At 71.2% G+C, this 54,872-nt stretch carries 55 protein-coding genes and 2 pseudogenes (2 of these 57 running past the window's edge); 43 read left to right on the top strand and 14 right to left on the bottom strand.

Going from position 1 to position 54,872, the window contains the following annotated elements:
- The 6 genes from paaC to JHW48_RS16970 form a co-directional block, all read right to left on the bottom strand.
- Positions 1 to 321 carry the 5' portion of a 1,2-phenylacetyl-CoA epoxidase subunit PaaC gene (paaC, locus tag JHW48_RS16995; protein ID WP_119886838.1) on the bottom strand. 450 nt of this gene lie to the left of the window's left edge, so 321 of the gene's 771 nt are visible here — the first part of the coding sequence; its start codon is at positions 319 to 321; the stop codon falls past the left edge of the window.
- A complete protein-coding gene (gene paaB, locus JHW48_RS16990) occupies positions 321 to 605 on the bottom strand; it encodes a 1,2-phenylacetyl-CoA epoxidase subunit PaaB (RefSeq protein WP_119886845.1) in 285 nt (94 codons plus the stop codon). The genes paaC and paaB overlap by 1 nt, the downstream gene beginning before the upstream one ends.
- 11 nt (positions 606 to 616) lie before the next feature.
- Positions 617 to 1,603: a 1,2-phenylacetyl-CoA epoxidase subunit PaaA gene (gene paaA / locus JHW48_RS16985; RefSeq protein ID WP_119886839.1), complete on the bottom strand. Its 987-nt coding sequence runs from the start codon at positions 1,601 to 1,603 to the stop codon at positions 617 to 619.
- Between the two features lie 14 nt (positions 1,604 to 1,617).
- Complete coding sequence (gene pcaF, locus JHW48_RS16980; RefSeq protein ID WP_119886840.1) at positions 1,618 to 2,832, bottom strand: 3-oxoadipyl-CoA thiolase; 1,215 nt, start codon at positions 2,830 to 2,832, stop codon at positions 1,618 to 1,620.
- Positions 2,833 to 2,940: 108 nt separating this feature from the next.
- The gene (locus JHW48_RS16975) at positions 2,941 to 3,324 is read right to left on the bottom strand and encodes a DUF1622 domain-containing protein (RefSeq protein WP_119886841.1); all 384 of its coding nucleotides are present in this window, start codon (positions 3,322 to 3,324) and stop codon (positions 2,941 to 2,943) included.
- Between the two features lie 48 nt (positions 3,325 to 3,372).
- The gene (locus tag JHW48_RS16970) at positions 3,373 to 3,942 is read right to left on the bottom strand and encodes a siderophore-interacting protein (protein ID WP_272835880.1); all 570 of its coding nucleotides are present in this window, start codon (positions 3,940 to 3,942) and stop codon (positions 3,373 to 3,375) included.
- Positions 3,943 to 4,454: 512 nt separating this feature from the next.
- Here JHW48_RS16970 and JHW48_RS16965 point away from each other — a divergent pair.
- From JHW48_RS16965 to JHW48_RS16945, 5 genes and pseudogenes are all read left to right on the top strand, one after another.
- Positions 4,455 to 6,518, top strand: coding sequence for a TonB-dependent siderophore receptor (locus JHW48_RS16965; protein ID WP_272835879.1), 2,064 nt, complete (start codon positions 4,455 to 4,457; stop codon positions 6,516 to 6,518).
- Complete coding sequence (locus JHW48_RS16960; RefSeq protein ID WP_272835878.1) at positions 6,512 to 7,399, top strand: ABC transporter substrate-binding protein; 888 nt, start codon at positions 6,512 to 6,514, stop codon at positions 7,397 to 7,399. Before JHW48_RS16965 ends, JHW48_RS16960 begins: the two co-directional genes overlap by 7 nt.
- Positions 7,396 to 9,264 (top strand): annotated as a pseudogene (locus JHW48_RS16955) (iron ABC transporter permease). The gene JHW48_RS16960 and the pseudogene JHW48_RS16955 overlap by 4 nt, the downstream one beginning before the upstream one ends.
- Complete coding sequence (locus JHW48_RS16950) at positions 9,261 to 10,040, top strand: ATP-binding cassette domain-containing protein (protein ID WP_119887561.1); 780 nt, start codon at positions 9,261 to 9,263, stop codon at positions 10,038 to 10,040. The pseudogene JHW48_RS16955 and the gene JHW48_RS16950 overlap by 4 nt, the downstream one beginning before the upstream one ends.
- Positions 10,041 to 10,051: 11 nt before the next feature.
- Positions 10,052 to 11,749 carry an ABC transporter ATP-binding protein gene (locus JHW48_RS16945; RefSeq protein ID WP_119887562.1) on the top strand — a complete coding sequence of 566 codons (1,698 nt, stop codon included), beginning with the start codon at positions 10,052 to 10,054 and terminating at the stop codon, positions 11,747 to 11,749.
- Here the strand turns inward: JHW48_RS16945 and JHW48_RS16940 are convergent.
- Positions 11,728 to 12,942: a replication initiation protein gene (locus tag JHW48_RS16940; RefSeq protein ID WP_119887563.1), complete on the bottom strand. Its 1,215-nt coding sequence runs from the start codon at positions 12,940 to 12,942 to the stop codon at positions 11,728 to 11,730. The genes JHW48_RS16945 and JHW48_RS16940 overlap by 22 nt on opposite strands.
- A gap of 514 nt (positions 12,943 to 13,456) precedes the next feature.
- Here JHW48_RS16940 and JHW48_RS16935 point away from each other — a divergent pair.
- The 6 genes from JHW48_RS16935 to JHW48_RS16910 all read left to right on the top strand — a co-directional run bounded on the left by JHW48_RS16935 (position 13,457) and on the right by JHW48_RS16910 (position 21,694).
- A complete protein-coding gene (locus JHW48_RS16935; RefSeq protein WP_119887564.1) occupies positions 13,457 to 14,842 on the top strand; it encodes an AAA family ATPase in 1,386 nt (461 codons plus the stop codon).
- A complete protein-coding gene (locus tag JHW48_RS16930; protein WP_119887565.1) occupies positions 14,835 to 15,944 on the top strand; it encodes a ParB/RepB/Spo0J family partition protein in 1,110 nt (369 codons plus the stop codon). Before JHW48_RS16935 ends, JHW48_RS16930 begins: the two co-directional genes overlap by 8 nt.
- A gap of 234 nt (positions 15,945 to 16,178) precedes the next feature.
- Positions 16,179 to 17,171 carry an IucA/IucC family protein gene (locus JHW48_RS16925; RefSeq protein ID WP_272835877.1) on the top strand — a complete coding sequence of 331 codons (993 nt, stop codon included), beginning with the start codon at positions 16,179 to 16,181 and terminating at the stop codon, positions 17,169 to 17,171.
- Complete coding sequence (locus JHW48_RS16920) at positions 17,171 to 17,740, top strand: ferric iron reductase (protein ID WP_272835876.1); 570 nt, start codon at positions 17,171 to 17,173, stop codon at positions 17,738 to 17,740. Before JHW48_RS16925 ends, JHW48_RS16920 begins: the two co-directional genes overlap by 1 nt.
- Positions 17,730 to 20,438, top strand: coding sequence for an IucA/IucC family protein (locus JHW48_RS16915; protein WP_119887578.1), 2,709 nt, complete (start codon positions 17,730 to 17,732; stop codon positions 20,436 to 20,438). Before JHW48_RS16920 ends, JHW48_RS16915 begins: the two co-directional genes overlap by 11 nt.
- Positions 20,435 to 21,694, top strand: coding sequence for a DUF6005 family protein (locus JHW48_RS16910; RefSeq protein WP_119887577.1), 1,260 nt, complete (start codon positions 20,435 to 20,437; stop codon positions 21,692 to 21,694). The genes JHW48_RS16915 and JHW48_RS16910 overlap by 4 nt, the downstream gene beginning before the upstream one ends.
- Here the strand turns inward: JHW48_RS16910 and nadC are convergent.
- From nadC to nadA, 3 genes and pseudogenes are all read right to left on the bottom strand, one after another.
- The gene (gene nadC, locus JHW48_RS16905) at positions 21,631 to 22,476 is read right to left on the bottom strand and encodes a carboxylating nicotinate-nucleotide diphosphorylase (RefSeq protein WP_119887576.1); all 846 of its coding nucleotides are present in this window, start codon (positions 22,474 to 22,476) and stop codon (positions 21,631 to 21,633) included. The two genes, JHW48_RS16910 and nadC, sit on opposite strands and share 64 nt — an antisense overlap.
- Positions 22,473 to 24,019: pseudogene (locus JHW48_RS16900) on the bottom strand (L-aspartate oxidase). Before JHW48_RS16900 ends, nadC begins: the two are co-directional and overlap by 4 nt.
- The gene (gene nadA, locus JHW48_RS16895; protein WP_119887574.1) at positions 24,012 to 25,064 is read right to left on the bottom strand and encodes a quinolinate synthase NadA; all 1,053 of its coding nucleotides are present in this window, start codon (positions 25,062 to 25,064) and stop codon (positions 24,012 to 24,014) included. The pseudogene JHW48_RS16900 and the gene nadA overlap by 8 nt, the downstream one beginning before the upstream one ends.
- Before the next feature lie 236 nt (positions 25,065 to 25,300).
- Between nadA and JHW48_RS16890 the strand changes: the two genes are divergently transcribed.
- The 10 genes from JHW48_RS16890 to JHW48_RS16845 all read left to right on the top strand — a co-directional run bounded on the left by JHW48_RS16890 (position 25,301) and on the right by JHW48_RS16845 (position 33,776).
- The gene (locus JHW48_RS16890) at positions 25,301 to 25,585 is read left to right on the top strand and encodes a BufA1 family periplasmic bufferin-type metallophore (protein WP_419182428.1); all 285 of its coding nucleotides are present in this window, start codon (positions 25,301 to 25,303) and stop codon (positions 25,583 to 25,585) included.
- A gap of 68 nt (positions 25,586 to 25,653) precedes the next feature.
- Positions 25,654 to 26,496, top strand: coding sequence for an MNIO family bufferin maturase (gene bufB / locus JHW48_RS16885; RefSeq protein ID WP_272835875.1), 843 nt, complete (start codon positions 25,654 to 25,656; stop codon positions 26,494 to 26,496).
- A complete protein-coding gene (locus tag JHW48_RS16880; RefSeq protein ID WP_119887556.1) occupies positions 26,486 to 27,205 on the top strand; it encodes an HvfC/BufC N-terminal domain-containing protein in 720 nt (239 codons plus the stop codon). The genes bufB and JHW48_RS16880 overlap by 11 nt, the downstream gene beginning before the upstream one ends.
- Positions 27,202 to 27,624, top strand: a complete 423-nt coding sequence (locus JHW48_RS16875) for a DoxX family protein (RefSeq protein WP_119887555.1) — start codon at positions 27,202 to 27,204, stop codon at positions 27,622 to 27,624. Before JHW48_RS16880 ends, JHW48_RS16875 begins: the two co-directional genes overlap by 4 nt.
- On the top strand, positions 27,621 to 28,286 hold the full coding sequence (locus JHW48_RS16870) for a sigma factor (protein ID WP_240637957.1): 666 nt from the start codon (positions 27,621 to 27,623) through the stop codon (positions 28,284 to 28,286). The genes JHW48_RS16875 and JHW48_RS16870 overlap by 4 nt, the downstream gene beginning before the upstream one ends.
- Positions 28,283 to 28,924 (top strand): NrsF family protein, encoded by a 642-nt coding sequence (locus tag JHW48_RS16865; RefSeq protein WP_119887554.1) that lies wholly within the window; start codon positions 28,283 to 28,285, stop codon positions 28,922 to 28,924. The genes JHW48_RS16870 and JHW48_RS16865 overlap by 4 nt, the downstream gene beginning before the upstream one ends.
- 71 nt (positions 28,925 to 28,995) lie before the next feature.
- Complete coding sequence (locus tag JHW48_RS16860; protein ID WP_119887553.1) at positions 28,996 to 29,724, top strand: L,D-transpeptidase; 729 nt, start codon at positions 28,996 to 28,998, stop codon at positions 29,722 to 29,724.
- A 115-nt stretch (positions 29,725 to 29,839) separates the two neighbouring features.
- Positions 29,840 to 31,972, top strand: coding sequence for an FAD-dependent oxidoreductase (locus tag JHW48_RS16855; protein WP_205961981.1), 2,133 nt, complete (start codon positions 29,840 to 29,842; stop codon positions 31,970 to 31,972).
- Positions 31,969 to 32,592 (top strand): CDP-alcohol phosphatidyltransferase family protein, encoded by a 624-nt coding sequence (locus tag JHW48_RS16850; RefSeq protein WP_119887552.1) that lies wholly within the window; start codon positions 31,969 to 31,971, stop codon positions 32,590 to 32,592. Before JHW48_RS16855 ends, JHW48_RS16850 begins: the two co-directional genes overlap by 4 nt.
- Positions 32,589 to 33,776: an ABC transporter substrate-binding protein gene (locus tag JHW48_RS16845; protein ID WP_240637956.1), complete on the top strand. Its 1,188-nt coding sequence runs from the start codon at positions 32,589 to 32,591 to the stop codon at positions 33,774 to 33,776. Before JHW48_RS16850 ends, JHW48_RS16845 begins: the two co-directional genes overlap by 4 nt.
- 79 nt (positions 33,777 to 33,855) lie before the next feature.
- Here JHW48_RS16845 and JHW48_RS16840 read toward each other — a convergent pair whose 3' ends face one another.
- Positions 33,856 to 34,248, bottom strand: a complete 393-nt coding sequence (locus tag JHW48_RS16840; RefSeq protein WP_272835874.1) for a hypothetical protein — start codon at positions 34,246 to 34,248, stop codon at positions 33,856 to 33,858.
- A gap of 302 nt (positions 34,249 to 34,550) precedes the next feature.
- Between JHW48_RS16840 and JHW48_RS16835 the strand changes: the two genes are divergently transcribed.
- Positions 34,551 to 35,459 (top strand): ABC transporter permease subunit, encoded by a 909-nt coding sequence (locus JHW48_RS16835; RefSeq protein WP_272835873.1) that lies wholly within the window; start codon positions 34,551 to 34,553, stop codon positions 35,457 to 35,459.
- Positions 35,456 to 36,091 (top strand): ATP-binding cassette domain-containing protein, encoded by a 636-nt coding sequence (locus JHW48_RS16830; protein WP_119885180.1) that lies wholly within the window; start codon positions 35,456 to 35,458, stop codon positions 36,089 to 36,091. Before JHW48_RS16835 ends, JHW48_RS16830 begins: the two co-directional genes overlap by 4 nt.
- A gap of 6 nt (positions 36,092 to 36,097) precedes the next feature.
- Here the strand turns inward: JHW48_RS16830 and JHW48_RS16825 are convergent, their stop codons facing one another.
- Complete coding sequence (locus JHW48_RS16825; protein ID WP_119885179.1) at positions 36,098 to 37,159, bottom strand: FAD-dependent oxidoreductase; 1,062 nt, start codon at positions 37,157 to 37,159, stop codon at positions 36,098 to 36,100.
- A 108-nt stretch (positions 37,160 to 37,267) separates the two neighbouring features.
- On the opposite strand from JHW48_RS16825, the gene JHW48_RS16820 reads away from it, so the two are divergent.
- Entirely contained in the window at positions 37,268 to 37,714 is a 447-nt protein-coding gene (locus JHW48_RS16820) for a DUF302 domain-containing protein (RefSeq protein ID WP_170152224.1), read from the top strand.
- Between the two features lie 7 nt (positions 37,715 to 37,721).
- On the opposite strand, the gene JHW48_RS16815 is transcribed toward JHW48_RS16820, so the two are convergent.
- Positions 37,722 to 37,877, bottom strand: coding sequence for a hypothetical protein (locus JHW48_RS16815; protein WP_272835872.1), 156 nt, complete (start codon positions 37,875 to 37,877; stop codon positions 37,722 to 37,724).
- 239 nt (positions 37,878 to 38,116) lie between these two features.
- On the opposite strand from JHW48_RS16815, the gene JHW48_RS16810 reads away from it, so the two are divergent.
- The 10 genes from JHW48_RS16810 to JHW48_RS16765 all read left to right on the top strand — a co-directional run bounded on the left by JHW48_RS16810 (position 38,117) and on the right by JHW48_RS16765 (position 47,029).
- Positions 38,117 to 38,590 carry a sigma-70 family RNA polymerase sigma factor gene (locus tag JHW48_RS16810; RefSeq protein WP_119885184.1) on the top strand — a complete coding sequence of 158 codons (474 nt, stop codon included), beginning with the start codon at positions 38,117 to 38,119 and terminating at the stop codon, positions 38,588 to 38,590.
- Between the two features lie 48 nt (positions 38,591 to 38,638).
- Positions 38,639 to 39,517 (top strand): LysR family transcriptional regulator, encoded by an 879-nt coding sequence (locus tag JHW48_RS16805; RefSeq protein WP_119885178.1) that lies wholly within the window; start codon positions 38,639 to 38,641, stop codon positions 39,515 to 39,517.
- Positions 39,518 to 39,611: 94 nt separating this feature from the next.
- Positions 39,612 to 40,433 carry a putative hydro-lyase gene (locus JHW48_RS16800; protein WP_119885177.1) on the top strand — a complete coding sequence of 274 codons (822 nt, stop codon included), beginning with the start codon at positions 39,612 to 39,614 and terminating at the stop codon, positions 40,431 to 40,433.
- A 28-nt stretch (positions 40,434 to 40,461) separates the two neighbouring features.
- Complete coding sequence (locus tag JHW48_RS16795; RefSeq protein ID WP_119885176.1) at positions 40,462 to 41,490, top strand: TRAP transporter substrate-binding protein; 1,029 nt, start codon at positions 40,462 to 40,464, stop codon at positions 41,488 to 41,490.
- 4 nt (positions 41,491 to 41,494) lie between these two features.
- Entirely contained in the window at positions 41,495 to 42,031 is a 537-nt protein-coding gene (locus tag JHW48_RS16790; RefSeq protein ID WP_119885175.1) for a TRAP transporter small permease subunit, read from the top strand.
- Positions 42,028 to 43,308, top strand: a complete 1,281-nt coding sequence (locus tag JHW48_RS16785; RefSeq protein WP_119885174.1) for a TRAP transporter large permease — start codon at positions 42,028 to 42,030, stop codon at positions 43,306 to 43,308. Before JHW48_RS16790 ends, JHW48_RS16785 begins: the two co-directional genes overlap by 4 nt.
- Before the next feature lie 14 nt (positions 43,309 to 43,322).
- Entirely contained in the window at positions 43,323 to 43,988 is a 666-nt protein-coding gene (locus JHW48_RS16780; RefSeq protein WP_119885173.1) for a DUF2848 domain-containing protein, read from the top strand.
- Positions 43,985 to 45,235: an amidase gene (locus JHW48_RS16775; RefSeq protein WP_119885172.1), complete on the top strand. Its 1,251-nt coding sequence runs from the start codon at positions 43,985 to 43,987 to the stop codon at positions 45,233 to 45,235. The genes JHW48_RS16780 and JHW48_RS16775 overlap by 4 nt, the downstream gene beginning before the upstream one ends.
- A gap of 112 nt (positions 45,236 to 45,347) precedes the next feature.
- Entirely contained in the window at positions 45,348 to 46,619 is a 1,272-nt protein-coding gene (locus JHW48_RS16770) for a PQQ-dependent sugar dehydrogenase (protein ID WP_119885171.1), read from the top strand.
- A gap of 59 nt (positions 46,620 to 46,678) precedes the next feature.
- Entirely contained in the window at positions 46,679 to 47,029 is a 351-nt protein-coding gene (locus JHW48_RS16765; protein WP_170152222.1) for a c-type cytochrome, read from the top strand.
- 7 nt (positions 47,030 to 47,036) lie between these two features.
- Here the strand turns inward: JHW48_RS16765 and JHW48_RS16760 are convergent, their stop codons facing one another.
- Complete coding sequence (locus JHW48_RS16760) at positions 47,037 to 47,951, bottom strand: MurR/RpiR family transcriptional regulator (RefSeq protein WP_119885169.1); 915 nt, start codon at positions 47,949 to 47,951, stop codon at positions 47,037 to 47,039.
- Between the two features lie 68 nt (positions 47,952 to 48,019).
- Here JHW48_RS16760 and JHW48_RS16755 point away from each other — a divergent pair, with 68 nt between their 5' ends.
- The 9 genes from JHW48_RS16755 to JHW48_RS16715 form a co-directional block, all read left to right on the top strand.
- Positions 48,020 to 48,790 (top strand): transporter substrate-binding domain-containing protein, encoded by a 771-nt coding sequence (locus JHW48_RS16755; RefSeq protein ID WP_119885168.1) that lies wholly within the window; start codon positions 48,020 to 48,022, stop codon positions 48,788 to 48,790.
- Between the two features lie 24 nt (positions 48,791 to 48,814).
- Positions 48,815 to 49,504 carry an ABC transporter permease gene (locus tag JHW48_RS16750; protein WP_119885167.1) on the top strand — a complete coding sequence of 230 codons (690 nt, stop codon included), beginning with the start codon at positions 48,815 to 48,817 and terminating at the stop codon, positions 49,502 to 49,504.
- Positions 49,501 to 50,241, top strand: a complete 741-nt coding sequence (locus JHW48_RS16745) for an ABC transporter permease (protein ID WP_119885166.1) — start codon at positions 49,501 to 49,503, stop codon at positions 50,239 to 50,241. The genes JHW48_RS16750 and JHW48_RS16745 overlap by 4 nt, the downstream gene beginning before the upstream one ends.
- Positions 50,234 to 51,346: a succinylglutamate desuccinylase/aspartoacylase family protein gene (locus JHW48_RS16740; protein ID WP_119885165.1), complete on the top strand. Its 1,113-nt coding sequence runs from the start codon at positions 50,234 to 50,236 to the stop codon at positions 51,344 to 51,346. Before JHW48_RS16745 ends, JHW48_RS16740 begins: the two co-directional genes overlap by 8 nt.
- Before the next feature lie 17 nt (positions 51,347 to 51,363).
- Positions 51,364 to 52,131 (top strand): ABC transporter ATP-binding protein, encoded by a 768-nt coding sequence (locus tag JHW48_RS16735; RefSeq protein ID WP_119885164.1) that lies wholly within the window; start codon positions 51,364 to 51,366, stop codon positions 52,129 to 52,131.
- Between the two features lie 91 nt (positions 52,132 to 52,222).
- Entirely contained in the window at positions 52,223 to 52,831 is a 609-nt protein-coding gene (locus JHW48_RS16730) for a hypothetical protein (protein WP_147388047.1), read from the top strand.
- Positions 52,818 to 53,051: a hypothetical protein gene (locus JHW48_RS16725; protein WP_147388046.1), complete on the top strand. Its 234-nt coding sequence runs from the start codon at positions 52,818 to 52,820 to the stop codon at positions 53,049 to 53,051. Before JHW48_RS16730 ends, JHW48_RS16725 begins: the two co-directional genes overlap by 14 nt.
- The gene (locus JHW48_RS16720) at positions 53,051 to 53,584 is read left to right on the top strand and encodes a DUF3291 domain-containing protein (protein WP_119885161.1); all 534 of its coding nucleotides are present in this window, start codon (positions 53,051 to 53,053) and stop codon (positions 53,582 to 53,584) included. The genes JHW48_RS16725 and JHW48_RS16720 overlap by 1 nt, the downstream gene beginning before the upstream one ends.
- A 114-nt stretch (positions 53,585 to 53,698) precedes the next feature.
- A protein-coding gene (locus JHW48_RS16715) for an ABC transporter substrate-binding protein (protein WP_119885160.1) crosses the window boundary here: on the top strand, positions 53,699 to 54,872 show its 5' portion. Its footprint extends 410 nt past the window's final position; 1,174 of the gene's 1,584 nt are visible here — the first part of the coding sequence; it begins with the start codon at positions 53,699 to 53,701; its stop codon lies beyond the right edge, outside the window.

The following is a 54,872-nucleotide window of genomic DNA, read 5'->3' as shown; positions in this document are numbered from 1 at the left end:
GTGGAAGGCGTCGAACAGGAACTGGCGCATGATCGTATGGCCGTAATCGCCATTGGGCCGTTCCACCAGCAACAGGTTGCGGAACGCGCCCGCGTCGCGCAGATAGGCCAGATCGTCGGCGCTGCGGCCCCGCCCCTCGGCATCGCCCGCCAGCTGCAGCCACATCCGGCATTGCCCGATCAGGTCCAGCGCGGTGTTGGCGGTGGCGATGTCCTCCTCCAGCGCGGGGGCATGGCCGCACCATTCCGACAGGCGGTGCCCCAGGATCAGGGCATTGTCGCCCATCCGCAGTGCCCAAGTGACGACGGGGTCCTGGTCCATCACATATGCCCCACATCGTCGGGAATGTCGTAGAAGGTCGGGTGGCGATAGATCTTGTCCTGCGCCGGGTCGAACATCGGCCCCTTCTCGGACGGGCTGGAAGCGGTGATCGCGGCCGACGGCACCACCCAGATCGACACGCCCTCGCTGCGGCGGGTATAGACGTCGCGTGCATTGCGGATCGCCATTTCCGCGTCCGGGGCATGCAGGCTGCCCACATGGCGGTGGTTCAGCCCGTGCTGTCCGCGCACGAACACCTCCCAGAGCGGCCATTCGGTCTTCATCGTCATCCCCCTCACTCCGCCGCCATGCGCCGGGCGCGGGCCTTCTCCGCATGGGCCATCAGCGCGTCGCGGAACCAGGCGCCGTCATCCCAGGCCTTGACCCGCGCGCCGAGCCGTTCGGCATTGCACGGCCCGTTCCCCGCGATCACCGCGTAGAATTCGTCCCAATCGGGTTCGGTGAAATCATGCCCGCCCTTCTCCTCGTTCCACGCCAGATCCGGGTCGGGGATGGTCAGGCCCAGATGCCGGGCCTGGGGCACGGTCTGGTCCACGAATTTCTGGCGCAGCTCGTCATTGGTGTTCATCTTGATCTTCCACGCCATCGATTGCGCGGAATGGACGGAATCCTTGTCGGACGGCCCGAACATCATCAGCGAGGGATACCAGAACCGGTCCAGCGCATCCTGGGCCATGGCCTTCTGCTCGGGCGTGCCCGAACACATTTTCATCATGATGTCATAGCCCTGGCGCTGGTGGAACGACTCCTCCTTGCAGATGCGGATCATCGCGCGGGAATAGGGGCCGTAGCTGGTGCGCTGCAGCGGCACCTGGTTCATGATCGCGGCCCCGTCGACCAGCCAGCCCACCGCGCCCATATCGGCCCAGGTCAGGGTCGGATAGTTGAAGATGCTGGAATATTTCATCCGCCCCGAATGCAGCGCCTCCAGCAATTCGTCGCGGCTGACGCCAAGCGTCTCGGCCGCGGAATAGAGATAGAGGCCATGCCCCGCCTCGTCCTGGACCTTGGCCAGCAGGATCGCCTTGCGCTCCAGCGTGGGGGCGCGGGTGATCCAGTTGCCCTCGGGCAGCTGGCCCACGATCTCGCTATGGGCATGCTGGCCGATCTGGCGGATCAGCGTCTTGCGATAGCCCTCGGGCATCCACTCCTTGGGCTCGATCTTTTCGCCCCGGTCGATGCGGGCCTGAAAGGCGCGCTCCTGGTCGGACATGGCGTCGCGGGGGGTGCCGCCTTCCGAGGTGACAAGCTGTGCATACATGGCGTGCGTCTCCTTCAGACCCGTTCGATGATGATGGCGATGCCCTGCCCCACGCCCACGCACATCGCGCAGAGCGCATAGCGGCCGCCGGTGCGGTGCAGCTGATACATGGCGGTGGTGACCAGACGCGCCCCCGACATCCCCAAGGGATGCCCAAGCGCGATGGCCCCGCCATTGGGGTTCACATGGGCCGCGTCATCGGCCAGCCCCAGATCACGCATCGAGGCCAGGGCCTGGGACGCGAAGGCCTCGTTCAGCTCGATCACGTCCATCTGGTCCAGCGTCAGGCCGGCGCGGGCCAGAACCCTGCGCGCGGCGGGGGCGGGGCCGATGCCCATGACGCGCGGCTCGACCCCCACAGCGGCCATGGCGACGATGCGGGCGCGGGGCGTCAGCCCCTGCGCGGCGGCCGCGCGTTCCGACAGGATGGCCAGCGCCGCCGCCCCGTCATTGACGCCCGAGGCATTGCCCGCCGTCACCGACAGCTCCGGCCCGTTCACGCCGCGCAGACGCGCCAGCTGTTCGGTCGTGGTGCCGGGGCGCGGATGTTCGTCGGTATCGACGATCAGCGGATCGCCCCTCTTCTGCGGGACATGGACCGGCACGATCTCATCGGCAAAGATGCCCGCCTGCTGCGCGGCGGCCCACCGGGCCTGGCTGCGGGCGGCAAAGGCGTCCTGATCCGCGCGGCTGATGCCGTGATCGGCGGCGACATTGTCGGCGGTCTGGGGCATGCTGTCCACGCCGAAGGCCGCCTTCATCGCCGGATTCACGAAACGCCAGCCGATGGTCGTGTCGAAGACCGCAGCGGCGCGGGAAAAGGCGCCCTCGGCCTTGGGCATCACGAAGGGCGCGCGGGTCATGCTCTCGACGCCCCCGGCCAGGACAAAGTCGCAATCGCCCGACCGGATCGCGCGGGCCGCCATGCCCACCGCATCCATCCCCGACCCGCAGAGCCGGTTCACCGTCGTCCCCGGCACGCCCACCGGCATCCCCGCCAGCAGCACGGCCATGCGGCCCACGTTGCGGTTGTCCTCGCCCGCCTGATTGGCGCAGCCAAAGATCAGGTCATCGACCGCCGACCAGTCCACGCCCGGATTGCGCGCCATCAGCGCGCGCAGCGGCAGGGCGGCCAGATCATCGGCCCGGATCCCGGCCAAGGCCCCGCCATAGCGCCCGATCGGCGTGCGCACCGCGTCGCAGATGAAGGCGTCCCGCCCGTCGGTCATGCTCGATCCCCTCCCATGCGGCCATCCCTCTCCGCGTGGTCAGTGAACCACCTTAAACATTACACGTCAATCCAAATACACCGCAAACAGGTAATGTCTGACCCCCGCTCAGTCCCGCTCCAGCGCGCGCATCTCGTAGTCCAGCGACAGGGCGATGAAGGACCGGATCAGCACCAGCCCGCCCAGCAGCAGGATATTGGCCATGCTCAGATGCAGGACGGTGCGGATCAGATCGGCCACGATCAGCACCTCCAGGCTGGCCAGGATGTGGCGGCCCAACGCCAGGCGGCCGCGGTTCAGCTGATGGTCGCGCTCATGGGCATCGCGGCGCATCACCTCGCCCGACAGGAACCAGCCGGTGAAGCGCGCGATGCCCAGCAGCAGGATCGCGATGGCGAACAGCTCGATCGCGATCACCGCCCATTCCAGCACCCGGGCCATGCCGCCCAGGTGATCCGCCATCGCCAATATCGTCGCCTCGCCCATCGCCATGCCCCCTTTGCACCAGCGTGACAGCCCGCGCTGACGGGGGCAAGCGGCCTACCAATAGGCGGCGGCGGTGACCCCGCCCCGGCCCTTCAGCAGGCGGCGGGCGGCGCGGGCCTCTTCGCCGCCGGCGGCGAACCAGACATGGCCCGGCGGCACATCCGCCAGCGCGCCCAGCAAATCGTCGCTCAGCCGGATGTCGGACCGGCGGATGTCGCACAGGCCCGCCAGCACCTCCAGATCGGCGGGGGCGCAGCGCAGCACGGCGCGGCCCGGTGCCATGGCCAGCATCCGCCCGATCGCGGGCAGCGCGGTCTGGTCGCCGAACAGATGCAGCACCCCGTCGGGACGCCCGCCACCCCCCGGCCCCATCACGCCCACCGTCGCGCCCAGGGGATCTGACGCCGCCCAATCGCAGGTCGGGCTGTCGGCATGGCGATATATCAGGATCTCCAGCCAGTCATCCTGCTGGGCGGCGATGGTATAGACCGGGCGATGCAGCGCATCCGCCCCCGTGGGCCAGACGGCCCGCCCGCTGGCCGCGACCCGGGGCCAGACCGCCGCCCGCCCCGCAGGCGACAACAGCAGCCGCACATGCAGCCCCCGTCGCGAACCGCCCCGCATCCGCCCCGCGCAGGCGCAGCCGGATGAAGTTCGGCCCGGCGGGCGCGACCCGGTCCACCCGCATCAGCGACAGGCCCGGCGCCAAGGCGCCCACGTCAAGCCGGTCCCACGCCACCTCCAGCCCGGCCTCGGCCATGATCTCGGACAGGGCCTCGCGCAGCACGCCGACCAGCCGGTCCTCGGGGGCCGCGATCTCGACCCGCAATGCGCGGCCCATCAGCGTCAGGCGCAGCTCGCCCCCCCAGAGGCTCAGGGCCAGCCCGTCATCGGCCCGCCGCACGGCCAGGCCCCAGGCCGCGGCCCGCGTCTCCAGCGCGGCGGCGGCCGCCCCCGATGCCTGCGGGATCTGCCCCGCGGCCCGGAACATGCGCAGCTCTGCCATGGTCTGACCCTTTCCTTCCGCTGTTGCCAAGTCATTCCGTCAGGATTATCCGAATGGACAGGCCGCGCCGGATTGACGAATCTGACAAAACTAGTCAGATATCCGCCGATCCGTCAATATGCAGGCCATCATGACCCGTCCCATCCTTATCGCAGGCGCCAGCCTTCTGGCGCTGCTGACCGCCCCCGTGCTGGCCGAGGACAGCGCCGAACCGACCCTGCTGGACGGCATCGTGCTGACCGCGGCCAGCGACGCCACCGTCCAGGCCGATGGCTATGTCGGCGCTTATGCGCAATCGGCCACCAAGACCGACACGCCCCTGGCCCAGGTGCCGCAATCGGTCAGCGTCGTCACCGCGCGCCAGATCGCCGATCAGGGCGCCCAGACCCTGGGCCAGGCGCTCGGCCATACGGCGGGCGTGCTGGGCCAGCCCTTCGGCGCCGATCCGCGTTTCGACAGCCCCACCCTGCGCGGCTTCGAGGCGGGCGGGTCGCAATATGTCAACGGCCTGCGCCAGCTGCGCGACCTTGGCGCCCCCGCCTTCGAGACCTACGGCCTGCAGCAGGTCGAGGTGCTCAAGGGTCCCAATTCCTCGCTCTATGGCGCGGGATCGCCCGCGGGCATCATCAACCAGGTCCAGAAGCGCGCCCAGGACCGCGATTTCGGCGAGGTTGGGCTGGGCCTGGACAGCAACGGCGCGTCCCAGGCCTTCTTCGACCTGAACCGCGCGCCCGATGCGGTGCTGTCCTGGCGCCTGACCGGCATCGGCCGCGACAGCCGCACCCAGATCGACGAGTTGACGAACCGCCGCGCCTATCTGGGCGGCGCGCTGCGCTGGCAGCCGGACGGGGCGACGACGGTGGATGTCATCGCCTCGCAGACGACGGATGCGCCGATCACCCCGCCCCGCGTCCCCTTCGCCCTGACGGAAACCGAGGATGGCCGGACCCTGCGCGACCGCTATTTCGGCGAACCCGCCTTCGACGACAGCGACCGCAGCATGACCAATCTGGGGATCGAGATCGACCACCAGCTGGACAATGGCTGGACCCTGTCACAGGGGTTCCGCGCCGAACGCTTCGACTGGACCTATACCGGCCATTACGTCACCGGCCTCGATGCGGATGGCGCCGTCACCCGCGGCGCGAACCTGCAGGACGAATCCACCCGCGGCGTGAACCTGGACACGCGGCTGTCTAACAGCGTGACGACCGGCGCCGCGACCCATGACCTGCTGCTGGGGCTGGACATCCGGCAATATGACGCGCGCACCGACACGCAGTTCTTCGCGGGCCAGCCCATCGACGCGCGCGACCCGGTCTTCGGCGCGCTGCCGGGTGACGCGCCCTTCTACAGCGGCTCGCGCGACGTGACGCTGGACCAGATCGGCCTCTATGCCCAGGACGAGATCACCTGGGACAACTGGCGCGCGGGCCTGGCGCTGCGCCATGACCGCACCCGCATCACCGGCACCGAGAACGGCGCCCGGATCGACCAGTCCGACAGCGCCACGACCGGGCGGGCGGGGCTGGGCTATGTGCTGGCCTCGGGGGTGATGCCCTATGCCAGCTATTCGACCTCGTTCGACCCCACCATCGGCACCGATATCGAGACCGGCCGCCCCCTGCGCCCCACCACCGGCCGCCAATGGGAGCTAGGGGCGAAATACGAGCCCGCGGGCTTTGACGGGCTGATCAGCGCGGCGGTCTATGACCTGACCCAGCAGAACCTGGTCCGCAACCTGGGCGAGGGCCAGCGCCGCCAGATCGGCGAGGTCCGCTCGCAAGGCATCGAGCTGGAAGCCACCGCCGCCCTGACCGAGGGCTGGGACCTGCGCGCCAGCTACGCCCATAACCGCACCGAACAGCGCGGCGGCGCCGAGGACGGGCTGCAGATGCCCAACGCGCCGCGCAACCTGGCCAGCCTGTGGCTGGACCGCGATTTCGGCCAAGGCCTGCGCGCGGGCGGCGGCATCCGCCATATCGGCGCGCGCCAAGGCGATTTCGCCAATACCGTCGCGCTGGATTCCGTGACCCTGATCGACCTGGCCGCCCGCTATTCCCAAGGCCCGATCGAGGCCTCGATCAATCTCGACAACCTGACGGACGAGGTCTACCTGGCCCATTGCGGCAGCTTCGGCTGCAGCTATGGCGAGGGGCGCAGCATCGCGGCCCGGATCGCCTATTCGTGGTGACACCGCCCCGGCCCCACCGCCGCGCCGTGCTGGCAGCCGCCGTCGCCGCGGCGGTGGCATGGCCGCTGCGGGCGGCGGCTATGGGCGCGCCGCGCCTGGCCGCGATTGACTGGGCGATGCTGGAGACGGCCATCGCCATCGGCCACATGCCCGTCGCCGCGGCCGAGCTGATCCGATACCGCGCCGACATCGCCCAGCCCGCCGTGCCGCCGGGCGTCACCGATCTGGGCCTGCGCGGCGCCCCCAATTTCGAACTGCTGCAGCTGGTCCGCCCCTCGCTGATCCTGTCATCGCCCTATTACACCCGCTACGAGCCGCGGCTGGCGCAGATCGCGCCGGTGCTGTCGCTGCCCTTCTTTCTGCCGGACGAGGCGCCGCTGCCCAAGGCCATGGCCTCCCTGCCCGCCCTGGCCGCGCGCATCGGCGACGCCCCGGCAGGCGCGCGCGCCACCGCGCAGGCCGAGGCCGCGCTGGACGCCGCCCGCAACCGGCTGGCCCCGCACACAGCCCGCCCCCTGGCCTTGGTCGAGATCGGCGATCCCCGCCACCTGCGCGCCTTCGGTCATGACAGCCTGTTCGGCAGCACCCTGACCCGGATCGGCCTGCGCAACGCCTGGACCGAGGCCACCGCCTTCAGCTTTCTGGCCCCCGTGCCGCTGGACCGGCTGGCCGCCATGCCCGATGCGCGCCTGGTCGTCATCGGCCCCGTCCCGCCCGAGGCGCGGCGCGGCCTGGACCGCAGCGTGCTGTGGCGCGCCCTGCCCCAGGTGGCGGCGGGCCGGGTCCATCACCTGCCGCGCATCAATGCCTTCGGAGGCATCCCCTCGGCCCTGCGCTTCGCCGATGCCCTGACCCGCGCGCTGGAGGGCGCGCCCGCATGACCGGGGCGCGCGCGATGCTGCCGCTCGGGGCGGCGCTGGCCTTGGGGCTGTGGCTCTGGGCGGTGCGGGACCTGCCTTGGCCGGGCTGGCCCCTGGATCCGCAGGCGATGACGCTGGACCAGATCCGCATGGGATACGGGATGATGCCGCGCGGCGTCGTGGCGCTGCTGGCGGGCGCCGCCCTGGGCCTGGCGGGGGCGATCCTGCAGGTCGTGCTGCGCAACCCGGTGGCCGATCCGACCACCTTGGGCATCAGCGCGGGCGCGCAGCTGGCGCTGGTCCTGGCGACGGTGGCCGCGCCGGGGCTTCGCGCCTGTCCCCATGGTCATAGCGGGGATGCTGGTCGGGCTGACCGCATCGGCGGTGGCCACCGCGATCACCTTGGCCCAAGGACAATACCTGCTGTCGCTGGTCATCTGGAACGGCGGCGCGCTGGTCCAGCAGGACTGGACCGGCGCGCGCAACCTGGGCCTGCTGCTGGCCGCGGGCGCGGTGGGCGCCGCGGCCTTGGCCCGCCCGCTGCGGGTCCTGACCATCGGGGCCGAGGCCGCGTCGGGCCTGGGGCTGAACGTGGCCTTGGTCCGACTGGCGGCGGTGGTGCTGGCGGTGACCATCGCGGCGGGCGTCTCGGCCGAGCTTGGGCTGATCGCCTTCGTCGGCCTGGCCGCCCCCGCCTTGGCGCGCAGCCTGGGCGCGCGGACCATCCCCGGCCTTCTGACGCTGTCGCCCGCCTTGGGCGTGCTGATCCTGTCGCTCTCCGACGGGCTGGTCCTGGCCTGGGCGGGGCTGGGGGGCGAGTCCTTCCCCACCGGCGCGCTGACCGGGCTGGTCGGCGGGCCGTTGCTGATCTGGCTGCTGCCGCGCCTGCGCGGCTCCACCCCGCCCGAGGCCGCAGCGACCGCGCCCCCCGCCTGGCCCGCCCGCGCCGCCGCCTGGCCCTGATCGCCCTGGCCCTGCCGCTGGCGGGCGCGCTGATGCTGGCCTTGGGCCGGGTGCCCGGGGGCTGGGCGCTGCTCGATGCCGACAGCGTCGTGGCCTTCCTGCCCATGCGCCTGCCCCGGCTGATCGCGGCGGCCGCATCCGGGGCGGCACTGGCCGTGGCGGGCGCGATGCTGCAACGGCTGACCGCGAACCCCCTCGCCTCGCCCGAGGTGCTGGGCGTGTCCGGCGGCGCGGCCTTGGGCTTTGCGGGCGTGGTCTTTCTGATGGCCGCTCCCGGCGCGCTGGCCTTGGGGCTGGGCACCGCGCTTGGCGGGGCCTTGGCCTTGGCGGTGCTGATCGGCTTCACCGCCGGGCGCGACATGCCGCCCGAGCGGGTGCTGCTGGCGGGGATCGCCGTCTCGGCCCTGGCCTCGGCGGTGCTGTCGGCGATGATGGCGGTGGGCGATGCGCGGGCCTGGGCGGTGCTGGCCTGGCTGTCGGGATCGACGGGGACCGTGCCGATGGCGGGCGCGCTGGCCTTGGCGGCGCTGGCCGCCGGGGTCTGGGGCGCGGGGCTGGCCCTGTCGCGCTGGCTGGCGCTGCTGCCCTTGGGCGCGGCGGTCGCGGGCGGGCTGGGGCTGGAAGTCCGCCGCGCCCGCCTGGTCCTGATCGCGTTGGCGGGGCTGGCCACGGGGGCCGCGACGCTGGTCACCGGGCCCCTGTCCTTCGTCGGGCTGATGGCCCCGCATCTGGCCCGGCGCATGGGCCTGGCCCGGCCCGCCGATCACCTGACCGGCGCCGCGCTGATCGGGGCGGGGCTGATGCTGGCCGCCGATTTCGGCGCGCGCATGGCGGGCTTTCCCTATGAACTGCCGCTCGGCCTCTTCGCCTCGCTGATCGGGGCGCCCTGGCTGATCTGGCTGATGACGCGGAGACATCCATGACCCTGTTCGCCATCCGCGGCCTGACCGCAGCCCTGCCCCATCGCCGCCTGCTGGACGGGCTGGACCTGGACCTGCCCCGCGGCCAAGTGATCGGGCTGATCGGCCATAACGGGTCGGGCAAATCCACCCTGCTGAAAGTCCTGGCCCGCCAGCACCCGCCGGGCGTCGCCGTCACCGGCACCGTGACCTTCGAGGGCCGTCCCCTGCCCCGGTGGCGCGCGCGCGACCTGGCCCGCCGCCTGGCCTTCCTGCCCCAGACCACCCCCCCGGCCGAGGGCATGACCCTGCGCGAGCTGACGGCGCTCGGCCGCTATCCCTGGCACGGCGCGCTCGGCCGCCCGGGCCCCGAGGACCGCGCCGCGATCGAGGCCGCCCTGCGCGAATGCGGCGTCGAGGCGCTGGCCCATCGGCTGGTCGACACCCTGTCGGGCGGCGAACGCCAGCGCGGCTGGCTGTCCATGCTGGTGGCCCAAGGTGCCGATACCCTGCTGCTGGACGAACCGATCAGCGCGCTGGACATCGCCCATCAGGTCGAGGTCCTGTCCCTGATCCGCCGCATGTGCCACGATCAGGGCCGCAGCGCCGTGATCGTCCTGCACGAGGTCAACATGGCCGCCCGCTTCTGCGACCATATCGTCGCGCTGAAGGGCGGCCGCCTGGCCCTGCAGGGCGGCCCCGCCGATCTGATGCGCGCGCCTGCGCTGATGAAAATCTATGGCCTGCCGATGCAGGTCCTGACCCGCGCCGACGGCCTGCCCGTCGCCGTGCCCGCCTGAAGGACGACCCGATGCGCAGCTTCTTTTCCTATTACCGGCCCTTCATGGGGCTGTTCTGGCTGGATTTCGGCTGCGCCGTCCTCTCGGGCCTGCTGGAGCTGGCCTTTCCCCTGGCCGTCACCTGGTTCATCGACAGCCTGCTGCCCCAAGGCGACTGGTCGCTGACCGTCGCCGCCGCCGCGGGGCTGCTGGCGCTTTATGCGGTGAATGCGGGGCTGCTGACCGTGGTGATCTATTGGGGCCACAAGCTGGGCATCAACATCGAGACGGTGATGCGCGCCCAGGCCTTCGACCACCTGACGCGCCTGTCCTGGCGCTGGTACGACCGCGCCCGCACCGGCAAGCTGGTCGCCCGCGTCACCCGCGACCTTGAGGAGATCGGCGAGGTCGCCCATCACGGCCCCGAGGATGCCTTCATCGCCCTGATGACCTTCGTGGGCGCCTTCATCCTGATGTTCTGGATCCACCCGCAGATGGCGCTGATCGTGGCGGCGATCGTGCCCGCGATGCTGGCCTTGGTCATCGTCTATGGCGGCCGCATGACCGCCACCTGGCGCGCCATCTATGCCCGCGTCGGCGATTTCAACGTCCGGCTGGAGGAGGCCCTGGGCGGCGTCCGCGTCGTCCAGGCCTTCGGCAACGAGGCGCATGAGACGCATCTCTTCGCCGCCGACAACGCCCGCTACCGCAGCACCAAGCTGGAGGCCTACAAGGTCATGGCCGTCAGCTCGGCCCTGCAATACATGGGGCTGCGGCTGGTGCAGGTCATCGTGATGGTCGTGGGGGCGGGCTATGTGCTGACCGGCGATCTGACCACCGGCGGCTTCGTGGGATTCCTGCTGCTGGTCGGCGTCTTCTACCGCCCTCTGGAAAAGATCGCCGCCGTGATCGAGACCTATCCGCGCGGCATCGCGGGCTATCGCCGCTTCCGCGAACTGCTCGACACCGACCCCGAGATCGCCGATGCCCCCGACGCGACCGAGGCCCCCGCCCTGCGCGGCGACATCCGCCTCTGCGACGTGGGCTTCGGCTACGAGCCGGGCCGCCCGATCCTGCAGGGGATCGATCTGGACATCCGCGCGGGCGAGACGGTGGCCTTCGTCGGCCCCTCGGGGGCGGGCAAGACGACGCTGCTGGCGCTGCTGCCGCGCTTCTACGAACCGACCGAAGGCCGCATCACCATCGACGGGCTGGCACTGGACGCGATGCGCCTGCACAGCCTGCGCCGCCAGATCGGGCTGGTCAGCCAGGACGTGTTCCTCTTCGGCGGAACGCTGCGCGAAAACATCGCCTATGGCCGCCTGGACGCGTCTGAGTCCCAGATCCGCGACGCCGCCGCCCGCGCCCAGCTGACCGGCCTGATCGAGGGCCTGCCCCTGGGTCTCGACACGGTGGTGGGCGAACGCGGCGTGATGCTGTCGGGCGGCCAGAAACAGCGCGTGGCCATTGCCCGCGCCTTCCTCAAGAACCCGCCGATCCTGATCCTGGACGAGGCGACCAGCGCCTTGGACAGCCAGACCGAACGCGAGATCCAGTCCGCGCTGGACGCCCTGTCGCGGGGCCGCACCACGCTGGTCATCGCCCACAGGCTGGGGACGATCCGCGGCGCCGACCGCATCGTGGTCATGGATCGCGGCCGCATCGCGGAGACCGGCAGCCACGCCCAGCTGATCGCGCAGGGCGGGCTTTATGCCCGGCTGGCGGCCTGATCGGCCAGGTCGTCGAACAGGCCCGGCGACATCTCCTGCCAGAAATCACGGATGCGCGCGGCGTTCAGCGGCGACATCCAGCCATGGCGCTCGAAATCCTGGCGCGCCGGGCCGTCGCCCAGCTGCGTCAGAAACAGCCGCCGATCCGCGTCGCGCTGCGTGGGGGTGCGCGTGCGGATCACCTCCAGGATGCGGCGCAGACGCTCCGCCTGTGGATTGGCGGCCTGCGGGTTCGCGGAATCAGGCGCGGGCGCCTTCGGGGCGGCGCCGAACCCCCCCTCCAGCGCGGCGGTCAGATAGCCCATCTTGCTGACCACGTTCTGACGCGCCTCGACGTAATCCAGCCCCGCGCGGACCTGCGCCTCGCCATGCGCGCCCAGCCATTGCCGCGCCAGCCGGTCGCTGGCCCCCAAGGCGCGCAGCCGGCCATAGACCTCGCCATGGCGCATCCCCTCGCCGTCATCCATGTCCAGGATGGCCAGTTGCGGGTTCTCCTTGATCAGGAATCGGATATGGGTGACCGCCCTGCCCTGCTTGCGCGTCTCGGGGGTCAGGACGATGTTGCTGCTGCGGTTCACCTCGGCCACGGCGGGCTTGATGATCTTGGCGTTCAGCTGCTTGAAAACCTCGTAATAACTGGAATCCGCCACCCCCATCAGGCGGCGGAACAGGTCCAGATCCCACCAGCCCGTCGATCCGGTCCGCACGAAGCGGTAACAGTTCTCATAGAGCGCCAGCGCATGGCCCGAGGTGAAGCGCCGCTGCATGTTCAGGTTGATCAACGCGAAGACCTTGGGATCATGCAGCTTCTCGGCCAAGGCGGGGGAATAGGCATATTCGCAGACCCCGCCCCGCAGCTTGGCATAACTCAGCAGGCTGGAGACGCCCCATTCCTGGCGCCCCTTCTCGTCCAGCATGTCCCATTCGGCGACCGTCTCGACCAAGCCACGCAGCGACTGCTTCAGCGTGTCCATGTCATTGCTGTTATAGCCGATCATCAGCGACAGCGTGCGCGCGTCGATCTGATGGCTGGGCTTGGTCATCAGCGTGTCGTAGGCATTGAGCAGCAGCACATTCGACAGCTTGCGCTGCAGCAGGGTCAGCTTGCCCGAGACGTGGATCGCCGCGACATGCTTCTTGACCGCCCCGCGCCGCAGGGCACCCGACAGCTGGTCGCGCGGTATGTCATCCATCTGGCCTGTTCCTGCCGTTTTCGTGATCCTGCCCCAAAAGGCACCCAACCGCAACAACCCCGCAGGCACCAAATCCCGCATCACCCCATCCCGCAAACGGGCACCCTTCCCCGCATAGCGCGGCCCAAGGCACCCGTTTCCGGTTCCGGACATGCCCCGGATCGGCCCTTCGCCGGGCAATTCCGCCCCATCCGGCCCCATCCTGCCCCTTGGCACCCCTGATCCCGCGAATCGGCACCCCCCATCCCGGAATCGGGCACCCTCCGCCCCGCATCCGGGCACCTCTCGTCCTGTATCGGGGTGCCTGTGTGCCTCTTAACTATTGAAATCTCACGATTCCCGGCTGCCAAAGACTCTAAAGATCAGAAAGGAAAGACAAGCTTTCCGGCGTCTTTTTTCGTTGGATTGAGAGGGTTTCGCCGCGAAACCTCGGCTTTTCGTTCCCTGGGGCGATTTCATGTGCCATAGTTGGCGACAGGCACATCGAACTATGACACATCGCGACAGGACCAAGATGTCAGGCAAAGAGCCGCTTCCCCCCTATTTCAACATCGACCCGGAGCGCGCGTCCAAGCGCCTGTCGGATCCCGTGGGCACAGCCCGATTCGCCAAGGCGGCCAGCTTTGCCGCCCGTGGCCGCCAGGACCTGGCCGAGCGGGGCTATGCCCCCGACGGCCGCAAGCGCCTGCGCCGCTTTTCGACATGGGAGGTGTGCCGCTATCTGATCCCCGTCGCAACGGCCCATTTCCGCCGGGTCCTGCGCAAGCATCCCGACCTGCCCCAAGGAGTGGGCGAAGGCAACTCCAAGTGGTTTTCGCTGGAGGACGTGCTGCGCCTGCGCGACCATTTCGCGACGGAAGGGGCATCGGACCGCGAATACCGCCCGTGGCGCCCCGAGGGCCTGCCGGCCAAGGTCCTCGCGGTGGCGAATTTCAAGGGCGGGGTTGGCAAGACCTCGACCGCGGCGCATCTGGCGATGTCGGCGGCGCTGGACGGCTACAAGGTGCTGGTCGTCGATCTGGACAGCCAAGGCAGCATGACCTCGATCATGGGCGGCCAGGTGGCGGATGAGTGGTCGACCGCCTTCCCGATCCTGGCCAAGGACTATGCCATGGCGTTGCAGGCCGAGAACCGGGTCCGTCAGGCCGCGGGCCAGCCCCCCCTGCCCTTCGACGAGACCCTGACCGAGGCGCTGACCATCTCCACCAGCGACCTGATCCAGCCGACCCACTGGCCGAATATCGACCTGCTGGGCGCGCAGCTGAACCTCTATTGGGCGGAATTCCAGGTCCCGGTCTGGCGGATGGGCCTGCGCGGCTGGCCGCTTTGGGATGCGCTGTCGAACGGGATGGCGCAGGACGGGGTGCTGGACCGCTATGATATCATCATCCTCGATACGCCGCCCGCGCTCGGCTATCTGACGATCAACGCACTGGCCGCTGCCGACATCCTGCTGGTGCCGCTCGGCGCGACCTTCCTCGAATTCGATTCGACGGGACGGTTCTTCGACATGCTCTATTCCACCTTCGCCAGCGTCGAGGAGGGCGAGAACACCGCCCGCCGCCGCGACGGTCTGCCCGAGATGCGCTTCGAATGGGATGCGGTGCGCGCGATCATCACCCGCTTCGACGCCAATCAGCAGACCGATCTGGCCAATGTCATCCAAGCCTATTTCGGTGATTTCATGACCACCTATCGCCAGGAACTGACCGCCATGGTCGGGCAGGCGGGCGAACAGGTGAACGGCATCTACGAGGCCGATTACCGCGAATTCAACCGCGACACCTATGTCCGCGGCCGCGAGACCTTCGACCGCACCTGGGCCGAGGTCAAGGAACTGATCCTGGGCGCCTGGTGGCGCGACCTGCAGATGACCGAGACGGAGGAAGATCATGGTTAAGCGCCGCCGCCTGGAGGCCCCCAGCACCGAGGACCTGTCCCGCATCGAGGCGCAGTTTCGCAGCGAAACCCCCGACCGCGCCCCCGCGGCGCGCGGCATTGCCCCGATCGCGCAGGTCGCCGCCGACAGTGCCGCCCATTACCGGGCCGAGGCCCCCGATGCGCGCGAGGCCCGGGCGCGGCTGGAATCCGATGCGGCCCAGCTGCAGGCTGCCCGCGACGGTGGCTTGCTGATGGTCGAGCTGCCCTTGGATCAGATCGACGAGGACGCGCTGATGCGCGACCGCATGACGATGGGCGAGGCCGAGATGCTGGAGCTGCGGCAATCCATCGCCGCCAACGGGTTGCGCCTGCCGATCGAGGTCTTCGAATTGGAGAGCCCGGGCAGGGCGGGGCAGCGCTATGGCCTGCTGTCGGGCTATCGCCGCCTGATGGCGACGCGCGGCCTGATGGAGCTGACCGGGGCCGAGAAATACGCGACCATCAAGGCGATCATCCGCCCCAGGGCCGATGCCGGCGGCGCCTTCATCGCCATGGTCGAGGAGAACGAGGTTCGCGAGAACCTGTCCCATTTCGAACGCGGCCGCATCGCCGTGATGGTCGCCAATCAGGGCGCCTTTGCCAATACCGAGGAGGCGGTGGACCGGCTCTTTGCCACGGGGTCCAAGGCCAAACGGTCCAAGATCCGGTCCTTTGCCCTGATCTTCGAGGAGCTGGGCGACATGCTGCATTTCCCCGAGGGCCTGACCGAGCGGCGGGGCCTGTTGCTGGCATCGGCCCTGCGGCAGGGGGCGGAATCGCATCTGCGCGATGCCTTGGCCCGCGGCACGCCCGAGGATGCCGATGCCGAATGGGCGATGATCGAACCCGCCATTGCCCGGCTGGACAAGACCCTGCGCGACCCGGCCCGCGGCGGCCGCCCGCGCCGGGCCGCCCCCGCGCCGGGCTGGGTGGACGACCAGACCCTGCGCACCACCAGCGGCATCACCATCCGCCGGTCCCAGGACAGCCGCGGCCATGTCCTGCGGCTGGAGGGCGCGGCCCTAACCTCGGACCTGATGGACAGCCTGATGCTGGAGATCCGCGCCTTGCTGGAGCGCTGAGGTTTCGCCGCGAAACCCCTCGGATGGGCGGGCCTCCGCCCATTCGCAACTGGCAGTTGACAAAATCTGTCAAGAATAGGATGAAGGCCCCGCAAGCCGCCGCGAGCCGATTACCCTGACAGGGCTGGACTTGGACCAGCCCCCGGCTTCGAGGCAGCGATGAACAGCATTTCCCCCGGGCGAGCGACGCCCCGTGACCCGGATTCCTGGGCTGACCTGGTCAGCCTGCGGGCCTTGATCATCAGCGAAATCAGGGAGTTGCGCGGCGGCAGGCCGATCCTGCCCGTCGCGGGTGGCTGGATCGAGGTCAGGGGCAGGGCGATGGCCACGGGCCTTGGGGATTGGGACGCGCTGATCCATCACGGGCCCGGCGGGGGCCGCCCCATCGGCGCGGCCGAGGCCCTGGCCCTGATGCTGGACCGCCTGTCGCGCCAGCATGGCGCGCAGGGCCGGGCCTTGGCGCGCCGGGTGCGCGCCAGCCGCCAGCGCATCGCCGCGATCGCCGCCGCGCGCATGGACCGTCCCGACGGCCCCCCCGATCACCTGACCGCCGAACAGGCCATGATTGCGGGCCATTGGATGCATCCCTGTCCCAAGGCCCTGTCCGGCATGACCCTGCCGGAGGAGCGGGCGATGACCCCCGACTGGCGCGGCGCGCTGCGGCTGCGGCTGCTGTCGGTGGTATCCGATCTGATCGAGGCGACCGCCCCGGATCTGGCGCGCGACCTGCCCGGGATGGATATCGATCCCGGCCCGGGGCGCGGCCTGCTGCCGGTCCATCCGCTGGCCTGGGACCGGGCGCGGCACGATCCGCGCATCGCGGCGCTGATCGCGGCGGGGGCCGTCACCGATCTGGGGCCGATGGGGCCGGGCTGGTGGGCGACATCATCGGTGCGCACGCTCTGGCGGCCCGACAGCCCGTGGCAGCTGAAGACCTCGCTGCCGGTCACCATCACCAATTCGCAGCGCGTGAACCGCCGGCACGAGATGCTGGCCGGTGCCGCGATGGCCGGCAGGGCAGGGGCCCTGTCGGGGCGGTTCGGGCCGCTGCGGCTGGTCGCGGATTCGCATTGGATGACCCTGCGCCTGCCCGGCGGGGCCGCATCGGGGCTGGAGGTGATCCTGCGCGACAATCCGTGGCGGGGCGGGCGGGGCGGTGCCGTCATGCAGCTGGGGGGCTGGTCGCGCCGCCGCTGCCGGGGCGGGCCTCGCTGCTGGCGCAGGTGATGACCGGCCCGCCCGAGGCCTGGTTCCGGGCCTATCTGGATTGTGCCGTGGCGCCCTTGCTGCGGATCTATGACGCGACGGGGATCGCGGTCGAGGCGCATCAGCAGAACGCCCTGCTGGATCTGGAGGGCGGCCTGCCGCGCCGCTGCGACATCCGCGACAATCAGGGGTTCTATGTGGCCGAGGACATGGCGCCCCCGGAATGGCGCGCCATCCCGCAGCTGGTCTATCCCCGCGCCGAGGCCGAGGCCGCCCTGGGCTATGCGCTGATCGTGAACCAGGTCTTTGGCGTGATCCATCGGATGGATCTGGACGGGATCTGGCCCGAGGGCGCGGCGCTGACGGTGCTGGCGCAGCATCTGCGCGGGCTGGCGGCGCTGCCCGGCCATGGCGGCGCCTTGGCCCGGTCCTGGCTGGAGCGTCCGACCTTGCCGGCCAAGGGCAACATGCTGACCCAGCTGGGCGGGGTGGATGAACTGCTGATCCCGGGCGAGCGCGCGCCGATGATCCGCATCGCCAATCCGCTGCCCGCGCGGGCGGCAGCCGGGGCGTTGGCCGATGTCGCCTGAGGAACGCAGCCTGCGCCAGACCGTCGAGGCCTTGGCCTTCGAGCGCATCCTGACCCCGGTGCCGGGCGGCTGGCGGGTGGGCGGGCTGGTGCTGCGCGCACGGTCTTCGCGGCAGGTCACCGGGCGCATCCGGCTGCTGGAGGTGCCGCGCATGGCCGATGGCCGCCCGCTGACGCCCGGGGCGCTGCGGCGGGGCTTGGCGGAGGCGGGGCTGGAACCCGCCGCGCTGATCCGGGCGATGCGGCGGTCGGCGCATTTTCTGCGCCAGGCGGGGCCGGTCGCGCATGACCGCCTGCGCCTGACCGGGCTGGCCTTGGAGGCCGCGCTGATCGAGGGCCATCCCTATCACCCCGGCTTCAAGTCGCGCACCGGGTTCTCGGCCGCCGATAACCGCGCCTATGGCCCGGAGGGCGAGGCGGGGGTCGCACCGGTCTGGCTGCGGGCCGATCCGGGGCTGGTGCATCGGGTCGGCACCGATCCGGCCGAGGGCTGGGCCGCGCCCGGGGCCGTGCCGGTCCATCCCTGGCAATGGGCGCGGCTGCGGGACGATCGGGCGGTGCGGGACTGGCTGGACCGGGGCCGCATCGCGGTGCTGGGGCAGGGGCCGGCGATGCAGGCCACGGCATCGCTGCGGACGCTGGCGCCGCGGGCGGGGGGCGATCATCTGAAGCTGTCGCTCGGGGTGGGGGTGACCTCGTCGCTGCGCGATCTGCCGCCGTGGTCGGTGGCGGTGGCCCCGGCGGTCTCGGACTGGCTGGCGCGGGTGGTGGCGGGCGATCCGCGGCTGGCGGGGCTGCGCATCCTGGCCGAACATGGCGCGGTGATGGTGGCGCCGGGGCGCTTGGGCGGGCGGCTGGCCGCGATCCGGCGCGCGGCGCCGCCGCCCGGCGCGGTGCCGCTGTCGGCGCTGAGCCTCTCGGGACCGGATGGCCGCCCGCTGATCGCGGATTGGCTGGACCGGCATGGGACCGGGCCTTGGGTGGCGCGGCTGGTGGCGGTGCTGGCCCCGGTCTGGCACCTGATGACCCATCACGGCATCGCGCTGGAGGCGCATGGCCAGAACCTGCTGCTGGTCCATCGCGACGGCTGGCCCGAGAGCCTGGTCGCGCGCGATTTCTCCGAAAGCCTGGAATATGTCCCCGACCGGCTGGCCCGGCCGGACCTGGCCCCCGATCTGGAGGCGCTGTGGCCCGCCATGGCGGGGGCCGCCCCGGGCACCCATCACCGCATGGCCCGCCCCGAGGATCTGCGCGATCTGGTGATGGATTGCCTGGTCACGCATCTGCTGTCGGACCTGGCATGGATGCTGCATCGCGACGGGCGCCTGCCCGAAGGGCGGTTCTGGGCGCTGCTGCGGGGGGCCTGGCCGCCCGCAGCAGCTTTGGCCACCCATGCCCCCGAATACCCCGCCGAGCGTCTGGCAGGCCGCCTGCTGGGCCTCTGCGAGCCCCATCCCGTTCCCAACCCCCTGAGAGAGCCGCCCATGACCGCGCATTTCCGCCTGGACGACCAGCTGATCGACCCCGACCGCATCGACCTGCCGCCGCTGGAGGGCGATCCCGACCGGCTGCGCGTCGCGCTGCATCTGCGCGATCCGGCCCGCTGCCTGGCGGCGATCCTGCGGCTGCGCGACCGGGGCGCGACCTGCCATCCGATCCATCCCGAGCTGCCCGCGGATCAGGCGCGCGATCTGGCGCGGCGCAGCGGCTGCGGGCTGTTCCTGGACGAGGGGGGCGTCACCGCCCTGGACGGCGACGTGCCCTGCCTGCCGGGCGGGGGGCTGATCCAGACCAGTTCCGGGACCACGGGCGCGCCGCGCATCGTCATCCGCCCTTGGGCCGAGGTCGCCGGGGAGGTCCGCGCCTATGTCGCGGGGTTCGCGCGGGCGGCGGGGATGACGCCGGTCATCGCGGCGCCGATCACCCATTCCTACGGGCTGATCGCGGGGGTCATGGCGGGGATGGCGCGGGGCCATGTGCCCGTCCTGATCCAGGGGGCCAATCCGCGCCGCATCCTGCGCCAGCTGGGGGCGGTGCCGCGGCCGATCCTCTATGCGGCGCCGCCGCTGCTCCATGCGCTGGCGCGGCTGGCGGGGCCGGGGGGGCTGCATGCGGTGATGTCCTCGGGCACGATCCTGCCGCAGCCCTGGTTCGACGCGCTGCGCGGGTCGGCGCGCCACCTGTTCCAGCAATATGGCTGTTCCGAGGCCGGCTGCCTGTCCATCGCCGAGGATCCCCGGTCGCCCGAGGATATGGGCATCCCCCTGCCGCATCTGCGTATGACGGCGGGGCAGGGGGGTGCGACCGGCCCGGTCCGCGTCATCCTGCCGGATGGGCGGCGGATCGAGACGGGCGATCTGGGCCGGATCCGGGACGGGCGGCTGATCTTTGCGGGCCGGGCGGCCGAGGTGATCGACGTGTCGGGCCTCAATGTCTATCCCGCCCAGATCGAGGCGGCGGCCCTGTCCCTGCCGGGGGTCGAGGATGCGGTGGCCTTCGCGCTGCCCGATCCGTCATCGGGCGAGCGGCCGGGGCTGGCCTATGCGGGCGCGGTGCCCGAGGACCGGCTGGCCGCCCATCTGGCCGCGCATCTGTCGGCCCGGCAATGCCCCGCGCGGCTGTTCCGCATGCCCGCCCTGCCGCGCGGCGCGAACGGCAAGATCGCGCGCCGCGACCTGGCCCGGGCGGTGCTGGCGTGACCGCCGCGTCGGAGGCGCAGGCCGCCATCGCGGCGATCCTGTCCGGGCCGATGGGGCTGGGGCCGGATCTGTCGCCCGATGCGGCGCTCGGCCATGATCTGGGGCTGGATTCGGCGGGGCTGATGACCCTGATGCTGCATCTGGAGGAGGCGGGCCTGCCCATGGGCGAGGATGTCTTTGACCGCGCGCCCGGCCTGACCCTGCGCGGCCTGGCCGAGGCCCTGGCCGGTGCCGCACCCGACCCCGAGCCGGTGGACATCAAGGTCCATTGCGTCGTCAGCTGCTTCTGCCAGGCGCTGAAGGATCGCGGCGGGGTGGATCACCGGCCGCTCTATCTGGGGCTGTGGGACGGGCAGGTGGTGGTCGACGGGGCGATGCGCCTGTCCTATCACGCGCCGGGGATCGATCACGGGTTCTATCGGGACTGGGCGCGGCGGCTGTTCGGGCTGCGGGTGTCGGTCTGGTACGATCCCGCCCGCGACAAGGCCGCGAACCTGGCCCTGCTGGAGGATCTGGTCGCGCGCTGGACGCCGGGCCGCCACATCATGCCGATGATCGACATGGCCCTGCTGCCGCAGCGCGACAACAAGTTCGCCCAGGACCCCTTTCCTCATTACGCGCTGATCCAGCCCACCGCCGATCCCGCGACCTGGCTGATGCGCGACCCCGATTTCCGGTGGGAGGGGCCGCTGCCCGCCGACGACCTGCGCCGCGCCTTCCTGCGCCCCACCGTGGCGGGCGGCATGGCCTTCGGGCTGGAGGGGGTGCATCCCGCCACGCCCGAGGGAATCGAGGCGATGCACCGGGCGGTCTTTGATGCGGATCGGGTGCCGCTGATCGCGGCGCTGCGCGACATCCTGCACGCCCATGACGGGCCGTTGCCGCGCGCCGATCTGGAGATCGCGCTGCGCGAGCTGCCCGTCATCGCGATCCGCAAATATGCCTATGAGCATGCGCTGGCGATCTTTGGCGATATCGAGGGGGCGGACCATGACGCCTTCGAGGAATGCTGCGACCGGATCGCGCGGCTGCATGGCGGGCTGAACGCGGTCCATCGCCGGGCGGTGGCCTTTGCGCGCGGGGGGGACCGGGCCGATCTGGCGCTGGCGCTGGACCGGCTGGCGGATCTGGCCCGTCTGGAACGCGGCATCAAGGCGACGCTGGCCGACTGGTTCGCCCGCTGGCGCGCGGCTCAGAAATCCAGGCCCAGATCCAGCACCGGCGCCGAATGGGTCAGCGCGCCGACCGAGATATAGCCCACCCCCGTCGCCGCCACATGGGCGATGCGGTCCAGCGCCATGTTGCCCGAGGCCTCCAGCACCACGCGGCCTTGGGCCATGGCCACCGCCTGGCGCAGGGTGGGGATGTCCATGTTGTCCAGCAGGACGACATCGGCGCCGCCCTCCTCCAGCACCTCGGCCAGCTGGTCGAGGCGGTCGACCTCGATCTCGACCCGCATCATGTGCGAGGCGCGGGCCTTGATGGCGCGCAGGACCGGGCCGATGCCGCCCGCGGCGGCGATGTGGTTGTCCTTGACCAGGATCGCGTCCGACAGCGAGACCCGGTGGTTGAAGCCGCCGCCATGCAGCACGGCCTGTTTCTCGACCAGGCGCAGGCCGGGCGTGGTCTTGCGGGTGCAGGTGATGCGGGCATCGGTGCCGCGTGTCTCGGCCACGAAGGCTGCGGTCAGGGTGGCGATGCCGCTGAGCCGCCCGGCGAAGTTCAGCGCCACCCGCTCGGCCGAGAGGATCGCGGCGGCGGATCCCTCGATCACCGCCAGCGTGTCGCCCGCCGCGAAGGCCGTGCCGTCGGGGCAGGGCGTGTCGATGCGCAGGGTCGGGTCGATCAGGCGGAAGGCCAGGGCGGCCAGCCCCATGCCCGATGCGGTGCCGGGCCGGCGTGCGCGGATCGCGGCGCGGGCGGTGGTGCCCGCGGGGATCACCGTGCGGGTGGTGATGTCGCCATTGGTTCCCAGATCCTCGGTCAGGGCGGCGCGGATCAGGGGTTCCAGGATCAGGTCGGGCAGAGGGGGGATCATAGGCGCTCCGGCGTGAGGGATGAGGCGTCGCGCAGGGCCAAGGCGCGGTCCAGCGTCAGGCGGCTGCGCGCGGCCTGCGGCAGGGTGTCGGGATGGTCGGTGCGGCAATGCGCGCCCCGGCTTTCGCGGCGCATCAGCGCGGCGGCGCAGATCAGCGTCGCGGTGGCGGTCATGTTGCGCAGGCGCGGGCTGTCGCAGGCGGCCTCGATCGCGGCGATGCGGGTGAGGGCCATGCGCAGGCCCGCATCGTCGCGCAGGACGCCCGCGCCCCCGGTCATCGCGGCGCGCAGATCGGCAATCAGGGTCGGGTCGGGCAGGGGTGTGGGGGCGGGCCGGGGCAGGGCGACTGGCGCCCCCTCGCCCGGGGGTGGGGCCGCGATGATGGCAGCGCGGCGCGGCGGGCGAACACCAAGGCCTCCAGCAACCCGTTCGAGGCCAGCCGGTTCGCGCCGTGCAGCCCGGTCGATGCCGCCTCGCCGCAGGCCCAGAGGCCGGGCAGGCTGCTGCATCCGTCACTGTCGGTGGCGATGCCGCCCATGTGGTAATGCGCGGCGGCGGCGACGGGAATGGGCTGGCGCGTGGGGTCGATGCCCGCGCGGGCGCAGGCGGCGGCCACGGCGGGAAAGCGCGCGGCCAGGTCGGGAATGGCGCGGCAGTCCAGCGCCGGGGAGGCGCAGGCATAGACGCCGCGCGCCACGATGTCGCGCGGGGCCAGATCGGCATCGGGATGCAGGTCGGGCATGAAGCGGCGGCCTTGGGCGTCGATCAGCACCGCGCCCTCGCCGCGCAGGGCCTCGGTCGCCAAGGGGGCGGGATCGGTGCCGGTGGCGATGGCGGTGGGGTGGAACTGGACGAATTCCGCATCCGCGATGACGGCGCCGGCGCGGGCGGCCATACCCATGGCCTCGCCCCGGATGCGCGGCGGGTTCGTCGTCACCGCGTAAAGGCCCCCCGCACCGCCCCCCGCGATCAGGACCGCAGGCGCGCCGAGCGCCACATCCGCCGAACCCGCGGCATGGGCCAGGCGCAGCCCGGCGACCCGGGCCCCGTCGCGGATCAGGCCGGTGGCGACCCAGCCCTCCAGCACCTGGACCGACGGGGTGGCGCGGATCGCCGCCAGCAGAGCGCGCATGATCTCGGCCCCGGCCTGGTCGCCCTTGACGCGGACCACGCGGGCAAAGCTGTGGGCGGCTTCGCGCGACAGGACATAGCCCCCCGCGCCGTCGCGGTCGAAGGGCGCGCCGAGCCGGGTCAGTTCCAGGATATGCGCGCGCGCCTCGCGCGTGACCATCCGGGCGATGGCGGGATCGACCGTGCCCGCCCCCGCCCTCAGCGTGTCGGCGGCATGGCATTCGGCGCTGTCTGGCGCGGCCATCGCCGCCGCCACCCCGCCCTGCGCCCAGGCCGAGCTGGCCCCCTGGCCAAGCGGATCGGGCGAGATCATCAGCACCGGCCGCGGCGCCAGCACCAGCGCCGCATAAAGCGCCCCCAGACCCGCGCCGACGATGACGACCCGGTCGGTCCGCACCGCCGGATCAGCCATCCAGCTGGCGCGACAGGTCGATCATCCGCTGGACCGCCAGGCGCGCGGGCGCGGCGATGGCAGGGTCGACCTCGACCTGGCCGGTCATGGAATGCAGCGACCACAGCACCTTTTCCAGGGTGATCTTCTTCATGTAGGGGCACATGTTGCAGGGGCCCAGGAACTCGACCCCCGGATGGGCGTCGGCGATGTTCGAGGCCATCGAGCATTCGGTGACCAGCATCGCCTTTTCCGGGCGCTCGCGGCCCACATAATCGATGATATGCGCGGTCGAGCCCGCGAAATCGGCCTCGGCCACGACATCGGGGGGGCATTCGGGATGGGCGATGATGCGCAGCCCCGGATGCCAGTCGCGGAAATCGCGCAGGTCCTGGGGGGTGAAGCGTTCATGCACGATGCAGGCGCCGTCCCACCAGACGATGCGTTTCTGCGGCACCTGGGCCGCGACATTCTGGGCCAGCCATTTGTCGGGGGTCATGATGACCGTGTCGCCGGGCATGGCCGCCACGATCCGCGCCGCGTTGGACGAGGTGCAGCAGATGTCGGATGCGGCCTTCACCTCGGCCGTGGTATTGACGTAGCTGACGACCATCGCGCCGGGATAGCGGGCGCGCATCTGGGCCACCCCTTCGGCGGTGATGGATTCCGCCAGCGAGCATCCGGCCTCCATGTCGGGCATCAGCACGGTCTTGGCGGGGTTCAGGATCTTGGAGGTCTCGGCCATGAAATGCACGCCGCATTGCACGATGATGTCGGCATCCGTGCGCGTGGCCTCGATCGCCAGCTGCAGGCTGTCGCCCACCACATCGGCGATGCCGTGAAAGATGTCGGGCGTCATGTAGTTATGCGCCAGCACCACCGCGCCGCGTTCGGCCTTCAGCCGGTTGATCGCGGCGACATAGGGCGCGGCCACGGCCCAGTCCGGAAAGGGCATCACCCGGTCCATGCGCGCATGGATATGGGCCATGTCCCGCGCCAGGTCGACCGACGGCGCCAGGTCGTAATGCAGGGCCAGTTCGGCACGGATATCGGTCAGGTCCAGCATGACGGTCCCATTTCCCCCCAGATGTCGCGTTCGGCGGCGCGCATGACGGTTGCGTGACGCCGCGGCCCCATCCGTTTAGCGGCCGGGGGGGCGGGGCGCCACCGCTTTGATCGGCGCGGGGATTTTTGCGACCCGCCGTAACGCCGCGTCGCGCCGGCGCGAAGGGACCCTTCGGAAGGCCAGCGCCTGGCCTTTCCTTTCAGGGAGACGACATCATGACCGCTTTCACGTCCCGCATGGCGTTCGGCGCCTCGCTGGCCTGCGCGATCGGCGCCTTGGCCACCACCCCCGTCCAGGCCCAGGAGATGGAGAAATGCTATGGCATTTCCCTGGCCGGGCAGAACGACTGCGCGGCCGGGCCCGGCACGACCTGCGCGGGCACGTCCACCGTGGATTACCAAGGCAATGCCTGGACCCTGGTCCCCACCGGCAGCTGCCTGACCACGGAACTGCCCGCCGCCGCCGACGGCACCGCCCGAGAGGCCGCACTGGAGGCCTTGGACCGCGACCTGCCCGCCTGATCGCCACCGGGGGGCGCGGACGGTCCGCGCCCCCGCCCGCCCCCGCCCCGCCCGCACCGGAGGATGCCATGACCCGCCTGCCGCCCCCGCGCGGCCTGGGCTTCAAGCCCGAGCATTTCGCCGCGATCCGCCACGACCCCAGCCCCCCGGCCTTTTTCGAGGTCCATGCCGAGAACTATCTGGGCGCGGGCGGGCTGCCCCATGCCCAGCTGACCGCGATCCGGCAGGCGCATGCCCTGTCGATCCATGGCGTCGGCCTGTCGATCGGCGGGTCTGCCCCGCTGGACCGCGCGCATCTGGCGCGGCTGCGTGCGCTTTGCGACCGCTATCAGCCGGAGAGCTTTTCCGAGCATCTGGCCTGGTCCAGCCATGGCGCGGAGTATCTGAACGACCTGCTGCCGCTGCCCTATACCGAGGCGAGCCTGGCGCGCATCTGCGATCATGTCGATCAGGTGCAGGAGGCGCTCGGCCGCCGGATCCTGCTGGAGAACCCGGCGACCTATGTCGTCTTCGAGCAGTCGACCATCCCCGAGACCGCCTTTCTGGACCAGGTCGCGCACCGCACGGGATGCGGGCTGCTGCTGGACGTGAACAACGTCTTCGTGTCCTGCACCAACCATCGCGGCGATCCGCGCGCCTATCTGGCCGATTTCCCCGTGGATGCGGTGGGCGAGATCCATCTGGGCGGGCATGCGGCCGAGGACCTGCCCTCCGGGCCCTTGCTGATCGACAGCCACGGCGCGGCGGTGGCGGACCCGGTCTGGACGCTGTTTGCCGAACTGGTGGCCCGGATCGGCCCGCGCCCGACGCTGGTCGAATGGGACAATGACCTGCCCGCCTGGCCGGTCCTGGCCGCCGAGGCCGCCCGCGCCGATGCCATCCTGACCGCGGGGGCCCGCCATGCCGCATGAGGCCGCCTTTCACGCCGCGCTGCGGGGCGGGACCCTGCCGCCGGGCGTCACCGCGCCCGACCCTGCCGAGGCGGCGCGCCGTTTCGCCGTCTATCGCAACAATGTGGCCGTCAGCCTGGGCCAGGCCTTGGCGCGGCGCTTTCCGGTGATCGAGCGACTGCTGGGCCCGGCCTTCTTTGCCGCGCTGGCGCGGGCCTATCGCCGGGCCGATCCGCCGCGCGGCCCGGTCCTGGCCGAATGGGGGGAGGGTTTCGCGGATTTCCTGGACGGTTTCCCCCCGGTCGCGGATTGGCCCTATCTGGGCTGCGTGGCGCGGATCGAGGCCGCCCGGACCCGCGCCTTTAATGCCGCCGATGCCGCGCCCATGGACCCCGCGCGGCTGGCGGGGGCGGATCCGGGGCGGCTGAGGCTGGTCCTGCACCCCTCGGTCCAGGTGCTGCGCCTGCGCCATCCGGCGGTGGCGATCTGGGCGGCCAACCAGCCCGGCGCCGCGCCCCTGTCCATTCCGCCCGGCCCCCAGATCGCGCTGATCCTGCGCGATCCCGCCTTCGCCGTCCCGGTCGAGGCGATCGCCGCCCCGGATGCCGCGCTGATCGAGGCGCTGCAGGCGGGCCTGCCTTTGGCCCGCGCGGCCCGGCCCGGCCATGACCCGGCCCCGCGTCTGGTCGCGCTGATGCGGCAGGGCGCGATCACGGGGGCGCGGCCATGATCGCGCGGCTGAACCGCCTGGCCGCGCGCATCCCCGATGCCCCGGTGGCGCTGGCCCTGCGGGTCTTTCCGGCGGCGGTCTTCTGGCAGTCCGGCCGCACCAAGGTCGAGGGGCTGTCGATCAAGCCATCGACCTGGTTCCTCTTCGAACACGAATACGCGCTGCCCATGATCCCGTCGGCTTGGGCGGCGGTCATGGCGACCTTGGCCGAACATGCCCTGCCCGTGCTGCTGGTCCTGGGGCTGGCCACGCGGCTGTCGGCGATCGGGCTGCTGGCGATGACGGCGGTGATTCAGGTCTTCGTCTATCCGGGGGCCTGGGTGACGCATGGGCTTTGGGCGGCCTGCCTGCTGGCCGTGGCGGCGCGGGGGCCGGGGCGGCTGTCGCTGGACCGCGCACTTGGGTGGGACGGGCGATGACCGCGCCGGGCCTGACCTTGGCGGCGGGCGCGGATGCCGCGCGCGGCTGGACGCCCCGATCCCGCCATTGCCCGCGCCCCGGTCCGGGGGTTAGACTGGCCCGACCGCAGGGGGAGGCCGCGCTGGACCGGGACGACATCTGGGACGATCTGATGCGCCGCGCCAATCGCGGCGACGGGGCGGCCTTTCATCGATTCCTGACCTTGGTCACGCCGCCGCTGCGGGGCCTGATCCGCGCGCGGGGCCGCGCCCTGCCGCCCGACCAGCACGAGGATGTCCTGCAGGAGGTGCTGCTGGCCATCCATCTGAAACGCGGCAGCTGGGACGGATCGGCGCCGGTGCGGCCTTGGCTCTATGCGGTGGCGCGGCACAAGGTGGTCGATGCCTTCCGCAGGCGGGGCCAGCGGCTGCATCTGCCGCTGGAGGATCTGGCCGAGGTGCTGGCGGCCGAGCCCGGCCCCGCCCCCTTGGCCGCGCGCGATGCCGACCGGATGCTGGGCATGATCGACGCGCGATCCGCGGCCCTGGTCCGCGCCGTCCGCCTGGAGGAGCGCAGCACCGAGGATGCCGCCGCCGCGCTCGGGCTGACGCCGGGGGCGGCGCGGGTGGTCCTGCACCGCGCCATGCGCCGCCTGACCGACCTGGCGGGGAGGATAAAATGACCGACCGTCCCAAGACCGAGGATCTGATCCGCGCGCTGGCCGCCAGCCCGCCGCCGCCCGCCTTGACCGGCGCGGGCATCGCCTGGCCCATGCTGGGGGGGCTGGCGGTGACGGTGGGGGCGGCGCTGGCGGTGATCGGGCTGCGCCCCGATCTGGGCGCGGCGCTGATGCTGCCGCAGGTGGCGGCCAAGACGGTGCTGCCCTTGGTGCTGGCGGTGCTGGCGCTGGTGCTGGCGCTGCGCTCGGCGCGCCCGGGACGGCGGCTGCGCGCGGGCTGGCTGACGGGGCCTGCGGCGGCGGCGCTGGCGCTGTTCCTGCAGGGTCTGGCGCAGACCCCGTCCGGCGCGCTGCTGCCCGCGATCATGGGCCACAGCGCGGCGGCCTGCCTGATGGCGATCACCGCCCTGTCGGCCCCGGCCATCGCCTTGGGCCTGTGGGCCGCGCGGCGCGGCGCACCCCTGCGCCCGGGGCTGACCGGAGGGCTGATCGGCATGGCGGCATCGGCCGGGGCGGCGGCGGGTTATGCGCTGCATTGCACCGAGGATTCGCCCCTGTTCTTCACCACCTGGTATGGGCTGGCTATCGTGATCGGCACCGCGATCGGCGCCTTGGCCGGACGCCGCGTCCTGCGCTGGTAGGGGAGCGCCGCGGGGAACCCGCCCCGCCCCGCCGTCCTTTCCCTGCCAAGACCATCATTTCGAAAGACCGCATGACCCATCATTCCCTTCTGCTGGCCGGGGTTGCAGCCCTGGCCCTGGCCGCCTGCCAACCCCTTGCCACCGATGCCCCCGCCGAGGCGCCCGCCGATGCCCCCGTCGCCGCGCCGGTCGAAGCCCCGGCTTCCGGCGTCAGCGCCGAGACTGCCGCGCTTTATGCCGCGACGCGGGACAACGGCTTTGACGTGCCGGCTATCCCCGCATCCCTGCTGACCGAGGACAAGGCCCGCCAGAGCGTCGATTACTGGACCGACCACCCGCCTGGCACGATCATCGTCGATCCGCATGCGCGCAGGCTGTATCTGGTGCAGCCGGGCGACCGGGCGATCCGCTATACCGTGGGCGTGGGGGCGGCGGGCTTCGGCTTCACCGGCCAGGCGCATACCCCCTATCAGCGGGACTGGCCGCGCTGGACCCCGACCGACGACATGCTGGCGCGCAATCCCGACCATTACGGCCCCTCGGCCGACGGGGTCGAGGGCGGGCCGTCCAACCCGATGGGGGCGCGTGCGCTCTATATCCATAATTCGGTGGGCGACACCTTCTATCGCATCCATGGCACGCCCGATCCGGCATCGGTGGGCACGGCGTCATCGGCGGGCTGCATCCGGCTTTTCAACCAGGACATCATCCACCTGGCCGAGCGCACCCGCAGCATGGCCCGCGTGGTCGTGCTGACCGAGGCGCAGTCGGGCATGGGCACCACCCCGCCGGGCGGCTGACCGGCTTGCGGGGCGGGGCGGGTCGCGGCACTCTGACGGCGGGATGTAACATTGCCGCCGCCGCGCGCGACATGTCCCTTGGACAGTCCGGTCCGACCGTCGAAAGGGACGCCACGTGACGAAACCGATCCTGTTTGCCGCAGCCGCCCTGGCGCTGGTCCTGGCGGCCTGGCTGATCCCCGACCTGCGCGTCGCGGGCGAGATGCTGGACCGGCTTTCGGCGGGGGCCGAGGCGCATCCGCTGGCCGCGGCCCTTGCCTTCCTGGGCATCTATGTCGCGGTGACGGCGCTGTCGCTGCCCTTGGCCACGCCGCTGACGCTGCTCGGCGGGGCGCTGTTCGGGTTCTGGCAGGGGCTGGTGATGGTCTCGGTCGCGGCGACGGCGGGGGCGACGCTGGCCTTTCTGGCGGCGCGCTATCTGCTGCGGGACTGGGTTCGGGCGCGGCTCGGGGACCGCGCGCGGGGGATCGAGGCCGGGCTGGCGCGGGACGGGGCGTTCTATCTGTTTTCGCTGCGGCTGATCCCGGTCGTGCCCTTCGTGGCGGTGAACCTGCTGATGGGGCTGACGCCGATGCGGGCTTGGACCTTTGCCTGGGTCAGCCAGCTGGGCATGCTGGCGGGCACGGTCGTCTATGTGAACGCGGGCACCCAGCTGGGCGCGCTGGAGGATCTGTCGGGCATCGTCTCGGCCCCGGTGCTGGCGTCGTTTGCGGCGCTGGCGGTGTTTCCCTGGATCGCGCGGGCGGGTCTGGGCGCGGTCAGGCGCAGGCGCGTCTATCGCGGCTGGCGGCGGCCCGCGCGGTTCGACCGCAACCTCATCGTGATCGGCGCGGGATCGGCGGGGCTGGTCGCGGCCTATATCGCGGCGGCGGTGCGCGCCCGCGTCACGCTGGTCGAGGCCTCCGAGATGGGCGGCGATTGCCTGAACACCGGCTGCGTGCCGTCCAAGACCCTGATCCGCAGCGCCACCCTGGCCCATCAGATGCGCCATGCGGGCCGGTGGGGCCTGACCGACACGCCCCCCACGGTGCCCTTTCGCGCAGTCATGGCGCGGGTGCGCGCGGCCATCGCCCGCATCGCGCCCCATGACAGCGTCGAACGCTATACCGCCCTGGGGGTCGAGGTGCTGCGCGGCCATGCCCGGCTGGTCGATCCCTGGACGGTCGAGATCACCGGCGCGGACGGCCCCCGCCGCCTGACCAGCCGCGCGGTGATCGTGGCCACCGGCGCGCGCCCCGTCCTGCCGCCCATTCCCGGGCTGGACGGCGTCGACCCCCTGACATCCGAGACGCTGTGGGATGCGCTTGGCGATCAGGACGCGCCGCCCGCCCGGCTGCTGGTCCTGGGCGGCGGGCCCATCGGCTGCGAGCTGGCGCAGGCCTTCGCGCGGCTCGGCTCGCAGGTGATGCTGGTCGAACGCGCGCCCCGCCTGCTGCCACGCGAGGATGCCGAGGTCGCGGACCTGCTGGCCGCGGCGCTGCGGGCCGACGGGGTCGCGGTGATGACCGGGCACGAGGCGCGGGCCTTCGGCCGCGACGACGGGGCTTGGGTCGATCTGGATCATGCGGGCGGGACGGCGCGCTTGGGCTTCGACCGGGTGATCGTCGCCTTGGGCCGCAGCGCCCGGCTGGAGGGGTTCGGGCTGGAGGATCTGGGCATCGCCACCGGCCGGACCATCGCGGTCAACGACTTCCTGGAGACCCGTTTCCCCAACATCCTGGCCGCGGGGGACGTGGCGGGGCCCTTCCAGTTCACCCATGTCGCGGCCCATCAGGCCTGGTTCGCCAGCGTCAACGCGCTTTTCGGGTCGATCCGGCGGTTCCGGGCGGATTACCGCGTCATCCCCCATGCGACCTTCACCGATCCCGAGATCGCGCGGCTCGGCCTGTCCGAGGCCGAGGCCGCGCGGCAGGGCATCGCGGTCGAGGTGACGCGCTTCGATCTGGCCGGGCTGGACCGGGCCATCACCGACGGCGCGGCGCGGGGTTTCGTGAAGGTGCTGACCCCGCCGGGGCGCGACCGAATCCTGGGGGTGACGATCATGGGCGATCACGCGGGCGATCTGATGGCCGAATTCACCTTGGCGATGAAGCACGGGCTGGGCCTGGGCAAAATCCTGTCCACCGTCCATGTCTATCCCACCTGGGCCGAGGCCGCCAAATCCACCGCGGGCGCTTGGCGGCGCGCGCATGTCAATCCGCGCGCCCTGGCCCTGTTGGAGCGGTTCCACCGCTGGAGGCGCGGATGATCGACGCCTATCTGCTGCCCCTGCAGCGCGCCGCGATGCGGCCCCTGGCCCGCCGCCTGGCCGATCGCGGCATCGGCGCGGATGCGATCAGCGTGGCGGGCTTCGCCCTGGGCCTGGGGGCGGTCGCGTCGCTGGCCCTGGGCTGGTTCTGGGCGGCGCTGGTCCTGATGCTGGCCAACCGGGCGATGGACGGGCTGGACGGGGCGGTGGCGCGGATCACCGGGCCGACCGACCGGGGCGCCTTTCTGGACATCGCGCTGGATTTCGTCTTCTACGCGCTGGTGCCGGTGGGCTTTGCGCTGCATGACCCCGTGGCCAACGCCCTGCCCGCGGCGGTGCTGATCGCGGCCTTCGTGGGCACGGGGTCGTCCTTTCTGGCCTTTGCCGCCATCGCCGCCAAGCGCGGCCGCACCGCCCAGGCCTTTCCCCAGAAGGGCATCTATTACCTGGGCGGGCTGACCGAGGGGTTCGAGACCATCGCCGTCTTCGTGCTGATGTGCCTCTGGCCCGACCTGTTTCCCGTCCTGGCCTGGATCTTCGCCGCCGCCTGCGCGGTGACGACCGTCCTGCGCTGGCGCATGGGATGGACCGCCTTCGACACCCGAGAGGAGAGACGATGAAGACCATGATGTCCGCCGCCGCCCTGATCCTGGCCGCGGGTCCCGCCCTGGCCGATGACTGGCAGGATGTGCTGGACGAGGCGCGGGGCCAGACCGTCTACATGCATGCCTGGGGCGGGGACGAACGCACCAACGCCTTTCTGGCCTGGGTGGGCGACATGCTGCAGGACCGCCACGGCGTGGCCCTGAGCCATGTCAAGCTGTCCGACACGGCCGAGGCCGTCGCCCGCGTCCTGGCCGAAAAGACCGCCGGGCGGGACGAGGGCGGCCAGGTCGACCTGATCTGGATCAACGGCCCGAATTTCCTGGCCATGAAGGACCAGGACCTGCTGCACGGCCCCTTCGTGGCGGATCTGCCCAATGCCCGCTATCTGGACCTGTCGCCGCAATCGGCCAACAGCGTCGATTTCACCACCCCCGTCGAAAGGATGGAGAGCCCGTGGCGGCTGGCCAAGTTCGTCTTCAACTATGACGCGGCGCGGATCGATGCGCCCCCGCCCCGGATGGAGACCTGGGTCGATTGGGCGGCGGCCCATCCGGGGCGGATCACCCATCCCGACCCGTCGAACTTCATGGGCGCGACCTTCCTGAAACAGGCCTTGGTAGAGCTGGCCCCGGCGGATGCCGACCTGACACAGGAGCCGACGGATGCGGCATTCGAGGCGGCCTCGGCGCCGCTCTGGGACTGGTATGACGCGCTGCGCCCGCATCTGTGGCGCGGCGGGCAGGCCTTTCCCGAGAACCAGTCCGTCCAGCAGCAGCTTCTGAACGATGCCGAGATCGACGTGACCATGTCCTTCGACCCGGCATCGGCGGCGGCGGCGATCCGCGACGGGCTGCTGCCCGAGACGGTGCGCGTCCATGTCCCCGAGGCCGGCAGCATCGGCAATGTCAGCTTCGTGGCCATCCCCTACAACGCCGCCCACCGGGCGGGCGCCAAGGTGGTGGCCGACATGCTGCTGGACCCGGAGGTTCAGGCGCATATGCAGAATATCGACGTGCTGGGGTCGTTCTCGGTCCTGGATCCGGGGCTGCTGGATGCGGATGCGCGGGCGGCCTTTGCCGCGCTGCCCACCGATCCCGCCCTGCCCGCGCTGGAGGATCTGGGCCCCGTCCTGCCCGAGCCGCATGCCGGCTGGATGACCCGGCTGACCGCCGAATGGCAGGCCCGTTACACCCGGTGATGACGGCCCGGATCCTGCGCGCCGCTGCGGGGGCGGTGATCCTGGCGGGTCTGGTCCTGCCGGTGGCCTTGGGGCTGGGTCACAGCCTGCGCGCGGGGTTCGGGCATTTCCCGGCCTTGGGCGCCACCGGCCCCGATCTGGGCCCGTGGCGCCAGCTGCTGGCCATGCCGGGGCTGGGACGGGCGGCGGCGCTGTCGGTCTGGACCGGGATGGCCGCGACGGGGCTGTCGCTGGTCCTGGCCTTGGGCGCGGTGGCGGCGCTGCAGGGGCGGCTCGGGCCGGTGCGGGCGGTGCTGGCGCCCCTGCTGGCCGCGCCCCATGCGGCGGTGGCGATCGGGCTGGCCTTCGTGCTGGCGCCGTCGGGCTGGCTGGCGCGGGGGCTGGCGCCGCTGATGGGTTGGGCGCGCCCGCCCGACATCGCCACGGTGGGCGATCCCTGGGGCCTGGCGCTGATCCTGGGGCTGACCGTCAAGGAGCTGCCCTTCCTGACCCTGATTCTGATGGGCGCGCTGACCCAGATCCCGCTGCAGCGCAGCCTGGCCGCGGGCCGGGCCTTGGGCTATGGGCGGCTGGCCTGCTGGCTGTGGCTGATCGTGCCGCAGCTCTGGCCGCTGATCCGGCTGCCGGTGCTGGTGGTGCTGGCCTTTTCGCTGTCGGTGGTGGACATGGCGCTGATCCTGGGGCCGTCGAACCCGCCGACCCTGGCGGTGATGGTGGCGCGGATGCTGTCGGACCCGGACCTGCGCGCGATCCTGCCGGCATCGGCGGGGGCTGTTGCAGCTGGCGCTGGTGGCGGGGGCCTTCGGGGTGACGCTGGCCGCGGCGCGGGGGCGGGGGCCTTGGGCCGGGTGGTCCTGCGCGGCGGGCGGCGCGTGGCGGGGGCGGACCGGCTTAGCCGCGCTGCCGGTCGCCGCGGCGGGGCTGGTCGTGGCGCTGGCCGCCATCGGCATGGCCGGGCTGGCGCTGTGGTCGGTCAGCTTTGCCTGGCGCTGGCCCGATCCCTGGCCCCAATCGCTGTCGCTGCGCGCCTGGCGCGATGTCGGGCGCTGGTCGGGGGCGGTGGGGCAGACGCTGCTGATCGCGGCGGTGTCAACCGGGCTGGCGCTGGTCACGGCGGTCGCGTGGCTGGACAGCGGCGACAGGGTGGGGCGGCGCGGCCAGGGCGGCTGGCTGCGCGCGGTGATCCATGTGCCGCTGCTGCTGCCGCAGCTGTCCTTTCTGATCGGGCTGGCGGGGATGATGATCCATGCGCCGATCGGCCCCCTGGCGGCGGTGATCTGGGGGCATTGGCTGTTCGTCTTTCCCTATGTGATGATCGCGCTGGCCGGGCCTTGGGCGGCGCTGGACCCGCGGCTGGACCGCAGCGCCGCCGCCCTTGGCGCGGGGCCGTGGCGGCGGCTGTGGCGGGTCAAGCTGCCGGTGCTGATGGCGCCGGTCGCCACGGCGGCGGCGGTGGGATTCGCCGTGTCGGTCGCGCAATACCTGCCGACGTTGTTTCTGGGCGGCGGCCGCATCGCCACCCTGACGACCGAGGCCGTGGCCCTGTCATCGGGATCGGACCGGCGGGTGGCTGCGGTCCATGCCGTTTTGCAGGCGGCGCTGCCTTGGGGGGTGTTTCTGGCCGCGCTGGCCCTGCCGGCCTGGGCCCATCGCCATCGCCGCGCATTGAAAGGAGCCGCATGACCCTGACCCTGATCGACCTGACCGTGGCCCCCCGGGGGGCATCGCCCTTGTTCGCGCCCTTGGGGCTGGCGGTGGCGCCCGGCACCGTGACCAGCGTCACCGGACCCTCGGGCATCGGCAAATCCACCCTGCTGGCGGCGATCGGCGGGCATCTGGGTGCGGATTTCACCGTGCGGGGCCGGGTCCTGCTGGACGGGCGCTGCATGCTGTCCTTGCCCGCGGAACGGCGCGGCATCGGGATCATGTTCCAGGATGCGCTGCTGTTTCCGCATCTGTCGGTGGCCGACAACCTGGCCTTCGGCCTGTCGCCGGCGGTCCGGGGCCGGGCCGCGCGCCGTGCCGCCGTGGCCGAGGCGCTGGACCACGCTGGCCTGCAGGGGATGGGGACGCGCGACCCGGCCACCCTGTCGGGCGGCCAGCGGGCGCGGGTCGCGTTGATGCGCACGCTGCTGGCGCGGCCGCGCGCCGTGCTGCTGGACGAGCCGTTCTCCGGGCTGGACCCGGACCGGCGGGCGCGGGTGCGCCGGTTCACCTTCGACGCGGTCGCGGCGGCGTGCATCCCCGCGCTGCTGGTCACCCATGATGCCGAGGATGCCCGCGCCGCGGGCGGGCCTGTCCTGGCGCTTGGCTGACGGGGTTCAGCGCCGCAGCCCCGCCATGAAGCGGCGGTCGATCCGGTCCTTCAGCCGCCACAGCCAGCGGCCCTGCAGGGTCAGCCCGTGCCATTCCGCAAGGCCCTGCCCGTCGGCCAGCGAGATGATCTTGAGGTAATCGCGCTGCGGGCTGTGCCGCAGGGCCGCCCCGCCCTGGTGCAGCGCCACCAGGTTGCGCACCAGGTCGGGGGCCTGGCGCACGGCAAAGACCCCGGCCTTGGGGCGCGGCGCATGGGTCATCGCGGCGCAGTCGCCCGCAGCCAGCAGATGCGGATGGCCCTCGACCTGCAGGGTGGGACCGACGCGCACGAAGCCCGCCCGATCCACCGGCAGGTCGCGCGCCAGCCAGTCCTGCGCCCGCGCCCCCGCGCAGCCCACCGTCAGCGCGCTGGCGATCCGCCGCCCGTCATCCAGGATCACGGCATCGGCGGTGATCCGGGCCGGGCGCGCATCGGTCAGAACCGTCACCCCCGCCCGATCCAGCGCGCGGCGCAGCGCGGCGGCAGCCCGCGCGCCCAGACCCGGGGCGATGCGCGGGCCGGCCTCGATCAGGGTGACGGGGCGGCTGCGGCGCAGGGCCAGGGCGATCTCGGACCCCGCCACGCCCGCGCCGATCACGGCGGCAGGGCCGGGCGCGCCGTTGCGCAGCCGGGCGGCGAATGCCGCCATCGGCTTGACCGGCACGGCGTGATCGGCAAAGCCCGGGATCTCGGGCATGGCGGTATGGCTGCCGATATCCAGTGCGGCCAGGTCATGGGGCAGGGCGGTGCCGTCCGCCAGCATCGCGCGGCGGGCGGGGGCGTCGATCCCCGTGATGCGCGCCTGGCGGAACCCGATCCCGTGGCGCGCGGCGAAATCGGCCAGCGGGATCTGGGGCGCGTCGGCGGCATAGCGGCCTGCGATCATGCCGGGAAACATCCCCGAATAGGTCGCGACCGGCGCCGCATCGACCAAGGTGATCCGCGCCCCGGGCAGGGCCGCGCGCAGCGGCCCCGCCGCCAGCAGATTGGCATGGCCCGCCCCCAGCAGCAGGATCGTCGCGCTCATCGCAGGTCCTCGTCATCGCCGGTCCTGCATAGGGCGCGGGCGGGGGCGATGGAACCCCGGCCGGTTCCGGGGCTTGGGGTCGCGACATGCAACCGAAGGGACGATGCCATGATCCGCGCCGCAGCCACCGTGATCTGTCTTGCCGCCGGCGCCGGGACGGCCTGGGCCGATGACTGGATCACCAAGCCCAGCCCCCATGACGCCGCCACCACCGCCGACCGGCTGGAGGCCGCCATCGAGGCCAGCCCCGCCACCTTGGTCGCCCGCATCGACCATGCCGCCGCCGCCCGCGAGGCCGGGCTGGAGATGCCGCCCGCCACGGTGATGATCCTGGGCAATCCCCAGCTGGGCACGCCGCTGATGCTGCGCGACCCGCGCGCGGCGATCGACCTGCCGCTGCGCGTCCTGATCTGGCAGGAGGGCGAGGAGACGACCGTCGGATACCTGTCGCCCGCCGTGCTGGCCGAGCGCCATGACCTGGCCGGCGAGGATGCGGTGCTGGACCGCATCGGCGCCGCCCTGGACGGGCTGACCGACGCCGCCGTGGCCGAGTGAGCCGGGATCAGTCGTCCCGCCGCGCGCGGCCTGCGGCCAGCGCGGCCTCCAGCCGTCGGGCCAGATCCTGCAGATGGGCGGGGACGGGGGCGGCCTCCATCCGTTCCAGCAGGCCGCGCACCTCCTCCTCCAGGGGGTCGGGGGGCGGTTGGGTCTGGGTCATCGGAACCTCGTGAATGGGGTGGGGCCATGAATATGGCTGGCCCGTCCTTGAAATGGCCGGGATGGCCCCGGCCTGACCCCAGTGCTAGCATGGGCGCGCCGCCGCCGCAGTTCACATTCGTTTAATGGCGCGCAATGGTCGCGGCAAAGTTCCGCCGTTTCCCGCCCTGCCCGGAACCGGGCCGCGTGCGAACGCATTGGTTCGATATGGCGCACACATATCGGATGAAATCGCCGGACATGTCAGATGACGTTCTTTCCCACATCCCGGCGATGCGCGCCTATGCGCGGTCCCTGTGCAAGGGGGCGCTGGATGCCGACGACCTGGTCCAGGAGACCCTGCTGCGCGCCATCGAACATGCCGACAAGTATCGCGCGGGCACGCATATGCGGGCTTGGCTGTTCACCATCATGCGCAACCGCTTCTATACCAACATCCGCAAGGCCGCGCGCGAACGCACGGGGGATGCGGATTGCGTCTCGGGCGGGCCGGTGACCCAGCCCGACCAGGAATGGCACTTGCGCCATATGGAGCTGTGGCGCCAGATCGGCGCCATCCCCCTGCATTACCGCGAGGCGATCGTGCTGGTCTCGGTCCTGGGCGAGACCTATATCCGCGCGGCCCAGATCCTCGATTGCGACATCGGCACGATCAAGAGCCGCGTGAACCGCGCCCGCACCATGCTGAAAACCGCGCTGGAGCCGGAGTTCTGACGCCGCGGGCGCTTGACGCCGGGGCGCGGTCCCGGCCAGATCGCCCCCATGTTCGGCTTTCGCGACATCGAGATCATCCGCGCCATCGTGCGCCATGGCGGCTTTCGCGCCGCATCCGACGGGCTGGGGCTTGCGCAATCGGCGATCTCGCGCCGGGTGCGGCATCTGGAGGATCGCATGAAGATCGCCATCTTCGAACGCGACGGGCGCGGCGTGCGCCTGACCGCCGAAGGGCGGCGCCTGTGCGACGAGGCCGAGCTGCTGGTCGCGCAACGCGACCGCATCCTGGAGGAGCTGACCCAGAACGTCATGGCGGGGGTCGTCCGCCTCGGCGTGGCCGAGACGATGACCCATACCGTCCTGCCGCGCATGCTGACCGCGCTGCGCGCCCGCCACCCGGAACTGCGCTTCGAGATCTCGGTCGAGACGTCCGAACAGATGGGGATGCTGCTGGCGCAGGACGGGCTGGACGTGGCGATCATGCTGCGCGACCAGGCCCCGCGCGGGATCGCGATGACGCCCCTGCCGCCGGTGAGCCTGGGCTGGTTCGGGTCGCCCGCCCATTTCGCCGTGCCCCAGCCCGCCGGGATCGACGTGCTGGCGGGCCTGCCGATCGTGTCCTTTCCCAAACGCACCATCCCGCATCGGCAGGTCGTGCAGCTGCTGTCATCGGGGCGGCGGATGCCGGTGGCGGTGCATGGCTCGGCCTCGCTGGCCACCGCGCTGCATCTGGTCAGCCAGGGATTCGGCATCGGCACCATCCCCCATGACATCGTGCGGTCCTGGCCCCATGCCGGGCTGGAGGAGATCGCCGTCCGCCCCGAGGCGCGGCTGCCCGATCTGGAATTCGCCATCTGCCACGACCCCGACCGCAACGAGAAGATCGGCCGCGCGGTGACCCGCGCCGCGGTGGAGGCCGCCGACTGATCGCAGGGGCAGATCAATACTGCGGTCGATTGCGTTCTTGATTCAATCAGTCCCGAGGCGTCACAGTTTCGTCATGCCATCTGACGGGGGACGCATGACCGTGATTTCACCACAGCACGCCGATCCGCAGGCCCTGCGCCGCCTGATCCGCAGCGGCGCGCATCAGGGCCCGACCGCGGGACTGGGGGGCGATGCGCTGCAGGGCAACCTGGTGATCCTGCCCGCCGCCGAGGCCGCGGATTTCCTGCGCTATTGCCAGCAGAACCCGCGGCCCTGCCCGCTGCTGGCGGTGGGGGCGCCGGGCGATCCGACCCTGCCGACCCTGGGCCGCGACATCGACATCCGCCGCGACATCCCCCGCTATCGCGTCTGGCGCGACGGCGTGCTGGTGGCGGAACCCTCGGACATCGCGGATCTGTGGCGGGACGACATGGTCAGCTTTCTGATCGGCTGTTCCTTCAGCTTCGAGGATGCGCTGATCGCGGCGGGCATCCCGGTGCGCCATTCGGCGGCGCGGCGCAACGTGCCGATGTATCGCACCAGCATCATGACCCGCCCGGCCGGGCCCTTCGGCGGCCCCTTGGTGGTCAGCCTGCGCGCCATGCCCGCCGCCGACGCGATCGAGGCCGTGCGCATCTGCGCGGGCTTTCCCTTGGCCCATGGCGCGCCGGTCCATCTGGGCGATCCGTCGCTGATCGGCATCGCGGATCTGGACGCGCCCGATTACGGCGATCCGCCGGTGATCGAGCCGGGCGATCTGCCGGTCTTCTGGGCCTGCGGGGTGACGCCCCAAGCCGCGATCGAGGCCGCGCGTCCCGCCCTGGCCCTGACCCATGCGCCCGGCCACATGCTGGTCACCGACATCCCCGCGGCGCGGGCCGAACGCATCCTGACCGGACCCGGTCAGGCGCTCTGAACAAGAATAAACCAACAGGAGAGAACCCATGAAAAAGACCATCGCCATCCTGATGACCGCCACGGCCCCCGTGCTTGCGCATGCCGAGGAATTCGCCGTCGTGGGCAGCTGGTCGAACCTGCCGCTTTACCAGCAGTTCGAACAGGGTTTCTGGACCGAACGCCTGCCCGAGCTGACGGACGGGCAGATGACCGCCCAGCTGACCAGCTTTGACCAGATGGGCATCGCGGGGGCGGATGTCTATCGGATGCTGGGCGACGGCGTCTTCGACGTGGGCGCGACGGTGGCCGATTACACCGTCGGCGACGCGCCCGAGCTGGAGGGGCTGGACGTGCCCCTGATCGCCACCGACGCTGCCGAGGCCCAGGCCATGGTCGAGGCCGCCCGCCCCATGGTCGAGGATATCATGCGCGACCGCTTCGGCGCCCAGGTCCTGGGCATCGCGCCCTATCCGCCGCAGGTCGTCTTCTGCCGCGGAGCGGTCGCCTCGCTGGCCGATCTGCAGGGCAAGAAGGTGCGCGGATCGGGCCGGATGACCACCAAGCTGCTGGAGGCGCTCGGAGCCGAGGGGATCAACATCGCCTTTTCCGAGGTGCCGGGATCCTTGGAACGCGGCGTGATCGATTGTGCGGTGACGGGCGCGGGTTCGGGTTATTCCGCCGGCTGGTGGGAGGTGTCTGACCACCTGCTGACCCTGCCGCTTGGCGGATGGGACCCGGTGGTGATCGCGATGAACGCCGATCGCTTCGACGGGCTGAGCGCGGATCAGCAGGTGATGCTGGTCGACGCCGTGGCCGAGGGGCTGGAGGGTCCCGCATGGCAGGCGGCCCAAGGCGGGCTGGAGGGTGACATCGCCTGCCTGACGGGCGATGCCTCCTGCGCGGGCAGCCGGGCCGCGATGACGGTCGTCGAGGCCAGCGACGAGGATCTGGCGCAGGCGCGCGAGATCCTGCTGGCCGAGGTGCTGCCGGACTGGGCGGCGCGGGCAGGCGACGAATGGGCCGCGCGCTGGAACGAGACCGTCGGCCAGACGGTCGGCCTGACCATCGACCGCTGAGACGATGGCCGATCGCATCCTTGGCGCGCTGCGGCGCGCCAACAGGGCCGTGGCCCTGTTGCTGGGCATCGCCCTGATCCTGACGGTGGGGTTCATCCTGACCGACGTGACGCTGCGGGGCCTGGGCGCAGGCTCGCTCGGCGGGTCGGACGAGCTGTCGGGCTATGTCATGGCCGCCGTCGCCAGCTGGGGGCTGGCCTTCGCGCTGCTGGAACGTGCGCATGTGCGCATCGACGTGGTGCGGCTGAAGCTGCGCGACACGGGCCGCGCCGCGATGGACGTCCTGGCGATGATCGTCACCAACGGCGTCGTGCTGCTGGTGGCCTTTCAGTGCTGGCCCGTCCTGCAGAAGACCATCGAGCGCGGGTCCCGCGCCAATACCCCGTTGGAGACGCCGCTGTGGATCCCGCAGGGGATCTGGTTCGCGGGCTGGCTGTGGTTCGCCTTCAGCGCGACGGTGGTGACGCTGTCCTTCCTGTTGGCCGGGCGCCGCGCGGCGCTGGACGACACCATCGGCATCGGATCGGAGGTCGAGCCATGATCTGGACCGTCGCAATCGCCCTGCTGGGCCTGATGGCCCTGTCCATCCCGGTGGGGATCGTGCTGTTCCTCTTGGGCATCGGGGTCGCGCAGTTCTATTCGGCCTTTCCGCTGCTGCGCGGCATGGGCCAGATGATCTGGTCGTCCTCGGCCTCCAGCACGCTGATCGCCATTCCGCTGTTTGTGCTGCTGGGCGAGATACTGGTGCGCGGCGGCGTGGCCGAGCGGACCTATGCCGCGCTGGACAAATGGCTGTCCTGGCTGCCCGGCGGGCTGGTCCATGCCAATATCGCGACATCGACCATGTTCTCGGCCACGTCGGGATCGTCGGTGGCGACCGCCGCCACCGTGGCCACCGTCGCCATGCCCCAGGCCGAGCGGCTGAATTATGACCCGCGGCTGTTTTCCGGCGCGATCGCGGCGGGGGGCACGCTCGGGATCATGATCCCGCCCTCCATCAACCTGATCGTCTATGGGTTCCTGACCGAGACCTCGATCCCGCAGCTCTTTCTGGCGGGGCTGATGCCGGGGCTGCTGCTGGCCTTGGCCTTCATCGTGGTGACCGCGCTGATCTGCATCGCGCGCCCCGCGCTTGGCGGTCCGTCGCGCAGCTTTGCCTGGTCCGAAAGGGTCCGCAGCCTGGGGCAGCTGCTGCCGATCATGGTGCTGTTCGGGGTGGTGATCGGGTCGATCTATGCGGGCTGGGCCACGCCCACGGAATCCGCGGCCATCGGCGTCGCCATGGCGGCGGTGATCGCCGCGGCGGGCGACGGGCTGACGCGCGGCGCCATCGTCCAGGCGCTGGAGGGCACGATCCGCATCTCGGCCATGATCATGCTGGTGATCGTGGGGGCCTATTTCCTGAACTTCGCCATGACCTCGGCGGGGCTGGGGCGGCAGCTGTCGGCGCTGATCGGCGGGTCGGGGCTGACGCCTTTCGGGACGCTGATGCTGGTCATCGCGCTTTACATCGTGCTGGGCTTCTTCATCGAGACGCTGGCCCTGATGGTTGCCACCATCCCCATCGTCGTGCCGATCATGGCGGGCCTCGGCTATGACAAGGTCTGGTTCGGCATCCTGCTGATCGTGCTGGTGGAAATGGCGCTGATCACCCCGCCCGTGGGGCTGAACCTGTTCGTGGTCCAGGGCGCGCGCAAGCCCGGCTCCATCAACGACGTCATCATGGGCGTCATTCCCTATGTCATGGTCATGGCCCTGATGGTCGCCGCGCTGATCGCGCTGCCCGGCCTGGCGCTGTGGCTGCCCTCGGCCTTCTGAAAGGATTTTCCGACATGAACTTCACCTGCAACGGCGCGATCGTGGAGATCGCGATCCGCCACATGGTCGTCGCCGGCTGGACCGGCCGAGATGCCACCGCCATCCGGCACCATATCGAGGAGCTGGCCGCGATCGGCGTCGCGCCGCCATCGGCCACGCCGCTTTACTACCGGGTGGCGGCGGCGCTGCTGACCCAGGCCGGGCGGATCGAGGCGGTGGGCCCCGACAGCTCGGGCGAGGTTGAGCCCATGATCATCCAATCGGGTGGGCGGCGTTGGCTGGGCCTGGGTTCCGACCATACCGACCGTAAGCTGGAGGCGCATTCCGTCGCGCTGTCGAAACAGGTCTGCGCCAAGCCCTGCGCGGCCGAGATCTGGGACTGGGACAGCGTCGCCGACCATCTGGAGCGGATCGAGCTGGAAAGCTGGATCGACGAGGGCGCGGGCTGGCAGCCCTATCAGGCGGGCACGCTGGCCGCGATCCGGCCCTTGGCCGATCTGATGGCGGGGGCGGAATTCGAGGCCTTGGCGCAGGAGGGTGCGGCGATGATGTGCGGCACCTTCGGCGCCAAGGGCGGCGTGCGCCCCGCCGCGCGGTTCCGCATGCAGATGCGCGACCCGACCAGCGGGCGCAGCATCAGCCATGACTATGCCACCGCCACCCTGCCCGAGGTCGCATGACGCCGCTTCTGTCCCGCGTCGCCGACGCGCTGGCCCGCGCCGAGGCCCTGCCGGACCGGGCCGCGATCTTCACCCAGCTGGACGCGCCGCGCATCCTGGCCGAGACGCGGCGCCAGCAGGCCCGCGCCGATGCGGGCGAAGATCTGCCGCTGTTCGGGATGCTGATCTCGGTCAAGGACCTTTTCGACGAGGCGGGGCAGGTCACCGGCGCGGGGTCGCGCCTGCTGGCCGGGCGTGCGCCTGCGGATCGGGATTGCACCGTGGTCGCGCGGCTGCGCGCGGCGGGGGCGGTGATGTTCGGACGGACCTCGATGTCGGAATTCGCCTATTCCGGGGTCGGGCTGAACCCGCATCACGGCACCCCCTCCAGCGTGCTGGCGCCGGGGGTGATCCCCGGCGGGTCCAGTTCCGGCGGCGCGGTCAGCGTCGGGCTGGGGTTGGTCGATGCGGCCATCGGCACGGATACGGGCGGATCGCTGCGCATCCCCGCCACGGCCAACGGGCTGTGGGGGATGAAGCCCAGCCAGGGATTGGTCCCGGATGCGGGCATCCACCCGCTGGCCCCCAGCTATGACACGCCCGGGCCGATGGCGCGCGATGCCGAGACGCTGCGGCGGGTGCTGTCGGTCATGGCAGACGGCCCCGTGACGCCACCGCCCGCCGGGCCGCTGACCCTGGCGGTGCCGCAGGGGGCGTTCACCGACGATCTGTCGCCCGACATGCAGGCCTGGTTCGACGCCGAGACCGCGCGCCTTGGCGGCGACCACCGGCTGGAGGCGGTGGACATGGCCCCCATCGGGCAGGCGATCGGGCTGAACCGCATCATCGTCGCGGTCGAGGCGCATCGCCTCTATGCCGCCGATCTGGACCGGCTGGAGGCCGTGGGCGATCCGCGCGTCCTGTCCCGCATCCGCTTTGCCGAGACGCTGTCGGCGCAGCAGATCGCGGATGCCTACGGCGAACGCGCCCGCATGGTCGCGCTGTTCGGGCGGCTGATGGAGGGGTTCGACGCCCTGCTGGCCCCGGCCCTGCGGATGATGCCGCCCAGCATCGCCGCGGTCGCGGCCGATTTCGACCGGCTGAACGCGGCCATGCTGCGCAACACGTCGCTGGTCAATCTGGTGGATGGCTGCGCGCTGGTCCTGCCGCAGGACGGGACGGAGCCGCGATGGTCGCTGGCCATGCTGGCCGCGCCTTCGGGGGGCGATGCGCGCCTTCTTGCCGCAGGCATCGCGCTGGCCGCGTGATCGACGTCGTTGACAGCGGCCCCCGCACGGATCAACCATGGGGGATGCGGGTGCCGCGCCTCGGGGAGGCGATGCGCGGCACCCGCCTGATCCGACAGGGGAGGAGATCGGAATGCCATCCGTCCAACACGCCGCGCGCCTGCGCGTGGCCATCGCCGCCGCCGTGGCGGCCACCATGCCCTTTGCCGCCCTGGCCGCGCCCGGCCTGACCCACAGCACCGTCCTGACCGATCTGGAGGAGCCGTGGGACATGGCCTTCCTGCCCGACGGGACGATGTTCTTCACCGAGAAATGCCGCGGCCTGTCGGTGATGACCGCCGATGGCGATGTCCGCCCCCTGTTCGGCATGGGCGAGGCCGAGGGCTTCGCCCTGCAGGGCGAGGATCTGTTCTGCGAGGGCCAGGCCGGGATGAACGGCGTCGCGGTCGATCCCGATTTCGACGCGAACCGGCATGTCTATGTCTATTCCGCATCCAGCATGACCGCGCCGGGGTCGAACCGGGTGATCCGGCTGACGGTGGGCGACGATCTGGACACGGTCGCCGACCGGACCGACATCATCGATGACATTCCCTACAAGCCCGAGGCGACGGACCAGCCCTTCGGCGGGCCGGGCGCGCATAATGGCGGGCGGATCCGGTTCTCGCCCGACGGGCATCTGTTCGTGACGACCGGCGACACGCATAATCCCGACGTGCCGCAGAGCCCGACCCTGCTGGGCGGCAAGGTGCTGCGCGTGGATCGCGACGGGCAGGCGGTGGAGGGCAACGGCGCCCCCGAGGGCTTCGATCCGCGCATCTATACCTATGGGCACCGCAACGTGCAGGGCATCGCCTTCCGCCCGGGCACGGGCCAGCCGGTCGTGTCCGAACACGGCCCCTGGCATTCGGACGAGATCACCGCCCTGGTCCCCGGCGGCAACGGGGGCTGGGACCCGCGCCCCAACGTGGCCGGGCGCAGCGACTGTCCCGACGGCTATTGCGGCTATGAGCCCAACCAGATGGACGCCATGGACCCGGCCGAACGGGCCGAATACATGCCCATGACCGATCTGGAGGCCTATCCCGACGCGATGGTCCCGGCATGGGAGAATAACGGCCTGTCGCAGGGCACCTCCTCGGCCGCCTTCCTGGAGGGCGAGAAATGGGGCGATTGGGACGGGCGCATGGTCGTGGGCCTTCTGGGCATCGGCTTCGGCGGGACCGAGCCGGGCCAGCGCATCGACGTGATCGACCTGGCCGAGGACGGGCTGTCCACCAATGACGTCACCACCATGGACCTGCCGATGGAGCCGGGACGGTTCCGCGCGGTGGTGTTGGGGCCGGATGGCGATCTCTATGCCGCGATCGACGAGGGCGACATCTATCGCATCACCCCCGAATGACGCGCCCGCGCGGGCCGCAGGCGCGGCCCGCGCATCCATTCACCGCAAGGATGTCGATCATGCGCCTTTCCCTTGGCCCCGCGCTGGCGGTGGCCCTGATGCTGCCCCTGGGGGCCTTTGCCGAACAAGGCCCCGCCGAACCGATGGACGACCTGAGCCCGGACCTGGATGCGGGGCAGGACCTTTACCGCGCGGTCTGCGCGCAGTGCCACGGGCGCAGCGCGCGGGGCACCGCGGTCTTTCCCGGCCTGCAAGGCCAGGCGGCCGAGGATCTGGCGGCCCTGCTGATCGCCTATCGCGCGGGCGAGGTCGAGGGGCCGAATGCCGCGCTGATGATGCCCGTGGCGCGCGATCTGGACGATCAGCAGATCGTCGATGTCTCGGCCTGGCTGGCCGAGACCTATCCCTGACCGCCTGTCAGTCCTGGCCGGACAGATAGGCGGCCATGCTGTTGGCCAGCCGCGCCGCCCGGTCCAGATGGTCGGGATCCGACAGCAGGAATTCCGACAGCAGCGCCTCGATCATCGCCAGGCCCGGGAGGCAGGACGATGACAGGACCGGATGCTGGGCCGGGGCCAGCAGCAGGTGGTCGCATCGCTGCGCCAAGGGGGCGGCGGGGGAATCGGTGATGGCGATCAGCCGCGCCCCCATCCCGCCCGCCACCTTGGCCAGATCCGCCACGTCGCGGGAATAGCGCGGAAAGGCGATGGCCACGACCACGTCGCCCGGCCCCGCCGACATCAGCCGGCCCGCCGCGACCTCGGTCCCGCCATATTGCACCACGTTCACGATCCCGTCGCGATAGGGCTGCAGGCCCAAGGCCAGGATCGCCGCCAGATGCGCCGACAGCCCGAAGCCCATCACCCAGACCTGCCGCGCCTCGCGCAGCAGGGTGACGGCGCCGGTGAGCGCATCGCGCGTGGGCGCGTCCTGCAGCGCCTGCATCTGCGTCAGGGCGGATGCCAGCGACAGACCCGCCGGGGGCGCCCCGTCGCCTTGGGCCAGCCGCGTCTCCAGCTTGGTGATCGGCGCGATCAGCGCATGGACCCGTTCGGCCACGGCCGCGCGGAAGGCCGCGTAATTCTCGATCCCCAGATCGCGGACATAGCGGCTGATCGTGCTGGCCGAGATGCCCGAGGCGCGCGACACGTCCTCGATCCCGTGCGTGGCCACGAAGATCGGATCGCGCAGCACGAAATCCGACAGGCCCCGCTGCGACCGCGATCCTTCGGTCAGCCGCGCCGCCACCTGCCGCCCAAGCGGGCTGTCGGCGAAATCGCGCGCCGCGCCGGCCGACCAGGGCCGGATTCCTGTTGACGGATCAATTTTCATATCTAACACTCATGAAAGTAATTACGCCACAAGACGCGTGACCGTTCAACAGGAGACCGCCCGTGACCATGAAATTCGCAGCCCTCGCGCTGGCGCTCGTCTGCGCCGGCCCGGCCTTTGCCCAGGACCGCATCCGCATCGGGGTCGAGGGGAATTACCCGCCCTTCAGCAAGGTGGCCCCGGACGGGTCGCTGTCGGGTTTCGACATCGACATCGCCGCCGCCGTCTGCGCGCGGATGGAGGCCGAATGCACTTTGGTCCAGCAGGAATGGGACGGGATGATCCCCGCCCTGTCGGCCAACAAGTTCGACATGATCGTGGCCTCGATGACCATCACCGATGCCCGCAAGGAAGTGGTCGATTTTTCCGATCCCTATTACGACGTCCCCTCGCGCTTCGTCGCGGCGACGGGTGATTTCGAAGGCTACAGCCCCGAGGAACTGGCTGGCAAGACGATCATCGTGCTGAGAAACAGCCCCCGCGCGCAATATCTGGCCGCGACCTATCCCGACAGCCGCATCCTGGCGGTGGATCGCGAACCCGCCGTCTATCTGGAACTGGCGGCCGGGCGGGGCGACATCGCCTTCGGATCCTCGGTCGTGTCGGCCGAGGCCTTCCTGAACACCCCCCAGGGCGAGGGCTTCGACCAGGTGGGCGAGACGATCACCCTGACCGACAGCGTCGATGGCGGCGTGGGCATCGCCATGCGCAAGGGCGACGAGGCGCTGCGCCTGCGCGTGAACGAGGCCTTGGCCCAGATCATGGCGGATGGCAGCTATGCCACCATGGCCGAGGCCTATTTCGACTTCGACATCACCCCGCCGCACGCGCGGAACTGACCGGGCGCCAAGGGGGGCTGGACGATGTTTCACGGCTATCTGCCGATGATCCTGGAGGGGCTGCGCATCACCCTGTCGGTGGCGCTGGTATCGCTGGCCGTGGCCTGCGTCTTCGGGCTGCTGGGGGCGGTGGCCAAGCTGTCGGCCTCGCCCGTGCTGCGGGCGGTGGCGGGGGCCTATACCACCGTCATCCGGGCGCTGCCGGACCTGCTGCTGATGCTGATCGTCTTCTATGGCGGGCAGATCATGCTGAACCGGCTGGCCGCGTCCCAGGGCTGGGGCTATCTGGACGTGAACGCCTTCGTGGCGGGGACGGTCACCTTGGGCTTCGTCTTCGGCGCCTATCTGACCGAGACCTTCCGCGGCGCCATCCTGGCCATCCCCCGCGGACAGGCCGAGGCGGGCCATGCGATCGGCATGACCCGCGGCCAGGTCCTGCGCGACATCGTCGTCCCGCAGATGATCCGCCACGCCATTCCGGGCTTCACCAACAACTGGCTGGTGCTGTTGAAGGCGACGGCGCTGGTCTCGATCATCGGGCTGGACGACATGGTCCATCGCGCATCCCTGGCATCGGCCGCCACGCGCGAGCCCTTCACCTTCTATGCGCTGATCGGGGCGATCTATCTGGCGGTGACCACGGTGTCGATCCTGGCGCTCGGGGCGCTGAACCGGCGCGTGTCGCGCGGCGAACGGGCCGAGGTGGCGCGATGATCAACTGGTCCCTCGTCGTGCAGATGCTGCCGGTCTTCTGGGACGGGCTGCAGATGACGCTGATCCTGCTGGTCGCGGCGGGGGTGGCGGGGCTGATCCTGGCGGTGCCCCTGGCGGTGGCGCGGACCGCGCGCAGCCGCTGGCTGGCCTGGCCCGCCTTCGGCTATACCTATGTCATCCGCGGCACGCCGCTGCTGGTCCAGCTGTTCATCATCTATTACGGGCTGCCGCAATTCGGGCTGATCCGCAACAGCGCGCTCTGGCCGCTGCTGCGCGACCCGTGGTTCTGCGCGTGGCTGGCCTTCACGCTGAACACCACCGCCTATACCGCCGAGATCTTTGCCGGCGCGATCCGCACCACCCCCTCGGGCGAGATCGAGGCCGCCCGCGCCATGGGCCTGTCGCGCGCCCAGGTCTTCCGCGACGTCTTCTGGCCGGGCGCGTGGCGGCGCGCCCTGCCGCAATACGGCAACGAGGTCGTGCAGCTGATGCATGCCACCGCCTTGGCCAGCACCGTCACCATCGTCGAGATCCTGCGGGTGGGCCGCGACGTCTATACCAACTATCTGGTCATCCCCGAAAGCTTCGGGCTGGCGGCGGTCTTCTATCTGGGGCTGACGGTCCTGCTGACCACGATCTTCCGCCTGCTGGAGCGTCACTTCCTGCGCCATCTGGACCCGCGGTCCAGCATCACCGCCGCGCCGGCCGAACCACGAAAGACCACCGCCCATGCGTGAACGCATCTTCTCCTTTCCCGGCCGGGGCGCGGGCAGCCGTCACGACGTGCTGACCCTGTCCTTCGGCGATCCCGCCGCCCGGCCGCATGTCCATGTCCAGGGCGGGCTGCATGCGGATGAGGGGCCGGGCATGATGGCCGCGCGCCTGCTGGCCGACCGCCTGGCCCTGGCCGAGGCGCAGGGCCGCCTGACCGGCCATGTGACCGTGGTGCCCTTCGCCAATCCCCTGGGGCTGGGCCAGGTGCTGCATGGCGATCATTCCGGGCGGTTCGACCTCTATGACGGGCGCAACTTCAACCGCGACTATCCCGACCTGAGCGATGCGGTGGCCGATGCGGTGGGCGCGCGGCTGACCGATGATGCGGGCGCCAATGCGGCGCTGATCCGGGGCGCGCTGGCCGATGCGCTGGACGCGCGCCGCCCCATTGGCCCGGCCGAGGTGCTGCGCCACCACCTGATGGGGCTGGCCCTGCCCGCCGATGTGGTTCTGGACCTGCATTGCGACGGCGAGGCCGAGATGCATCTCTATACCCAGCCCGCGGCCTGGGACCGGCTGGCGCCGCTCTCTGCCCTGCTGGGATGCCGGGCCGCGCTGCTGGCGCAGGTCTCGGGCGGGCAGCCCTTCGACGAGGCGCTGTCGGGCCCGTGGTCGGCGCTGGCCGCGCGCTTTCCGGACCGCCCCGTGCCGCAGGGCTGCGCCAGCGCCACGGTCGAGCTGCGCGGCCGCGCCGATGTCTGCCGCCGCTTGGGCGCGCGCGATGCGGATGCGCTGATGGATTACCTGACCCATCTGGGCGCGGTGGCGGGCCATGCGGACCTGCCCGAACCGGTCTGCGCGCCCACGCCCCTGTCGGGGTCCGAGGCGCTGGTCGCGCCCTTGGCGGGGCTCTTGTCCTATGACCTTTCCTTGGGCGCGCAGGTCGAGCCGGGCCAGGTCGTCGCCCGGATCACCGATCTGGTGACCGGCGCGGTCACCCCCGTCCGCGCCACCACCGCGGGCGTCTTCTATGCCCGCCCCGCCACCCGCATCGCCGAGGCCGGCAAGCGCCTCGGCAAGATCGCAGGCCAGGTCCCGTTCCGCGACGGCCTGCTGCTCAGCCCCTGACGCCCTATGGAGGGATCATGACCGCATTGCTCGAAGCCACCGGCATCCGCAAATCCTTCGGCAGCCGCGAGGTGCTGCGCGGCCTGGACCTGACCGCGGGGCGCGGCGACGTCATCTCGATGATCGGGGCGTCGGGGTCGGGGAAAAGCACCTTCCTGCGCTGCCTGAACTTTCTGGAACACCCGACCCAGGGGCGCATCGCCTTCGCGGGCGACGACCTGGCCTGCAGGCGCGACCGCGCGGGCGATCTGGTCGTGGCGGACGAGGCGCGGCTGCGCGCCTTCCGCGCCCGCGTCACGATGGTCTTTCAGCAGTTCAACCTGTGGTCCCACATGACCGCGCGGGACAATGTCATGCTGGGTCCGATCCGGGTCCACGGCCTGTCGCGCGCCGAGGCGGCCGACCGCGCCGATCACTATCTGGACCGCGTGGGGGTGGGCCACCGGTCCACCGCCTATCCGGGCTTTCTGTCGGGGGGCGAACAGCAGCGCGTGGCCATCGCCCGCGCCCTGGCGATGGAGCCGGAGCTGATGCTGTTCGACGAACCGACCAGCGCGCTGGACCCGGAGCTGGTGGGCGAGGTGCTGCGCGTCATGCGCAGCCTGGCCGAGGAGGGGCGCACCATGATCGTCGTCACGCATGAGATGAACTTTGCCCGCGACGTGTCCAACCGGGTGATCTTTTTGGATCAGGGCGTCATCGCCGAACAGGGCGACCCGCGCGAGGTGCTGCGCCGCCCCGCGACCGAACGCCTGCAGGGGTTCCTGGCTGCGCAGACCGCCTGATCGGCGGGGTTCGGCCGCCCGCCCGACGCCGCGATTGACCGCGGGGCCGTGGGCGCCTTTCATGGGCGCAGGAAATGCGGAGGACGGACGGATGGCAGGATGGGGCAGGGTGATGACGGCGGGTCTGTGCCTTTGGGCGGCGGCGGCCACCGCCCAGCCCCTGACGCTGGACGAGGCCCGCGCGCGCCTGCCCGATGCCGACCGCTACAGCCTGGCGGTCGAGAACGAGGGCCTGGCCCCCGATGCCGTGCAGGAGCTGGCCGCGCTGATCGCAGGCGCGATCGGCCAGGATCATTTCTACGGCGCGGTGGCCGCCCATCTGCCGGCGGGGGGCACGCGGCTGGCGATCAGCATGCGGCTGGCCCATCATTCCGGCCCCGCCGCCGAACGCGCGGTCCTGGCCGATTGCGAGGCCGACCGCCCGGCGGATGCGTCCCCCTGCCGGATCATCGCGCGCATCCTGCCCGAGACCCCGCCCGAGGATCCGATCGAAGTCTCCAGCGCGGCGGCCCATATGCTGGCGGACCTGCCCGACGATGCGGAGGGGCCGGTCCATCTGGCCCTCTCGGGCGGGTCGGCGGCCTGGGCCGCTTGGCTGGGCCAAGGCAGCCAGGCATCCGCGCTGGAGGAATGCAATGCCGCCGCCATCGCCGCGGGCGGCCCCGCCGATTGCCAGATCGTGGTCGATGACACGCGCTGATCGCCGCATGCCCGCGCTGCTGGCCGGGCTGGCCATCGTCGCGGCCGCGGTCGCGGCGGGGGCGCTGGCGGGGCTGGGCCTGGGGCGTGCCGCCTTGTGGATGGGACAGGGCGGGGCGCGCGGCGCGGCCTTCGTGATCCTGGGGCTGGGCGTGGTCGCGGGCGGGCTGGCGGGCCTGGGCGCGGGGCTGGTCCTTGCCGCCCGGCGGATGCGGGGCTGATGGCGGTGCTGGCGCTCTATACCTTCGGGATCTTCGCGCGCCCGGCCGAGGATCCGGCCAATGACGGGTTCCGCGACCTGAATGACCCGGTCTTTGCCACGGTGGACCGCGCGCCGGGGCTGATCGCGCGGTCGGGCTATGCCTCGGATCCCGGGCCGCAGCCTTGGGGCCCGGAGGTCTATCCGCGCGCCTATCACGAACGCGGCGACGGCTGGTCGCCCGCCACGCTGTCGCTGTGGACGGATGCGGAATCGGTCTGGGCCTTCACCTATTCTGGGCTGCATGCGGCGGCGATGCGGCGGGGGCGGGACTGGTTTCACAAGCCCGCCTGGCCGCCCTATGCGCTGTGGTGGCATGACGGCGCCGACCCCCCGATCTGGGCCGAGGCCGTGCGCCGCCATGCCCATCTGCAGGATCACGGGGCCACGCCCACCGCATTCGACCTGCGCCGGCCCTTCGACCGGGCGGGTGCGCCGATGGTGCTGGACAGGGACCGGATCCGGGCGCTGAAACCCGCGCGGGACGCGACGTGAGGCGACTATTTGAACATCCGGTCAAAAAAGGGAATTGATCCCCACGCCCGAACAGGATTTGCTGCGGCGATCGGCCGTCTTGAATGCGGCCACGTCCACAGGAGGGGATGAACCATGAAAAAGGTGACGACACGCCTTGCCGGGGCGCTGCTGGCCTCGACCATCATCGCAGGCGCCGCTTCGGCCGAGACGATCCGTTGGGCGCGCGCGTCCGACGCGCTGACGCTGGATCCGCATTCGCAGAACCAGGGCGTCACGCATAACTTCGCCCACCACATTTACGAGACGCTGGTGGATCGCGATGTCGAGGGCAACCTGCAGCCGCGCCTGGCGGTCGAATGGGAGCTGAAGGAAGATGATCCGACGGTGTGGGTCTTCAAGCTGCGCGAGGGCGTGACCTTCCATGACGGCGCGGCCTTCACCGCCGAGGATGTGGTCTTCTCGCTGGACCGCGCCCGGTCCGAGGCGTCGAACATGCGCCAGCTGCATGTCGAGGTGGCCGAAGTGCGTGCCGTGGACGACCTGACCGTCGAGGTGCAGATGGTCGGCCCCGCGCCGCTCTACCCGAACAACCTGACCAACACCTTCATCATGGACAAGGACTGGTCCGAGGCCAATGACGTGGTCGAGGTGCAGGACTATGCCGCGGGCGAGGACAACTATGCCGTCCGCAATACCAACGGCACCGGCCCCTACATCCTGCAATCGCGCGAGGTGGATGTCCGGTCCGTCCTGACCCTGAACGAGGATCACTGGGCCGAGGACACCCCGGCGGTGACCGAGATCGTCTATCTGCCCATCGCCGACAACGCGACCCGCATCGCGGCGCTGCTGTCGGGCGAGGTGGATCTGGTCCAGGACGTGCCGGTGCAGGACATCGACCGCTTGCAGAACACCCAAGGCATCAAGATCGAGACCGGCCCCGAGAACCGGGTGATCTATTTCGGCTATCGCTTCGGCGATGAGCCCTTGGCCTCGTCCAACGTCACCGACGCCAACCCCTTCAACGACCCGCGCGTGCGCGAGGCGATGGAGCTGGCCGTGGACCGCGACGCCATCGCCCAGGTGGTGATGCGCGGCCAGGCGATCCCCACGGGCGTCGCCAACCCGCCCTTCGTCGCCGGCTGGACCGAGGAGCTGGACGCCTATCCCGCCGTCGATCTGGAGCGCGCGCGCGAATTGATGGCCGAGGCGGGATACGAGAACGGCTTCACCGTCACGCTGGACACGCCCAACAACCGCTATGTCAATGACGAGGCGATCAGCCAGGCCGTCGTCGGCATGCTGG

Source organism: Paracoccus aestuarii (assembly GCF_028553885.1).
In the GTDB taxonomy this organism is placed as follows: Bacteria; Pseudomonadota; Alphaproteobacteria; order Rhodobacterales; family Rhodobacteraceae; genus Paracoccus; species Paracoccus aestuarii.
Note: the sequence above shows the minus strand (reverse complement) of the source record. Positions and strands in the feature narration are given on the sequence as shown.

What these genes read in the sequence shown, in the direction of transcription:
- paaB (WP_119886845.1), bottom strand. Translation starts at nt 605, where the DNA reads ATGAAGACCGAATGGCCGCTCTGGGAGGTGTTCGTGCGCGGACAGCAC.
- paaA (WP_119886839.1), bottom strand. Translation starts at nt 1,603, where the DNA reads ATGTATGCACAGCTTGTCACCTCGGAAGGCGGCACCCCCCGCGACGCC.
- pcaF (WP_119886840.1), bottom strand. Translation starts at nt 2,832, where the DNA reads ATGACCGACGGGCGGGACGCCTTCATCTGCGACGCGGTGCGCACGCCG.
- JHW48_RS16975 (WP_119886841.1), bottom strand. Translation starts at nt 3,324, where the DNA reads ATGGCGATGGGCGAGGCGACGATATTGGCGATGGCGGATCACCTGGGC.
- JHW48_RS16970 (WP_272835880.1), bottom strand. Translation starts at nt 3,942, where the DNA reads ATGCGGGGCGGTTCGCGACGGGGGCTGCATGTGCGGCTGCTGTTGTCG.
- JHW48_RS16965 (WP_272835879.1), top strand. Translation starts at nt 4,455, where the DNA reads ATGACCCGTCCCATCCTTATCGCAGGCGCCAGCCTTCTGGCGCTGCTG.
- JHW48_RS16950 (WP_119887561.1), top strand. Translation starts at nt 9,261, where the DNA reads ATGACCCTGTTCGCCATCCGCGGCCTGACCGCAGCCCTGCCCCATCGC.
- JHW48_RS16945 (WP_119887562.1), top strand. Translation starts at nt 10,052, where the DNA reads ATGCGCAGCTTCTTTTCCTATTACCGGCCCTTCATGGGGCTGTTCTGG.
- JHW48_RS16940 (WP_119887563.1), bottom strand. Translation starts at nt 12,942, where the DNA reads ATGGATGACATACCGCGCGACCAGCTGTCGGGTGCCCTGCGGCGCGGG.
- JHW48_RS16935 (WP_119887564.1), top strand. Translation starts at nt 13,457, where the DNA reads ATGTCAGGCAAAGAGCCGCTTCCCCCCTATTTCAACATCGACCCGGAG.
- JHW48_RS16930 (WP_119887565.1), top strand. Translation starts at nt 14,835, where the DNA reads ATGGTTAAGCGCCGCCGCCTGGAGGCCCCCAGCACCGAGGACCTGTCC.
- JHW48_RS16920 (WP_272835876.1), top strand. Translation starts at nt 17,171, where the DNA reads ATGACCGGCCCGCCCGAGGCCTGGTTCCGGGCCTATCTGGATTGTGCC.
- JHW48_RS16915 (WP_119887578.1), top strand. Translation starts at nt 17,730, where the DNA reads ATGTCGCCTGAGGAACGCAGCCTGCGCCAGACCGTCGAGGCCTTGGCC.
- nadC (WP_119887576.1), bottom strand. Translation starts at nt 22,476, where the DNA reads ATGATCCCCCCTCTGCCCGACCTGATCCTGGAACCCCTGATCCGCGCC.
- nadA (WP_119887574.1), bottom strand. Translation starts at nt 25,064, where the DNA reads ATGCTGGACCTGACCGATATCCGTGCCGAACTGGCCCTGCATTACGAC.
- JHW48_RS16890 (WP_419182428.1), top strand. Translation starts at nt 25,301, where the DNA reads ATGGCGTTCGGCGCCTCGCTGGCCTGCGCGATCGGCGCCTTGGCCACC.
- bufB (WP_272835875.1), top strand. Translation starts at nt 25,654, where the DNA reads ATGACCCGCCTGCCGCCCCCGCGCGGCCTGGGCTTCAAGCCCGAGCAT.
- JHW48_RS16880 (WP_119887556.1), top strand. Translation starts at nt 26,486, where the DNA reads ATGCCGCATGAGGCCGCCTTTCACGCCGCGCTGCGGGGCGGGACCCTG.
- JHW48_RS16875 (WP_119887555.1), top strand. Translation starts at nt 27,202, where the DNA reads ATGATCGCGCGGCTGAACCGCCTGGCCGCGCGCATCCCCGATGCCCCG.
- JHW48_RS16870 (WP_240637957.1), top strand. Translation starts at nt 27,621, where the DNA reads ATGACCGCGCCGGGCCTGACCTTGGCGGCGGGCGCGGATGCCGCGCGC.
- JHW48_RS16865 (WP_119887554.1), top strand. Translation starts at nt 28,283, where the DNA reads ATGACCGACCGTCCCAAGACCGAGGATCTGATCCGCGCGCTGGCCGCC.
- JHW48_RS16860 (WP_119887553.1), top strand. Translation starts at nt 28,996, where the DNA reads ATGACCCATCATTCCCTTCTGCTGGCCGGGGTTGCAGCCCTGGCCCTG.
- JHW48_RS16850 (WP_119887552.1), top strand. Translation starts at nt 31,969, where the DNA reads ATGATCGACGCCTATCTGCTGCCCCTGCAGCGCGCCGCGATGCGGCCC.
- JHW48_RS16845 (WP_240637956.1), top strand. Translation starts at nt 32,589, where the DNA reads ATGAAGACCATGATGTCCGCCGCCGCCCTGATCCTGGCCGCGGGTCCC.
- JHW48_RS16830 (WP_119885180.1), top strand. Translation starts at nt 35,456, where the DNA reads ATGACCCTGACCCTGATCGACCTGACCGTGGCCCCCCGGGGGGCATCG.
- JHW48_RS16825 (WP_119885179.1), bottom strand. Translation starts at nt 37,159, where the DNA reads ATGAGCGCGACGATCCTGCTGCTGGGGGCGGGCCATGCCAATCTGCTG.
- JHW48_RS16820 (WP_170152224.1), top strand. Translation starts at nt 37,268, where the DNA reads ATGATCCGCGCCGCAGCCACCGTGATCTGTCTTGCCGCCGGCGCCGGG.
- JHW48_RS16815 (WP_272835872.1), bottom strand. Translation starts at nt 37,877, where the DNA reads ATGACCCAGACCCAACCGCCCCCCGACCCCCTGGAGGAGGAGGTGCGC.
- JHW48_RS16810 (WP_119885184.1), top strand. Translation starts at nt 38,117, where the DNA reads ATGTCAGATGACGTTCTTTCCCACATCCCGGCGATGCGCGCCTATGCG.
- JHW48_RS16805 (WP_119885178.1), top strand. Translation starts at nt 38,639, where the DNA reads ATGTTCGGCTTTCGCGACATCGAGATCATCCGCGCCATCGTGCGCCAT.
- JHW48_RS16800 (WP_119885177.1), top strand. Translation starts at nt 39,612, where the DNA reads ATGACCGTGATTTCACCACAGCACGCCGATCCGCAGGCCCTGCGCCGC.
- JHW48_RS16795 (WP_119885176.1), top strand. Translation starts at nt 40,462, where the DNA reads ATGAAAAAGACCATCGCCATCCTGATGACCGCCACGGCCCCCGTGCTT.
- JHW48_RS16790 (WP_119885175.1), top strand. Translation starts at nt 41,495, where the DNA reads ATGGCCGATCGCATCCTTGGCGCGCTGCGGCGCGCCAACAGGGCCGTG.
- JHW48_RS16785 (WP_119885174.1), top strand. Translation starts at nt 42,028, where the DNA reads ATGATCTGGACCGTCGCAATCGCCCTGCTGGGCCTGATGGCCCTGTCC.
- JHW48_RS16780 (WP_119885173.1), top strand. Translation starts at nt 43,323, where the DNA reads ATGAACTTCACCTGCAACGGCGCGATCGTGGAGATCGCGATCCGCCAC.
- JHW48_RS16775 (WP_119885172.1), top strand. Translation starts at nt 43,985, where the DNA reads ATGACGCCGCTTCTGTCCCGCGTCGCCGACGCGCTGGCCCGCGCCGAG.
- JHW48_RS16770 (WP_119885171.1), top strand. Translation starts at nt 45,348, where the DNA reads ATGCCATCCGTCCAACACGCCGCGCGCCTGCGCGTGGCCATCGCCGCC.
- JHW48_RS16765 (WP_170152222.1), top strand. Translation starts at nt 46,679, where the DNA reads ATGCGCCTTTCCCTTGGCCCCGCGCTGGCGGTGGCCCTGATGCTGCCC.
- JHW48_RS16760 (WP_119885169.1), bottom strand. Translation starts at nt 47,951, where the DNA reads ATGAAAATTGATCCGTCAACAGGAATCCGGCCCTGGTCGGCCGGCGCG.
- JHW48_RS16755 (WP_119885168.1), top strand. Translation starts at nt 48,020, where the DNA reads ATGAAATTCGCAGCCCTCGCGCTGGCGCTCGTCTGCGCCGGCCCGGCC.
- JHW48_RS16750 (WP_119885167.1), top strand. Translation starts at nt 48,815, where the DNA reads ATGTTTCACGGCTATCTGCCGATGATCCTGGAGGGGCTGCGCATCACC.
- JHW48_RS16745 (WP_119885166.1), top strand. Translation starts at nt 49,501, where the DNA reads ATGATCAACTGGTCCCTCGTCGTGCAGATGCTGCCGGTCTTCTGGGAC.
- JHW48_RS16740 (WP_119885165.1), top strand. Translation starts at nt 50,234, where the DNA reads ATGCGTGAACGCATCTTCTCCTTTCCCGGCCGGGGCGCGGGCAGCCGT.
- JHW48_RS16735 (WP_119885164.1), top strand. Translation starts at nt 51,364, where the DNA reads ATGACCGCATTGCTCGAAGCCACCGGCATCCGCAAATCCTTCGGCAGC.
- JHW48_RS16730 (WP_147388047.1), top strand. Translation starts at nt 52,223, where the DNA reads ATGGCAGGATGGGGCAGGGTGATGACGGCGGGTCTGTGCCTTTGGGCG.
- JHW48_RS16725 (WP_147388046.1), top strand. Translation starts at nt 52,818, where the DNA reads ATGACACGCGCTGATCGCCGCATGCCCGCGCTGCTGGCCGGGCTGGCC.
- JHW48_RS16720 (WP_119885161.1), top strand. Translation starts at nt 53,051, where the DNA reads ATGGCGGTGCTGGCGCTCTATACCTTCGGGATCTTCGCGCGCCCGGCC.